We start from the raw sequence: 55,205 nt of genomic DNA, 5'->3' as shown, positions 1-55,205 counted from the left end.
AGCTCGTCTTGTCTGGCCCGCATGCTGCGTAGCGCTGGCTGGCGAGCTCGAGCTGCATGCCGGTAGTAACCGGACGGGTTCTGCCCCGTAACTGCGGACACTCTTGAAAAGAGGCACAATGTGCCAAAGGAGTGTTCATGTCCAAACGCAGAAAATACAGCCCTGAATTCAAGCGCGAAGCCATCGCGCTATCTCGCCAGCCTGGTACCAACTGTCGTCAGGTGGCCTTAGAGATTGGCATTAACCCCAATCTATTGTCGCGGTGGGTCCGTGAAGCGGATGATACGCCAAGCAAGGCTTTCAAAGGTTCAGGGACGCCCCGTGACGAGGAGCTCGCCAATCTAAAGCGCGAACTTGCACGGGTAAAAAAGGAGCGCGATTTTTTGCGCGAAGCGGCAGTGTTCTTTGCAAAGGAGTCGTCCTGAGGTATCAGGCGATTCAACGCTGTCGCAGTCTTTTCCCGATACGCCTTATGTGTCGATGCCTGAAGGTCTCGGCCAGCGGTTATTACGCCTGGGCATCTCGACCTCTGTCCAGCAGGGCTATGGCTAATCAGCATCTGTTGTCGCGAATCGGAGAGATTCATGATGATAGTGGTGGCATGATTGGTTCGCCCCGGATGCATGAAGACCTGGCTGCCGAAGGCACTTCTACGAGCCTGAATCGGGTTGCAAGGCTAATGGCTAAGCACGGTATCCAGGGGTGGCCCCGCAAAAAGCGGGGACGCATGGGACGAGCATCGAGTCGGCCACAGGGTATTCAAAACCATCTACAGCGGAACTTCTCAGCGCTTGAGCCTGATACCAAGTGGGTCACGGATATTACGGAGATCTCCACTCAGGAAGGAAAACTGTATCTATGCGTGGTCCTGGATCTGTTCAGCAAGCTGATTGTGGGCTGGTCCATGCATCACAGACAGGATCGGCAGATGGTAATCAGAGCTGTTCAAATGCCTGTGTGGCAACGCCAGGGAGAAACCCCGGTGATACTGCACTCAGACAGGGGTACGCAGTTCACCAGCGGCGATTACCAGCGTTATCTGGGCAGCAATCGGTTAGTCAGCAGCATGAGTGCCGTTGGCCACTGTGGCGATAATGCCGCCTGTGAGGGCTTCTTTGGGATGCTGAAGCGAGAGCGAGTACATCACCGACGTTACCGTACTCAAGACGAGGCAAGAGCAGACCTATTTGAATACATCGAGCGGTTCCATAATCCTAGGATGCGACGTAGAGTTGCTGCGCAGGATCAAAAGCTCTTAGCTGTTTTATAACCGTCCGTGGAAACGGGGTAGAACCCAAACAATATAGCGCCATCAGCGAAGCTTTATTAAAGATTGGCCCATTATCGATAAGCTTGTTCCTGTCAGCTGCCGTAGGTCGGCAGTCTCATATGCCGGTTCGCATCGGACAGAAGACGCGCAGCCACATATAGTCGCCGGCCTCCAGCTCGACCCAATACTTGTTCAGCGGGTACACCGCCTTGCCTTCCAACTCGTACAGGCCGTGCTCCATTCCATGGATTTCGGCAAAGGGGAGCATGCATGTAAACATCGTCAACTTCCTGCCCGGTGGGGTGGGATGCCTTTGAATGCCCTAAGAAAGGAGAATCGGCGACGGCGCTGCCGTTAGCCCAGCTCCTCGCGCAAGATGCGGTAGAGGTCGTACGCCGTGCATCTTTCGAACGCAACGTTGCCCATCAATGTGCCACTGCGGTGCGTCGCTTGACCTAAATCGGCGCGGCCACCGAGGAAGGCGCAATCGAAACAGCCTATCGTTTCCTCTACTTTCAGGCGTAAAGGCCCCGAAATCCAAGGATGTTTAATTCGCTTACCAGGGTGGCACGCCCGTTGCTTGTGTTCAGGAACGCGCAGCTATCGTTTTGATTCTTTTGATATATCGGTTGGCGAGATATTCAGTGATCGTCCCGGAAATCAATTATCCCTTATGAAGCGGTAGCGGTTGTGTTCTGGTTTTGTAGTGCGCTATTTCGGCGCGCGACCGGTCGGAGGAGCTGATCTGATGCTTAGTCCCCTTGGTCACTCTGGCTCAGACCAGAGCCCGCAAAAGCTGAAAATTGCCTGCATACAGTTTGAACCAAAGTTTGGCGAGGTCGAGCACAACGTCATACGCAGCATCGACCTGATTGAACAGGCTGCCGGCTACGGCGCTCGCTTGATAGTTTTGCCAGAGCTATGCAACACCGGCTATATATTTCAGTCGCGGAAGGAAACTCTTACGTTATCCGAGCGTGTGCCTGAAGGGCCTTCTACTAATGCCTGGGTCGAAGCTGCTCGCCGGCTAGAAGTGACAATCGTCGCCGGGCTAGTAGAACGCGACGGAAATTGTCTCTATAACAGCGCAGTTATCATCGACCCTTCAGGAGTGCTAGGGGTTTACCGCAAGCTACACCTATGGGCAGATGAGAAGCTCTATTTCGAGCCGGGCGATCGTGGTCTACCCGTGTTCGATACTCTAGTCGGCCGGATCAGTGTCGTTATTTGCTACGACGGTTGGTTCCCTGAGATGTTTCGTCTGTCGGCCTGCCAAGGTGCAGAGATAGTATGTGTGCCAACCAACTGGGTGCCCATGCCAGAGCAACCGGCAGGCCACCCAATAATGGCAAACATTCTTCATATGGCCGCGGCTCACAGTAATTCGATAGTCATTGCATGCGCTGACAGGGTGGGCATCGAGCGTGGGCAACGATTCTTAGGGAATAGCGTAATCATCAATCGTTCAGGCTGGCCTGTAGCCGGGCCGTGCTCTGAAAGTGAAGAAAAGATCCTCATTGGGGAAGTGGATATGGACCCAAGGTGCGAACCCAGCTGGAACAGTGTCAATCACCCACTAACAGATAGACGAACAGATGTATACGGCGAGAATTTAGGCGCAGATATCCAGATTAACCTGGCAAAGTTAGAGGCAGAGCAATGAAAATACGTACACTTTTACTTGGTATTGGTCTCTCGGTGGGAGCTTCAGCATATGCAGCCGAACCTATAAAAATAGGTATACCAGTAGGTCTAAGCGGCGCAAACAGTGTCGTTGCACCTTCGGTCGTCCAAGCCTCGGAGTTAGCTGTCGAGGAGATTAATTCGCAAGGGGGAGTCTTGGGGCGTCAGCTGCGGCTTGAAATTGCTGATGACGGATCAGGAGCCCAAGGCGCTCAGCGCGCCTATGACAGTCTCGTTTTTCAACGGAAAGTTGACGGCATTGTAGCAATGGAAACTACGGCTGCCAGAAATGCCGGCTTACCAATCGTCAATCGCGGCAGGGTCCCCCTCATCTACACATCATTTTACGAAGGGCGCTCATGCTCTCCTTGGATGTACATCAATGCCTGGGTGCCAGAGCAGCAGGTCGCCCCGGTTGTCGACCATTTTATGACCGAGAACGAGGCCAAGAAGTTTTTCCTGATTGGCAGCGATTATGCCTTTGGTCGCGGCATGCTGCAGTACACTCGAGAGTACGTCGAGAGTAAGGGAGGCAGTGTGGTGGGCGAGGCGTACTTGCCCATGGATGGATCAGATTGGACCGCAATCATTTCTCAACTACGTTCGGCCAATCCGGACGCCTTGATTACGTCCACGGCCGGCGGCGCGCCAAACGTGACGCTCACCAGGCAGCTGCGCGCTGCAGGTATCTCGATCCCCTATGGTAACTACGCCCTTGATGAAGGCACAGCCAAAAGCATGGGGGATAACGCCGAGGGGATATACATCGTCGCATCTTACCTCTCAAGCCTAGAGACTGATGCGAATAAAGCCTTTCTCGAGGCGATCGAGAAGAAGTTCGGAAGCAGCGCCGAGACGCCGAACGAGTTGTCGGTGCCGCAGTACGAAGCCATATATGCGTACGCGGCGGCTGTCGAAAAGGCCGGCTCGACTGATTCTGCTGCTGTTATACAAGCGCTAGGGGAAGTGACAGTGGAAGGGCCCCGCGGCTCCGTCATCATGAATAAGCAACGTCATGCGTCACTCAATATGTATTTGGGCCGCGTCGCTGCTGATGGTTCAGTTCAACTCGTCGAATCGTTCCCAAAAGTTGACCCGGGCGAACAGTGTCCGCAATTCGCTAACAAGTAACGGGAGACACAACGTGGAGGCTTTAGCGCTTGACATTTTGACGACCGCCGCAATTTTGTTCGTGGTTTCGACGGGCCTCATGATCATCCTCGGTGTAATGAAGCTCATCAATTTTGCTCATGGAGCATTTTTGACCGCTGGCGGATACATAGCTTATCTTGTCGGCGCTGCTGGCCTCAACCCATGGCTCGCTGTCCCGGCGGCGGCCATCTTAGGGCTCTTGGCGGGGCTGGTGATTGAACGAACCATTATCAGGCCGCTTTATCATCGGCCGTTGGACGCGATATTGGCCACATGGGGGCTAGGCATTGTCATCGGGCAAGTATTTGCATTGACTTTCGGGCGGGGCGTGCAATTCGCGCCCTCGCCGATTCTAGGTACGATAGATGTTTTTGGAAGTGAATACTCTGGATATCGGCTGGCCATGCTAGCTATTGCCATAGTGTTGGCAGTTGCGCTTAGTGCTTTGTTGAGCTTCACCCGCTTCGGATTGAATGCACGTGCAGTCATTGCCAATGAACCGCTGGCTAGGGGCTTAGGTATAGATAGCGCGAATGTTCGATCCATAACTTTCGGCTTGGGTGCAGGACTAGCGTGCGCAGCCGGAGCGTTGATCACCCCATTGCTCTCGGTCGATCCAAACATGGGACTGCCTTGGTTGGTGAATAGCTTTATGCTAGTGATGATTTCGGGTGTTTCGTTTCCGAGCTTGTTGGTCGCTTCGCTGCTACTTGGTGGGTCGCAGGTCCTTGTCAGCACTTACATCAGTCCCATTCTCGGCGGCATGACTATCGTTGTTCTTGCTGCACTGATTCTGCGTTTAAAGCCGAAGGGGTTTAGCCGTGCCTGATAATCGCCTTTCTATATCTTACACACATCGTGCTGCATTGATTGGGTGCCTTTCAGGCTTGGCCATTATCGCTGTAGCGCCGCTCTTCCTCGATGTTTATCTAACAAATATTTTGATCCGTACATTGTTTGTTGCGGCAGTGGTGATGACTGTCGACATACTTTGGGGTTATACGGGTGTTCTAACATTCGGTCAGTCGGCCTTTTTTGGCATCGGAGCTTATGCCTGCGGGCTGGTCTTTACCCATTACGGATTCGGCCCTGGATGGGCACTTGCCGCGCTAGCTGTTGCGCTTGGCACGGCTGCAATCGTTGCTGCTGCTGTTGGATGGCTGGCTTTCTTTCATGGTTCATCCCCTCTGTATTCTTCCATAATAACGCTAGCATTGCCCATTGTGCTGACCCAGATAATATATTCAGGAGGCAGCTTTACGGGATCATCGAGCGGGCTTTCAGGATTCCCTACATATTACTGGGACTTGAAAGTTTGGTTCTGGATTGCAGGGGGCTTTTTGGTGCTCACGACTACGGCCGGCTGGCTTTTGGTGCGTAGCGATTTTGGCAGGGTCCTCATAGCTATACGTGAGAACGAAGAGCGTAGCGCCTATCTGGGTATCCCCGTCTCTCGCATCAAGACTATGTTGATGGTATTCGCCGGCATGGTGGCGTCTGTAGCGGGCTTCGGCTATGCGGCTTTCTCCAATGTTGTTGCTCCCGAAATGGCAGGATTTCAGCTGGGCACGGAGCTGCTTATCTGGACCGCACTTGGCGGGAGGGCCACGTTACTGGGGCCGGTCTTCGCGGCGATCGGGATCGATACAATCTCCTCATGGCTATCCGGCGCTATGCCTTTTGTCTGGAAGCTTTTGACAGGCGTCGCTTTTGTTTTGGTCATCGTGCTCCTGCCCCGAGGGCTGGCGCCGTTGATAGGCGCATTATGGCGTAAGCTGAGGCCCAAGCATGTCCCGAAGGTTCACGCGATCAGGCTTAACCCGGCGCCCGCGGGCCGGATGCTGCAAGCATCTTTCGGAGATGCGCCGCCCCTATGCCTGAGCCAAGTATCTCGTCGTTATGGGAGCTTACAGGTCCTGCGTGATGTGAACTTGGATGCGCACGGCACTGAGCTGCTAGGAATTATTGGACCCAACGGGGCTGGTAAGACGACACTGATGCGTTGCATTAGTGATGGCAACGAGCGCACCGGCGGTGCTGTTCGAGTCAACAACGCCGAAATAGCGCGGGGATCGCCCCAAGATATCGTTGGACTTGGGGTGGGACGCAGTTTCCAGAATACAAATCTATTCGACACTCTAACCGTCGGTGAATGCCTCCAGTTGGCTCGTTATCGAATCGATGGTGCAAAGTTGTTCGACAGGCGCGAAACCGTTTCGCTTCCCCAGCCAGCGCTAGACATTCTGAAGACCACGGGCCTCGATAAGATGCTAGCGGAGGAGACGCGCAACTTATCGCACGGAATGAAGCGGGGACTGGAATTGGCGATGGTGCTGGCAACTGAGCCTTCAGTACTCCTACTTGACGAGCCGACTGCAGGCTTGACCCGGCCTGAACGCATGGCCATCGGCGCGGTGCTCACGCGCCTGACGCAGGAATTCGGCTTGTGCATTATGCTTATAGAGCATGATCTCGACTTCGTGCGGGCTATCTGCAATCGAGTGGTCGTTTTGCATCAAGGTGCGATCTTGATGGAAGGGACTGTTGAAGAGGTAGTGGCGTCGGACTTGGTTAAAGCTGCCTATACAGGCCTACAAAAGGAGGCGGTAGCATGAACCAAGAGCTTCTGAGCGTCGAGGGGCTCACCAGTGGTTACGGCACAGCTGCTGTACTGCGAAACATTTCACTCAGCGTTTCCAAGGGCGAGATAGTCGTTGTGCTAGGAAAGAACGGTATGGGTAAGTCCACCTTGCTGAAAACAATCATGGGCTTCGTAAGTCCGTTCAGCGGTACGGTCTCGCTGGACGGGGATGATGTTACGAACATCCGACCGCACATGATGGCACGCTCCGGTGTTGCTCATACCCCCCAAGAGCATACGCTTTTTCCCGATCTGACGGTCGAAGAGAATCTCCGGCTGGGCGTAGCTTCGAACCGGCTTTTCCACGAGCGCCTGCCTTCTCTCGAAACCCTTTTCCCCCGAATGCTCGAGCGCCTAAAACAGCGGGCCGGAACGTTGTCTGGAGGCGAGCAAAAGATGCTGTTGATGTCGCGTGGCCTAATCGCCCAGCCAAAGTTGATGCTTATTGACGAAGTCAGTGAAGGGTTGCAGCCTGCGATGGTCGACCGCATGGGCGAGGTCCTTATCCGAGCACGGGATGAGCTGGGCATTGCGGTCTTGCTTGTGGAGCAGAACCTCGACTTTGCGCTGTCGGTCGCTAATCGCTTTATGGTGCTCAAGCTCGGCGAGATTGTAGAACAAGGGGACGTTGATGATGTTGTCTCGACCCAAACTCTCTCGGATCACCTGGCCGTTTGACCGGCATTCGCGACGGACCATGTGGTTATGGTTCCAAAACGGCCACTACGGTGTTAAAGGCGCAAGCAGGCCGACCAAGACAGGAAGAGAATGATGCGTTTACTGCCCCGTGAGGTGGATCGACTTCTTTTGCGCCAGGCTGCTGAACTGGCGCGATCGCGCCAGGCGCGCGGCCTTTTACTCAGCGAGCCCGAGGCACGCGCGATTATTGCGGATACCGTCTGCGAAGGTGCGCGCGGAGGAGGTACTGTTACCGAGATGGTTTCGATCGCGTCCGGGCTGTTGACTGAAGACGACGTGATGGAAGGGGTATCAGAGCGCCTCGATGCTGTCATGGTCGAGGGTTTCTTCCCGGACGGTCAAAAGCTGGTTTGCATACACGACCCCATCGGCCCAGGCAAATCCACTGTCCCTGGCGCGCCTCACAGGCCCCGCTGGCGCCTGGGTGAGCAGCCGGTGATAATCAATACGGATCGGCCAACGGTGACCTTGCGTGTCCAAAGCACCGCGGACCGGCCCATTCAGCTTGGATCGCACTATCACTTCTTCGAGGTCAATCCAGCCCTGCGCTTCGATCGTGCCGCCGCCTACGGGTTCCGGCTCGACGTCCCAGCTGCAACCACGGTGCGCTTCGAGCCGGGAGACACCCGCCTGGTTGACTTGGTGGCTATTGGGGGAGCCCGAGTTGTATATGGTCTGGCAGGCCTGGTGAACGGGGCCTTGGATGACCCAACCGTGCGCTCTGCCGCGATGATCCGTTTGGAAAGTTTTTTACAGGAGTAGGGTATGGCTCAGTCTATTGAGCGCTCTAGATATGTATCACTGTACGGTCCTACGGAAGGAGACTGCGTACGGCTAGGCGACACTGGCCTCTGGGCGAAGGTGGAGCGCGATTTCTGTGTAGGGGGCGATGAGTTAGTCTTTGGCGCGGGCAAGACGGTACGAGGGGGCACCGGTTGTGACGGTGTGCTGACCGCTGCCGACGGTATTTTGGACCTGATCATAACCAACGCTCTGATCATTGACGCCGTTGCGGGCATTATCAAGGCCGACATCGGCATTAAGGGCGGCCGGATCGTAGGAATCGGCAAGGCTGGCGACCCCAATCTTATGGATGGCGTAACGCCAGGGCTCACGGTGGGCGTGAACACGGATATCCGGGCCGCGGAAGGACATATCGTTACGGCGGGCGGAATCGACTGCCACGTGCATTTTATTGATCCGGGGCAGGTGGATGAAGCTCTTTCGGCGGGGTTCACCACGCTGATGGGAGGAGGGCTCGGACCCACTACGGTTCCTATTGCGTCGACAGGCACAACTAACCTGGGGCTAATGCTCCAAGCAGCTGAGGCCTTTCCGATAAACTTCGGTTTCATTGCAAAGGCGGCCTCGCATGCCGTCGAGCCTCTGCTCGAACAGCTTGCTGCAGGCGCAGCGGGTTTGAAAATCCATGAGGACTGGGGGGCGACTCCGGCCATCATCGATGCCGCCTTGAAGGCCGCGGAGATCGGCGGTGGGCAAATCCACTTGCACGCAGACACTCTGAATGAGTCAGGATTTGTAGAGCACACTCTGCGCGCCATGGCCGGACGGTGCATTCACGCCTATCACGTCGAGGGCGCCGGGGGTGGGCACGCGCCAGACATCATCCGCATGTGCGGCATATCGAATGTACTGCCCTCATCTACGAACCCTACGAATCCATTCACCATCAACACCTTCGATGAACATTTCGACATGGCGATGACGAGCCATCATCTCAATCCACGTTTGCCTGAGGACGTGGCGTTTGCGGAAAGTCGGATTCGAAAAGAAACCATTGGCGCCGAAGACGTTCTGCACGACATGGGAGCGATTAGCGCGATCGGTTCCGACAGCCAGGGGATGGGGCGAATCGGTGAAACCATCGCTCGCTGTTGGCAGCTTGCTGACACCATGCGTGAATTACGGGGCGCTTTGCCCGAGGATAGCGGCAGCGGTGCGGACAATTTCCGAATTCGTCGCTATATCGCCAAATATACTATCAATCCTGCTCTTATGTTCGGCATCGCAGATGAAGTGGGCTCGATTGAGCCTGGAAAGCTCGCAGATCTTATTTTTTGGAAGCCGGACAGCTTTGGCATCAAACCGGAACTAGTATTGAAATCTGGCTTCCCTGTCTGGGCTCCCTTGGGCGAGGCTAACGCTTCTCTTATGACCTGCGAACCTGTGCGTTATCGCCCGATGTGGGGGTACTTTGGTCGCGCTCCGCAGTCACTCGGCGTGCGTTTTGTCTCTCCATCTGCCATCGCCGCCGGGGTGGCCCAGCGACTCGATTTGAAAGCTACCTTGCGTCCAGTGGCCGACACGCGCCGTCTCACTAAACGCGATATGGTGCTGAATGATGTGTTACCTAAAATCGACGTCGACCCTGAGAACTTTCGGGTTTACATCGATGGACAGGCCATCGACAGCCCTCCCACATCGCAGGTCTCTCTCGGCCAATCATATATGTTGAAATAAGGAGTGCAAACCTTTGACTGCAGTGCGTTTAGGTTTCGGAGGGCCGGTAGGCAGTGGCAAGACGCGCCTGGTCGAGCGATTGCTCCCCTTGTTCGCCGCGCGAGGTATCTCTGTCGCCGTGATCACTAATGATCTGGTTACTCACGAGGACGCAGCACGTGTTCAGCGCTCCGGCCTCATCGATCCTGAGCGGGTTCTTGGGGTTGAAAGCGGGGCCTGCCCGCATACTGCTATCCGCGAGGACCCTTCGGTAAATCTTGAGGCAGCAGCTTGGCTGGAGCAGCGCTTTCAGCCTGACGTGATTCTCATCGAAAGCGGGGGAGATAATCTAGCCGCTACATTTTCTAGCGAGCTCGTGGACTGGTGGGCTTTCGTCATTGATGTTGCCGGCGGAGACGACATTCCTCGGAAGAATGGGTTAGGCCTGTTAAGGGCAGACCTGCTAGTCGTCAATAAGATTGATTTGGCACCTCATGTCGATGTCGATATGACGCGCTTCAGAGCGGACGTAGCCGCAGCACGTCCCGATCGCGCTTCAGTATTTACCGATCTGCGAAAAGGCGAGGGTGTGCAGCTCGTTTTTGAACAAATTGTCCATAGCGCGCTGTTTGGGCGGAAACCCTGATGGGCGACGGAGTGCTGTCGTTGCGCTTTGCTCGTGATCGACATGGTCGAACGCGACTTGCTGCACGACAACAGCGCTACCCGTTGACGACTACCGCCGTTTTGCCCATGGAGTCAGAATCTGGTGCGCTAATATACGTGCAAAACGCGGCAGGATCAGTTTTTGGCGGTGATCGCCTGCATGTTGCCGTACACCTTGAGGCTAGCGCTGAACTTTGTCTCTCAACACCGTCCGCAACACGCCTGCAAGGTGAAGCGCTATCGATACAGACGACCATGATCGAGCTGAGCGAAGGAGCCTTCTTCGAGTACATCCCGGATATGATAATCCCGCATGCGCAAGCGGAACACAGGCAGCACACATGTATTGCACTGGCAAACGGAGCCGAGGCCATTTTCATGGAGAGTTTCGCGGCTGGCCGGGTGGCGAGAGGCGAGGAGCACCTTTATCGAAGCTTCTCGACGCGCCTTCAAGTCAGTTTTAGCGCACGCCCTGTGCTTGTTGACGCTTCGAGTTTCCGTCCTGGGGAGGCGAGTCCGGCCTTAGAGGGGGCGTTAGCGTCGAGTGGTTTTGTTGGGACCATATTCGCGTTGTCCCAACAGGGCGACCATGAGGAATTGGCGACTCTTATCAGTCGACGGTTGGCGTCCTTACCGGGTGTGTATGGTGGTGCAGCTGCGTTAGCCTCAGGCTATGGTGCGGTGGGACGTTTTCTAGCTGACGATGCGCCAAATCTTCGGATGGCGACGCAGGTGGCTTGGGATGTCGCCCGTCGCCACATGCGCGGCCGTCCCGCTCCACTACTAAGAAAATGAAGAGGGATAATGCTTTTAGTGAATAATATTCTGGGCCACGTCAACGACCAGGATTTTTCCGGTCGTCAGACGGACCGTGTATGGATTGCGTCGGCCGACGCGGGTCGCCGCCGGTTACGCACTTGCAGCGAGGGGGGCGTAGATCTAGGCATCGAGCTGCCCCGTGTGAGCTGGATGTTTGACGGCGCAGTTCTGCATGATGATGGGATGTGTATATTGGTCGTCTCCCGCCGCCCCGAACTGGTGATGGTAATCTCGCTCAACGAGCTGGGCCCTGAGGCGGTGTTCCGGATTGGCCACGCTCTTGGGAACCGTCACAGTCCTGCGGAGCTACACGGTAATGAGATCCTTGTACCGGTGACCGATACGCCTGATCTTGTTGCGAGATCGGTCCAGGCCCTCGGATTGCGTGAGCTAACGATACGCTTTGAAGAAAGACCTTTTGCGGCTGCAAGACCTCCAAATGGTGTGGGGGCTGCACACGAGCACCATCACCCCGTCGCTAATTCTGACGATGCTTGAAGGCAACCTAGCCGTGCGCGCTGGCCCATTGTTGTCCCTTATGCAACTTGCCGACTCCGCGCTGCCGATAGGCAGGCACGCCCATGCGTTCGGCCTTGAGCGAATGCTTCGGGATGAGCGCGTGACCACGCCAGACGCGCTCCGTGAAATGATCGTCTCGGCCTTGATTCATGGCAGCGCCCGCGCAGACGGTGCGGGGACCGCGTTGGCTCATACGGCATTTGTGGATCGGAACTTAGAGGATCTGAAAGCAGTAGATGCGCGGCTTGACCTACTGAAGTTAACGGCTCCAGCACAGGTGGCCTCACGTCGCTGTGGAAGTCGCCTAGCGGTGTTAGCACCGTCACTTCATGCAGACCCGATGTTGGCGGAATACGCTACCGCGGTGGCGGGCAAGGTTACGCCGGGTCATCTAGCGGTCATATCAGGAGCCCTGGCGGCGGCAATGGGGGTTAGCCGTGAGAATGCTGTGCTAGCTGAGCTGAGAGGTGTGGCTACGATGATTCTTTCGGCAGCCGTTCGCCTGGATGTGCTTTCGGCCACGGCGGCCCAAGGAATGATGGTAGCTCTTTCCACGCAAATTATCGCAGCGGCAGAGATCGCGCTTGTAACTCGCCCGGATGAGATGGAAGGTGGCGCCGCTGTGGGGCTAGACATAGCAGCTATGCGCCACGCTCGTGAGCACGGTCGGCTATTTGCAACTTGACAATGCTAATTAGGACGCACCCATATGAATGAAGACAAGATTTTGCGCGTTGCGCTTGACTGGGCTGTGGACGAGGTCGATCCGCCCCGATCATTCGGGGGTTGGAATACAGGCCGCGTGGTTCACCAAACACATGAAAGCCTGTTTGAAGATGACTTCGGAGAGTTACCCGCTTCGGACGGCGCGCCCACCAGCCTCGTTCCGCGACTAGCGACCCATTGCATAACGTCACCAGACGCCCGTCGTTATACTTTTCGAATCAGAGAAGGGGTTCGTTTTCATGATGGGTGTCCACTCGACGCGGAGGCTGTAGTTATCAACTACGAGAGAATGTGTTGCGCAACCTCGCCCTTTTTCTCTCCGGTTGTTGCGGACTTCAATCGCATGGGCGTTGGCCTCATTGAAAAAGTTCGCGCTTTAGACTCGATGACCGTAGAGTTCAAGTTTTCCGAGCCGTTTCCTGAATTTCTGCGTTACATGACCCAAGAAGACGCACCCGGTGCTCAGTCGCTGATTAGTCCGGCGGCCATTCGCAAACTCGGTCCTGATGGTTGTGCCGACAAAGCTCCTGGTACCGGTGCGTTCCGGTTTCATTCTCGTTTTGAGACGGATGGAGGGTCTGCGGTCGAGCTGCGGCGGAACGATGACTACTGGGCCGGCCCGCCACAGATAGAAGGGATCCGGTTCCTACCTTTTCCTGACCGCAAGGCTCGCGTCCGGGCATTGGTTGAGGGGAAGGTGGATGTCGCCTATAGCTTAGAGGGCGCTGACCTTGAGGAACTGGCGGCGCTAGGGTTCACCGTGCCCTCATTTAACCCACCATATCTCTGGTATCTGGTATTTAACTTGCGCGATCCGCTTATCGCAGATTTGCGCGTTCGGCAGGCAATTGCGTACGCTATTGATAGAGAGTCATTATGCGCTGAGTTATTTCCGGGGGCGGCTGTTCCGGCGCATAGTGCGCTATCTCCAGGCTCCCCTGCTCATGACCCGCATGCAGCAAATCGCTATGTCTACAATCCCGAGCGGGCAAGGGAGCTCTTGGCCGAGGCAGGGGCAAACGATGGCTTGGTTTTGGATGTCATTGCGGCGCAAGCGGGGTCTGCGCAGCTCGATCCAGGGGCCATTTATCAGCGGCTCGCGCTCGATCTAGCCAAGGTTGGTATTCGCTTAAATGTAACGCTGCATCCGGATTGGGTAGCTTACTGCAACCAGTGGCGTGAGGGGGCGCCGTCTGGCATTGCATTCAGTGAAATGAGCTGGGGGATGTCGTGCGATCTATGGCTATCACAGATCCTACATGGGGCAAATCAGTCTCCCCGAGGTTTCAACGCTGGGTATAACAATGACCCTCATCTCGACGGATTCTTAGATCTCGCTCGTGCTACGATTGACTCGTCGGAAAGAGCCGCGCTATACAGGGCAGCTGATGCAAGGGTCATGGAATCACTCCCGATTCTTCCCCTGTTCACGTCCCGTCGAGGTATGATCGCGTTTTCGCCCAGGGTGAAGGGGCTCACCGTCGTAAACCAGTGTTGGCAAGACTTCCGAAAAGTTAGGCTCGAATGACCGAATCGTTCCTGGTCAAACATGAGTCGGCAAGCGAGCTGCTGGAACATGGCGCGCGAAGAGGGCTTTAAGCAGTTTGCAGGCAAGCGGATCAAGCTGCACCTTGCATATGCATAGAGGTGCAGCGGCACCATAGCTCTTAAATAAGCCCAGGCTTTTTGATGCAGCACCTAATCGGCTCGGGGTGAACGGCTGCCCGTTTCATTGCGCTTCGGTTATCTAGCCTTTCTCGATATCAAGCTCGTGCGTTGGAGAATCCATGGACAACGAAGGAGATGCGCTGCGGACTTCCATGGTTTATGCAATTAGCCTGGATCCTGAGTTAACACCGCTTCGGCGTGGCATGTGTCTGAAAAGTACCTCTAAAAAACAGCACTCAAAGGGCGATTTCTATGCATTGGTTGGAAATCCTAGCCATCTGTTTTTTGACACTTCAGGTTTGAGGGTGCTGCGCAATAAGTGGTCATTTTTGTGCGCCAAGCGGAGAGGGGGATGATGGTAAGTCGCAACCTGTTGGATTGGCCAGGAATGCCACATTGGGATTCTCAGACAATATTAGAGGGCTGTCTTGCTGAAATAGCCCGCCCGGATGCCCAAGGAGACCTTGTATTTAGGAAGGTGCATGCTGCAGCAGCAAGATCGGAGGCCATGTGCGCGGGCAGTGTGAGCCGTAGTCGCCCGCTCGCGGGGCTCCCTGTGTCTGTCAAAGATCTATTTGACGTGACCGGAGATGTTACATGCGCCGGATCGCGTGTTCTGACCGACGCCAAGCCTGCGAATCAAGATGCGGTCGCCGTCGCGCGGCTGCGCCGGGCAGGTGCGATTATTGTCGGTAGGACAGCGATGACAGAGTTTGCGTATTCTGGGCTTGGACTGAATCCTCATTACGGCACACCGGGCAACTTCTACGACAGGTCTCGTATACCTGGCGGGTCATCCGCTGGCGCCGGTATCGCCGTGCGTGCGGGAATGTGTCTGGCTTCATTGGCTACAGACACGAACGGTTCCATCCGTATCCCTGCTGCTTTTTCCGGTACGGTTGGATTTCGGCCAACTGGGTATCGCATACCTCGACAAGGCCTTGTTCCCCTTTCTCCCACCCAGGATAGCGTCGGCCCCATCGCTAGAACAGTCGCGCAATGCGCCGCAATTGATTCAGTCCTTTCAGGTCAGATGGATGATTATCCCCAACATCGCGCACCCGAAGGGCTTGTGCTTGGCGTACCCAGCGGTTTTCTTCAGGACGACCTTGATTCATCTGTCTCGGAGGCGTTCGCTAGTTGTTTATCTAAGCTTTCGATCGCTGGGGCCTCCATTCGAACAACAGAAATTCACAGTTTGGAATTAGCGAAACAGATCGGGCCTGGAGGCATAACCGGGCCTGAAGCGTTGAGATGGCATAGGGCGATACTTAGCGATCGCGGCCATATGTATGATCCCAGAGTGTTGGCACGGTTGAACGGTGCGCACATGGTAGATGACGTAACTCTCAATTCTAGGCTTGAGGCCAGATTGGCAGCTATCCGGCAGTTTTCAGCTGAAGCGAGTCGATTTGACGCCATCCTTTGCCCGACCGTAGCCATCATCCCCCCCTACTTTAGAGAAGTCCAAGATGATGACAGCTTTTTTAGGCTCAATGCCCTAGTTCTTCGCAATACAAGCGCCTTCAGTGTGGTAGATGCACCTTCCATCACCCTGCCAATGCAGCTGGTCGATGCTTTACCAGTCGGAATTATGGTCAGTTCAGTTGTTGGACGTGATAGACGCTTATTAAGCGTTGCAGCTACGATAGAACGCATCATTGCAAGTAACGAATAGGCGAGAGATGGTCTCCTGATCTGAGTGGTGCAGCGTCTATTCGGTTGTCGACGATGGTTACGCAAAGAAGTGAAGAAGCATCGTTGCCGATCAACATGAAAACGGACTCCTCGGTGCTCTCGGCTCTGCTTGTGCCGTGGACGAGGCCAATGGTTGTGCAAACGCCGCCAATCCTTCGAACTCATCCATAGAAGCACGCATCAGCGCGTACTACCGTTGGCTACGGCTCGTCGTGGCGTTAAAAAAAAAAGAAAGGCGAGCGAGGCGAAACCGCCTGCCGGTAATCCCCCCATTTTTAGTACTCGCCAGAAGTAGAGGTCAGGCCGCAAGGGCCAACTTCTGTTTGGGGGTGATGCCACCCAGGGCCATGTTTGGCCGTTCGTGATTGTATATCCATACCCAGCGCGTTGCATGCTCCTGCACCTCGGCAATGGACTCGAACAAGTAATGCCCCAGCCAGTCGTAACGCACCGTGCGGTTGTAGCGCTCGACGTAGGCATTCTGCTGTGGATTACCGGGCTGGATATGCTCCAGTCGAATGCCGTGCTTTTCCGCCCATAGCACAAGCTTGCTGCTGATGTATTCCGGGCCATTGTCGCTGCGGATAACTTGGGGCTTGCCACGCCACTCGATGACTTGATCCAGTGCGCGCACCACCCGCTCTGCCGGCAATGACAGATCGATATCCATGGTCAAGGCCTCGCGGTTGAAGTCGTCGATCAGGTTGAACAGGCGGAAGCTGCGACCGTCGGCCAACTGATCGTGCATGAAGTCCATCGACCAGCAGTGGTTGATTGCCTCCGGCACGGCCAATGGCTCGGGCTTCTCTCGCACGATGCGCTTGCGCGGCTTGATCCGCAGGTTCAACTCCAGCTCCCGATAGATCCGGTACACCCGTTTGTGATTCCAGCGATAACCTTTCACGTTGCGCAGATACAGGAAGCACAGGCCGAAACCCCAGTTGCGTTGGTTATGTGTGAGTCGGATCAGGTGATCGGCGATCTCGGCATTTTCTGCCGACAACCGTGGCTGGTAGCGATAGCAGGTCGTGCTGATGCCAAACGACACACACGCCAGTTTGATGCTGACCTTGCCTGAGGCAACCGCGTGTTGCGCCATCTCTCGTCGCCGAGATGGCTTCACCACTTTTTTGCCATCGCCTCCTGGATGATCTCGGCCTTCAGGCGCTCCTCGGCATACATCTTCTTCAGACGACGATTCTCCTCCTCCAGCTCGCGCAGTCGAGCCATTAACGAGGCGTCCATGCCACCGAACTTGGCGCGCCATTTGTAGAAGGTCGCCTGTTATTGGCCAATTAATCTGACCCACCTCTGGCCAACAATTTTGACCCACCCATGGTGGCATTGGCACCGATCCATGTAGCGTCCCCCGCCTTATGCACAGGCCGGGGACAGATCATTGAAGGAGTGGGTTGTGATTCACAAGATCAAGGGGTTGTACGACCAGGGCCGGGGCATGTCCGTCCGGGCCATCAGCCGTGAACTGAGCATCTCTCGGAACACCGTGCGCAAGTATCTACAGCTGGATGAGACGCAGATCAGTGAAGCTATTGCTGATCCCTCGCGCACCAAGCGATTGGACGAGTATCGGGACTACCTGATCAACCAGCTCAAGGTGTTCCCGGCCCTCAGCGCGGTCAAGTTGGCTCGTCGTTTACGCAAGCGTGCCGGGGAGCTGGCTGTATCTGATCGGAGCATTCGCCGCTACGTTCAAGGCCTGAAGGAGCAGGTTGCCAGCGGCCAGTTCCGCTATTACGAGCCCGTTACCGAGTCGGTACCCGGCGTGCAGTGCCAGGTCGATCCTGGTGAGCTGCGTGGTGTCATGATAGGCGGACCGGAGCGCACCGTGCATTTTGTGGTGTTCGTGCTGTCCTGCTCTCGACTGATGTATGTCGGCCTCGACTTCAGGCCATTGGATACCGAGCGCTTCATCCAGATGCATGACGAGGCTTTCCGCTACTTCGGAGGTGTCACCGAGGAGTGCATCTACGATCAGACCAAGATGGTGGTGATCAACGAGCAGTACCGCGAGCTGACGCTGAACCAGCGCTTCCACCAGTATGCGACGACCGTCGGGTACCGCATCCACGCGTGCGAGGGTTATGACCCGGAGAGCAAGGGCAAGGTGGAGTCCGGGGTCAAGTACGTCAAGCGCGACTGTTTCTACGGCGAGCACTTCCAGGATGAGGACGCCGTTCGCCAGCACCTGCATGACTGGCTTGAGACCGTCGCTAACGCGCGTTTGCATGGCACCACAGGCCAGCATCCACGGGCGCATTTCGAGGCGCTGGAGCGTAGCCAGCTCAAGCCCTATCTCGTCCCGCAGAGCCTGCTGCACTGGGCGCCGACAAGGGAGACACGCAAGGTCGACAAGACCGGCCTGATCTCATGGCAGGCCAACAAGTACTCGGTGCCCATGGCCTGGCAGCAAGCCCGTGTGGGTGTCAGCGCCCAGGACGACCAGTTACTGATCCATGACCTGGAGAGCGGTGAGCTCATCGCCACCCATGACCTGTGCAAGGCCAAGGGCCGGATGATCAAGAACAACAACCACTACCGCGACCATGCTCAGCGCATTACCGACCTGGAACGCGGCATCGATGCGATCCTGCCCGATGACTTGGGGGCAGTTCTGTGCCAACTGCTCAAGAGTACTTCGCCGCGTATCTGCAAGGACCAGCTGGTCGCTACACGCGACCTGCTCATAGCCCATGCGCCGGTTGATGCCACGCTGTTTGGGGAATTGTGCGAGCGCAGTGAACTGACCGCCACCAGGCTCAAGCGTTACCTCGAAGCATGGCAGCAAGCCAAGGCGCGGGGTCGGGTCATCAGCGATCAGGACTATGCTCCCGTAGCTGGCAGCCAGGTCAGTCACGCCGACCTGAACGCTTACGCCCGGGTTGGCCAGTCGACTGGCCACGGGGTGACCCCATGAGCCTGCTCGATAGCACCATAGCGCAGTACCGCAGCCTTCGCCTCAGCGCAACCGCTGGTGAACTGGCCACTCTGCTGGCCAGGGCAGAAGCCAATGAGCTGTCCTACCTGAACTTCGCCCAGTCCCTGGTCGAGCATGAGCTTAACGCCCGCTCAAGTAGCCGCGTGAGCCGCAACCTCAAGCAGGCGCAGTTCCCCTCGGAGAAACATCTGGAGGCCTTCGATTACCGGCACCAGACCACCATCACCAAGCGGCAGGTCAGTGCCTTGCTGGACTTCAGTTTTATCGACAACCGGGACAACCTGGTGTTCATCGGACCACCGGGCGTGGGCAAGACCCACCTGGCCATTGGGATTGGCCACAAGGCTGTCCAGGCTGGCTACAAGGTGCTGTTCCGCAGTGCTCTGGCACTGGTAGAGGATCTGGAGCTGGCGGAGATGAAGGGCGAGCTGAAGAAGCGTTTGAATCAGTTGAGCAAATACGACGTGCTGATCATCGACGAGCTGGGCTACCTGCCAATGACACGGCAGGCCCGGTACAACCTGTTCCAGTTGATCAACAACCTCTACGAGTACCGCTCGGTGATCCTGACTACCAACAAGGACTTCACCAGCTGGGGCGAGTTCTTCCATGACGATAACGTGGCCGTGCCCATCATCGACCGCGTGATCCACCATTCACACATCTTCATGCTGGGAGGTGAGAGCTATCGACTGAAGCAGAAAACTGGCGGTTAGCGGTACGCAAGTGGGTCAATTTTATTGGCCAAAAGTGGGTCAAAATTAATGGCCATTGACATCGCCGAACTGATGCCATGCTCGCGGCACAGTTCAGGCACGGGGCTGCCGGCTTCAGCCTGCTTGAGGATGGCGATGATTTGACTGTCCGAAAAATGCGATGTCTTCACGCAAAATTTCCTTGATCCGATTAGGAGAAAATTCTACTTCTGACGAGGGCTGATTTCAGGGGGGATTACCCTTCCTGACCCGGAAGCTCAACGGCGTGAATGCCGAGATGAGCTTGAATGTGCTCGCCTACAACTTGAAACGGGTAATGAAAGTAATGGGCACCGTCAGCTTGCTAGAAGCCCTGACAGCGTAAAAGCCCTGGTTCTACTCGCTACGCTGCCTCTGAGAGGGCTCCAGGGCGTTGCTGGACTGTCTCATGAGCCATTCGCAGCGGTCATAAGCTTGATCAGGTTCTCAGCTCGAGAACGGCTCGCTATAGACCGTGACGGAAATCCGTTCTGGCGTTTTTACACGCTCTGGGCCGAAAACAGACAGTTAACTTCTAATGGGCACAACCTTGCGGGAAGTGTCTGCCGCCACAGATAGGCTCCCGGTGGCGGCGTTCTGGATATGCTCACTCCACCAGGCCATCATCGGTCTCCTGCGCTCTACGTAGTCCGCACGGTTATAGGCGCTCCTCACTTCATTCTTGTCCACATGAGCCAGAGCTACCTCGATTAACTCAGGATCAAACCCGTGTTCGTTCAGGGTCGTGCTGGCTATCGAGCGCATGCCATGGCTAACGAGCCGCCCCTCGAATCCCATGCGCTTCAATGCCATGTTAGCGGTCTGGCTGTTGCAATGGGTGCGTGGGTTGCGGTCGGCAGGGAACACAAACTCTCGGTGACCGCTATAGGGTCGCACAGCCTCTAAAACGGCTAATGCTTGTTCCGTAAGAGGCACAATATGTGCGCGGCGCTTTTTCATGCGTTCGGCTGGAATCGTCCAGGTTTTACGCTCAAAGTCGATGTCAGCCCAGCATGTTGTAGCAGCTTCCGCTGGGCGGGTCATGGTGTGCAACTGCCATTCAATGAGCGCCCTTGTGGTGCGCTTTATACTGGCATTGGCGATAGCAACCATGAGCTCAGGCAGTTCATCCGGATTCAGAGCTGCCATATTCTTCTTTTTGGGCTTCTTGAATACTGCCCTGATCCCGCTGAGAGGATTGGCTTGTACGAGGCCTGAATTGACCGCATAGGTCAGGATCTCATTGAGGCGCTGTGACAAGCGCTTAACGGTTTCAAGGCTACCTTTGGCCTCCAAGGGGCGGAGCAGCTCGATCACTTTAGGTGCTGTGATGCTTGAAATTTGCAGATGACCGAGGTCTGGAAAGACGTGCAACGTCAACGAGCGCCAAATGTCCTCAGCGTATGCCTGGGTGACGCTTTCCTTTTTTAGATCGAACCAGGCTTCAGCTACCTTTCTCAGGGTGTGCTCGCTGGCGGCACGCAGTTGCTGTCTGGCGTTGTCGCGCTGTTCTTTGGGGTCGAGACTCTGGGCAATTAGCTGCCTTGCATCAACAGTCAGTTTTCGAGCTTGAGCAAGGCTCGTCTCTGGGTAGGCTCCCAATCCCATGTTGATGCGTTTTTTGGTTACTGGATGGTAATAGTTGAAATTCCACAGCTTGGAGCCATTGCTTCTCACTCGCATCTGAAGGCCATCGCCATCACCTAGCACGTAGTCGGATGCTTTGGGCGCGGCGTTTTTAATCTTGGCTTCGGTGAGGCGTATAGCTTTGGCGCCCATTCTTGGTATTCCATCAGTGGCTTGGTATTCCAAAAAATACCAGATGAGGCTATGGAATACCATGTGGAATGCCAGAGTGCGTGGCTTCCCATGGACGTCAATGGACGCCTATGTATCGTAAGTTGTTGATTTATGGTTGCTTAAGACACAAAAAAGGACGTCCGTGGACGCCCTTAGATGTATATTTGGTGGAGCCGGGGGGATTTGAACCCCCGTCCGCCAGTCCGCCGCTATTGGGTCTACATGCTTAGCCAGCTCTACTGAGTTAACTCCTCACCGCCCGAGTGGCAGGGTGCTTGGAGCGAGTTGTGTAATGTTTAGCTGCATCGTCCACAACGTACTAAGCAGCGATCCTGTTCTATCTGACGATCACTTCGGGTTTACAGGCATCCCCTGATGATCGCTGGAGCCGAAGCTACCAGAAGTGCTTTCTAGGCTGCTTACGCAGCTAGTTGAGCACCATAATTGTCGTCATTGGCAATTATATAGGTTTGCAACAGTGGATTTACGAGTTCTGTTACCAACTCGGCATGCCCCTCCAGTTTTGTAACCGTCGTCGAATCCAAATCGGCCCCAAATCTTTCAGGTGTGTTACTGAGACGCGATTGTACGCGAAAGGTTCCGCCTGACAAGGGCGGTGCGATACGCGCACAAAAAAATACCCTGACGGGCAGGGTATAGGGTCTTGCTTGCTTTAAACCATAAACCGGACTGGTGGAGCGGACCAGCCCTGTTACTTACTCTGACGCAGCCGGTTTCAGATAGTTCAAAAATAATTCGAATTTTTTTCAGCGCTGGTTATCGCGCACCACGCGCTGCTTCTCACGGTCCCAGTCACGCTCTTTGAGAGTCTGGCGTTTGTCGAAATCCTTCTTGCCGCGCACCAGCGCGATTTCGCATTTCACCAGGTGCCCCTTCCAATAGAGAGCCAGCGGCACGCAGGCGAAACCCTTCTGCTGCACGCCGATGATCAGTTTGTCGATCTCGCGTGCATGCAGCAGCAATTTGCGGGTACGGGTGGGGTCGGCTACCACGTGGGTGCTGGCGGTCATCAGCGGGGAGACATGCGCGCCGAGCAGGAAGGCTTCATCATTCTTCAATAGCACGTAGCTGTCGACCAACTGCACTTTACCTTCGCGCAGGCTTTTGACTTCCCACCCGGTCAGGGCCAGGCCTGCCTCAAAGCGGTCTTCGATAAAGTAGTCGTGTTTGGCCTTCTTGTTCAGCGCTATGGTGCCGCTGTTGGCCTTGGCGTTTTTTTGCTTGCTCATAGGCGGCGCATTATACCTATATTTATGGGTAAAACAGGTCTGGTTTGCAGTTTCACTGACCTGTTGAATGGCACAAAGTGCCGCAATCCCGGCGTGGGCAGGTGCCGGTCTGTCACTCTGGCTTGTGGCGACTGATCAAAATCTGGACAATGCCGTTCTTTTTTCAGGGCTGACCGGGAACGGATATGACCAACGAGAAGGTATCGATTCACGGGATATGGGCTAGCCGCTGGGTGTTTATTCTGGCTGCGACGGGCTCGGCTGTGGGGCTGGGTAATATCTGGAAGTTTCCCTATATGGCCGGCGCCTATGGCGGCGGAGCCTTCGTATTGGTGTATCTGTGCTGCATTGCGCTGATCGGCTTGCCAGTGATGTTGGCGGAGACGCTGTTGGGGCGCCGCGGCCGGCAGAGCCCGGTAAATACCCTGCGCAGCCTGGCTCGGCAGTCTGGCGCGTCCGAGCGCTGGTCGTGGGCGGCGATGATGGGCATGCTTGCGGCGTTGTTGATCCTGTCCTTTTATAGTGTTGTCGCTGGCTGGGCGCTGGATTACATCCTGGCGATGGGGCGGGGCGATTTCAACGGGATCGATGGCGCCGGGGCGGGCGCGCGTTTTGATGCGCTGACGGGCGATCCGGTCCGTCTTACGCTCTGGCATACGCTGTTCATGCTATTGACGGCCTACATTATCGCGCGTGGCGTGGTAGCCGGGCTGGAGCGCAGCTTACGCATCCTGATGCCCTTGCTCTTTGTGCTGTTGGTGGTGCTGCTGGGCTACAGCATGACCACGGGCCACTTCATGGAAGGGGTGCGCTTTCTGTTCCATTTCGATCTTGCCAAGGTGCCTGAGGGCATTCTCGCTGCAATGGGGCACGCGTTCTTTACCCTCAGTGTCGGCGTAGGCTCTATCATGGTGTTTGGCGCCTATATGCCACGCAAGGCATCTCTCGGCTCGACCATCATCACTGTGGGCTTGCTCGACACTCTGGTGGCGCTTACCGCCGGCATGGCGCTGTTTCCGGTGGTCTTCGCGGCGGGGCTCGAGCCCAGTGCCGGGCCGGGCTTGATGTTTGTCACCCTGCCTATCGCCTTCGGCAACATCAGCATGGGCGCGGTATTTGGGGTGGTGTTTTTTGTGCTGGTGGCAATTGCCGCCTGGAGCTCGGCCATTTCCATGCTTGAGCCTGCCGTCGCTTACTGGGTAGAGCGCAGCGGCAAGAGCCGGCCCTTTATTACCGCCCTTATGGCGCTGTTCTGCTGGGTGGTAGGCCTGGGTACTGTGTTCTCGTTCAATCTGCTGGCAGAGGCGCGGTTCTTTGTGACCAATGCCGAAGGCTGGCACTTTTTCCTCTGGACTTCCGAGGGCGGCAAGACCTTCTTCGAAAGTATCGATTACCTGACCAGTCGAATATTTCTGCCGCTGGGCGGTCTGTTGTTTGTGCTCTTTGCCGGCTGGGTGCTGGACCGGGAAGTTTTCCGCGGGGAACTGGCGCTGAAGCATCCGCGCCTGTTCCCGTTGGTGTATTGGCTGTTACGCTATCTTGCCCCTGCAGGTATTCTGATCATATTCATTACGGAACTGACCAAGTGATAACCGCATGACGCATATTCAACGTTCGGCCCTGCTGCCCTATCCTGCGAGCCATCTGTATGAGCTGGTAAACCGGGTGGAGCGTTACCCTGAATTCTTGCCGTGGTGTTCCAAGGCCGAGGTGATTAGCGAGAGCGATATAGAAATGTGCGCCGAGCTGACCGTATCCAAGGCGGGGTTTTCCCAATCGTTCACCACGCGCAATACCCTGATTCCCGATGAGCGCATCAGCTTGCACCTGGTGGATGGCCCTTTCAGTGATCTGCAAGGTGTCTGGGAGTTCAAAGCGCTGGGCGATGCGGCCTGCAAGATCACCCTGGATCTGCAGTTCGATTACTCCGGGCCGCTGGTCAAGGCGACCCTGGGCCCGCTGTTCAATCAGGCAGCCAATACCCTGGTTGATGCTTTCTGCCAGCGTGCCAAGGAGATATACGGTGGCTGAAAAGAGCATGGTGGTGGAGGTGGCGTACGCGCTACCACACAAGCAGAAGATCATCAGTTTGAGCGTGCCTGAAGGCACCAACATGAGAGAAGCTGTGGCGCTATCGCGGATGGCGGATCATTTTCCGGAGCTGAACGTGACCAGTTGCCCGGTCGGTATTTTTGGCAAAGCGGTACCCAAGCCGGAGGAGCGCATACTCCAGCCGGGGGAGCGGGTGGAGATGTACCGTCCCCTGATTGCCGACCCGAAAGAGGTGCGCAAGCAGCGGGCTGCCAAGGCCAAGGCAGCGAAGGAAGAAGAGAGTTGACGGGTAAGCTGAAACGAAAAAGGGCGCCCAAGGCGCCCTTTTCAGTTCAAGCACGGAAAGCGGTTTACTCGCCGGTGCCCAGCGGGGCGCCCAAGTCAACCGGATAGCTCTCGGTAGTGCCGGCATCCTCACCGTCCTGCTGGCCACCCATGATTTCATCATCGGTGCTGGTACCCGGCATGAAGTCGCCAGACAGCCCAACCAGGCGATTGTCTTCAAAATTCAGGCTGATACGTTTCTGCACTCGGTCGCTGCGGCCCGACTTCATGCTGTACAGATAGTCCCAGCGGTCAGGGTGAAAGGTGTCCTGCAACAGTGGCGTGCCCATGATGAAACGCACCTGACGTTGAGTCATGCCCGGACGAAGCTGGTCGACCATGTCCTGTGTTACGACGTTGCCCTGTTGCACGTCGATTTTGTAGACCCCGGGAATGAAACCACATCCGCTGAGAGTAATAGAGGCAGTGCATAGCAACAGGAGAAGTATTTGATTAATGCTTTTTGGCGTCACGTGGTAACATCCACTATCTTGAAATGGCTGAATGGCCTTGAATCATACCCGACTGATACCGCTCTGCGAAGCGCTGAACGAGAAAGTAAACCATGGTAGAAAATCAAGAACTCCGCAAAGCCGGCCTGAAGGTAACCTTGCCTCGGGTTAAGATTCTGCAAATGCTCGATGGTTCACAAGAGCGTCACATGAGTGCTGAAGACGTATACAAGGCGCTGATGGAGGCTGGTGAAGACGTCGGTCTGGCGACCGTTTATCGTGTTTTGACTCAGTTTGAATCGGCTGGTCTGGTAGTGCGCCACAACTTTGATGGTGGCCACGCCGTGTTTGAATTGGCTGATGGCGAGCATCACGATCACATGGTGTGTGTCGACACCGGTGAGGTGATCGAGTTTTTCGATCCCGAGATTGAACGCCGTCAGCGCGAAATCGTCGAGAAGCACGGCTTCGAGATGGTAGATCACAATCTGGTGCTGTACGTGAAAAAAGCCGGCAGCAAGTAACTCGTCCTTCGATTACGCGCTCGGTTGACAGCCAAAGCCAGGCCTCTGCGGTCTGGCTTTGTGGTTTCTGGCAGGCCTCAGCTCACCGCAGACAACAGCTTGCGAGCATGGGCTAGGGACTCGTCGGTAAGATCGATGCCGCCGAGCATCCGCGCCACCTCCTGCACTCTGGCTTGCTCATCGAGTTGATCAATACAGGTGCGGGTTTCGTTCTTGCTCTGCTGTTTGCGCACGAACAGGTGCTGATGACCCTGCGCTGCCACCTGGGGCAGGTGCGTGACCGTCAATACCTGGCCGCGCGCGCCAAGCTGGCGTAGTAACTGGCCGACAATTTCTGCGGTGGGGCCGCCAATTCCAACGTCTACTTCATCGAACACCAGGGTGGGTACGCGAGATGTTTGCGCGGTAATTACCTGGATGCCCAGACTGATGCGCGACAGCTCGCCGCCGGATGCGACCTTGGCCAGAGGCTTGGCCGGTTGCCCCGGGTTGGCGCTGACCAGAAACTCCACGCTTTCCAATCCGGTTACCGGGTAATCTCCGGCGTTCAGCGCCGTCAGTTGCAGCTCGACGCGCCCACCGGGCATGCCCAGCTGTTGTATTTCCTTGCTGACCGCCTTGCTCAGGCGTACGGCGTCCTTTTGTCGGGTGGCTGACAACTTGGCGGCCAGCTTGCGGTAATGCTCCTGGTAGGCGATCAATTCTTCCTGTAGTTGCTCGGCATCCGCGCCCCGTTGTTGTTGGGCCTCCAGTTCATCGATCAGCTGTTGCTGTAGAGCCGGCAGTTCCTGCGGCGTAATGCGGTGCTTGCGGGCCAGCTCGAAGATGGCGCTCAGGCGCTCCTCGACATACTGTTGGCGTTCCGGGTCGGCCTCGAAATGATCGAGGTAGCGGGTGAGCTCGCCTACCGCTTCTTCTATCTGTATCTGCGCGCTGGCGAGCAGGTCGTTGGCTTCGCGCAGTTGCGGGTGATGGGCCTTGAAGCTTTCCAGGCGGTGCAGACTGGCAGTCAAGGCTTCCAGTACGCTGCCGGCATCATTCTCGCTGCAGACGTTGATCACCTGCTGACACGAGTGCAGGATCTGATCGGCGCTGGCCAGCTGGCGTTGCTCGTTTTCCAGCGCCTGCAGCTCATCTTCCTGCAGGCTGAGGTTTTCCAGCTCTTCGAGTTGATAGGCCAGCAGTTGTTGACGGGCAAGCTGCTCAGCGCCTTGCTGGCTGACCTGCCTGAGGGTTTTCTCGGTCTGCTTGCAGCGCTGCGCAGCGAGATGCACCTGGCGCGCGAGATCGCCCGCGCCGGCAAACTCGTCGAGCAGGCGGCGGTGAGTATCGGTCTTGAGCAGTGATTGGTGTTCGTGCTGGCTATGAATATCGATCAGCATCTCGCCCAGAGCGCGCAGATCCTGCTGCGGACAGGGGGCGCCGTTGATGTAGCCGCGCGAGCGGCCTTCGCTGGTAATCACGCGGCGCAGAATGACCTGATTGTCTTCCTGCTGCAGGTCGCGGTTGCTCAACCACTCGCGGGCCTCGGCAATATCGCTGACATCAAAGGTGGCAAGAATATCGGCCTTGTCGGTACCGGGGCGTACGGCGCCGCTATCGGCACGGTCGCCCAGAGTGAGCGCCAGGGCGTCAAGCATGATGGATTTGCCCGCCCCGGTTTCGCCGGAGATCACGCTCATGCCACCACGCAGCTCCAGCTCCAGATGATCGACGATGGCGTAATTGTTGACCGCAAGATGTACCAGCATGGCTCGCGCTCCCTGAGTGAGTGTTCTGGTTGTTTATACAGTAGTTTGCCTAATGCAGACAAGAGTCTGCGCAAATTGCGCCTGACTTGCCCAATCCCCCTTGAAGCCGTGAATTGCGACCCCATATAGGTTGCCAGCACGTTTTATATAGGTCCGGGTTGGGCGGCGCATGGGCGCCTGAGCTTTCGCCGTACGCCCCATTTTTTGCATGACAGGAGAAACAGATGGCTGATGAACAGAGACCCGATCTGCAGGATCAGGATGGCCTGGTAGACGAGACCCTGGATACGCCTGAAGGTGATCTCGCGGCTCGCGTGGCCAGTCTTGAAGAGCAGCTGGCAACCGCCCAGGATCAGGCCCTGCGGGCAGTGGCAGACGTGCAGAATGCGCGTCGCCGGGCGGAGCAGGAGGTAGAGAAGGCGCACAAGTTCGCGCTGGAGCGCTTCGCCAACGACCTGCTGCCCATCCTCGATAGCCTCGAGCGCGGCATGGAATTGTCCAATCCGGACGATCCGGCAATCAAGCCGATGCGCGAAGGCATTGAGCTGACCCTGAAGATGTTCGCCGACACCCTGGGCCGCTTTCAGATCGTTCCTGTGGTGCCTGAGGGCGAGCCCTTCAACCCCGAATTTCATCAGGCAATGGCGATGGAAGAGCGCGACAGTCTTGAGCCCAACACCGTGATCAAGGTGTTCCAGAAGGGCTATACGCTGAGCGGCCGCCTGCTGCGTCCGGCGATGGTGGTAGTGAGCAAGGCGCCTTCACAGCCAACGCCATCGATTGATGAGCAGGCTTGAAATTGATTTCGATGACCCCATCTAGGGTTCATACACAGACTAAACCTCGCCGCTGGTTATCCGCGGCAGCAAGACTCGGAGAATAGATATGGGCAAGATTATCGGTATCGACCTGGGGACCACCAACTCCTGTGTCTCCATCATGGAAAACGGCACCGCCAAGGTGATCGAGAACGCCGAAGGCGCGCGTACCACGCCTTCCATTGTGGCCTACACCAATGACGGCGAGACCCTGGTGGGTCAGTCTGCCAAGCGTCAGGCGGTGACCAATCCGCACAACACGCTGTATGCGGTAAAGCGTTTGATTGGCCGTCGCTTCGATGAAGAAGTGGTTCAGAAAGACATCAAGCTGGTGCCTTACAAGATCGTCAAGGCCGACAACGGCGATGCCTGGGTTCAGGTCAACGACGAGAAGATGGCGCCCCCGCAGGTATCTGCTGAAGTGCTGAAGAAAATGAAGAAGACCGCCGAAGATTACCTCGGCGAGCCGGTTACCGAAGCAGTAATCACGGTGCCTGCCTACTTCAACGACAGCCAGCGTCAGGCAACCAAGGACGCCGGTCGTATTGCCGGTCTGGAAGTCAAGCGCATCATCAACGAGCCGACTGCAGCCGCGCTGGCTTACGGTATGGACAAGGCGCGTGGCGACTCCACCATTGTGGTTTATGACCTGGGTGGCGGTACGTTCGACGTTTCGGTTATCGAAATTGCCGAAGTGGATGGCGAGCACCAGTTTGAAGTGCTGGCCACCAACGGCGACACCTTCCTGGGTGGTGAAGATTTCGACATGCGCCTGATCGATTATCTGGCCGATGAGTTCAAGAAAGAAAACAGTGTTGATCTGCACAACGATCCGCTGGCGCTGCAGCGTCTGAAGGAAGCTGCCGAGAAGGCCAAGATTGAGCTGTCTTCCAGCCAGCAGACCGACGTCAATCTGCCCTACATCACTGCAGATGCAACTGGTCCCAAGCACTTGAACGTCAAGGTCACTCGCGCCAAGCTGGAGTCGCTGGTAGAAGATCTGATCAAGCGCAGCATCGAGCCTTGCCGCGTAGCAATGCAGGACGCCGGCCTGGACATCTCCGAGATCAACGACGTGATCCTGGTGGGTGGTCAGACACGCATGCCGCTGGTGCAGAAGACCGTCTCCGAGTTCTTCAACAAGGAGCCGCGCAAGGACGTTAACCCGGATGAAGCCGTCGCCATCGGTGCGTCTATTCAGGGTGCGGTACTGGCCGGTGACGTGAAGGATGTGCTGCTGCTGGACGTGACTCCGCTGTCGCTGGGCATCGAAACCATGGGCGGCGTGATGACGGCGCTGATCGAGAAGAACACCACCATCCCGACCAAGAAGTCGCAGGTGTTCTCTACTGCTGACGACAACCAGACCGCCGTGACCATTCACGTGCTGCAGGGTGAGCGCAAGCAGGCTGGTCAGAACAAGTCACTGGGTCGCTTCGATCTGGCCGACATTCCGCCAGCGCAGCGCGGCGTACCGCAGATCGAGGTTGCTTTCGATATCGACGCCAACGGTATCCTTAATGTGTCGGCCAAAGACAAGGCGACCGGCAAGGAACAGTCCATCGTGATCAAGGCCTCTTCCGGTCTGTCCGATGAAGAGATCGATCAGATGGTGCGCGACGCCGAGGCTAACGCCGAGGAAGATCGCAAGTTCGAAGAGCTGGTCACCACCCGTAACCAGGCCGATCAACTGGTGCACGCGACGCGCAAGACGCTGACCGAGGCGGGCGACAAGGCAACTGCTGAAGAGAAGGCGGCGATCGAAACCGCGCTGGGTGATCTGGAAGCGGCAATCAAGAGCGACGACAAGGAGGCCATAGAGGCCAAGATCAATGCTCTTTCCGAGGCGTCCGGTCCGCTGGTGCAGAAGATGTACGCCGAGCAGGCCCAGGCCGGTCAGCCGGGTGCGCAAGGTGCCGATGCCGACGCTGGCAGCAATGATGCTGACGACGTTGTCGATGCCGAGTTCGAAGAGGTCAAGGACAACAAGTAAGTCCTTGATGAACCACGGTTTTGCGCTGCCAATGCAATGATGCCACGGTGGCGCAAACCGACTCTGCCAGACAACGCGGGAGCTTCTCCCGCGTTGCCGTTTGTGCTGAGCGAATGTGAAGGAAGCCGAATAAATGTCCAAGCGTGATTATTATGAAGTGCTGGGTGTCGAGAAGGGCGCCAGCGAAGCCGAGCTGAAAAAGGCTTATCGCCGCTTGGCGATGAAGTTCCATCCGGACCGTAATCCGGATGATGAAAAGGCGGATGAAAAGTTCAGGGAAGCCACTGAGGCCTATGAGATTCTGACCGACGCCAACAAGCGCGCAGCCTATGATCAATACGGCCATGCCGGCGTCGACCCGAACATGGGCGCTGGTGGTGCGGGCGGTTTTGGCGGTGCCAACTTCTCCGATATCTTCGGCGACGTGTTTGGCGACATCTTTGGTGGCGGCGGTGGTGGTCGTGGCCGCTCCAGCGTGCAGCGCGGCAGCGACCTGCGCTATACCCTGGAGCTGGATCTGGAAGAGGCCGTTCGCGGTACCTCGGTGACCATCCGTGTGCCCACCCTGGTTGGCTGTGAAACCTGTGATGGCACCGGCGCCAAGAAAGGCACCACGCCTACGACCTGTTCTACCTGTGGTGGTCACGGTCAGGTGCGTATGCAGCAGGGCTTCTTCTCGGTACAGCAGACCTGCCCGCGTTGCCACGGCACCGGCAAGATGATTACCGATCCCTGTAACGACTGTCACGGCGAAGGCCGGGTCGAGAAGCAGAAGAACTTGTCGGTCAAGGTGCCGGCGGGTGTCGATACCGGTGATCGCATTCGCCTTGCCGGTGAGGGTGAGGCCGGAGCCAATGGCGGCCCGGCGGGCGACCTCTATGTGGTGGTCTCGGTGCGTGAGCACAAGATCTTCCAGCGTGACGGCAAGAATCTCTACTGTGAGGTGCCAATCAGCTTCGTGGATGCCGCCCTGGGCGGTGAGCTCGAAGTGCCCACGCTCGATGGGCGGGTCAAGCTGAAGATTCCGGAAGGTGCGCAAACCGGCAAGCTGTTCCGCTTGCGCGGCAAGGGTGTGACGCCGGTGCGTGGCGGCGGTGCAGGTGATCTGCTATGTCGCATTGCCGTGGAGACCCCGGTGAACCTGACCAAGCGACAGCGCGAGCTGCTGCAAGAGTTGCGTGAAACCCTGGAAGAAGAAGGTTCCAGCCAGTCGCCCCGGGCCAAAAGCTGGTTCGATGGCGTGAAGAACTTCTTTGAAGACATGAAATTCTGAGGCGGGAGCGCAACATGAGTCGGATAGCGGTAATTGGCGCGGCCGGGCGCATGGGCAAAACCCTGATCGAGGCTATAGGTCAGGCCGAGGGTGCTGAGCTGACGGCGGCAATCGAACGCCCTGACAGCTCTCTGGTAGGTGCGGACGCCGGCGAGTTGGCCGGCGTGGGACGTCTGGGCGTTGCCATCAGTGGCAGTCTGGAGGCAGTGCTGGATGATTTTGATGTGCTGATCGACTTCACTCATCCGACGACCACGCTGCTCAATCTGGAGGCCTGTCTGGCGGCAGGCAAGGCCATGGTCATTGGCACCACCGGCTTCAGTGACGCCGAAAAGGCCCGGCTCGCCGAAGCAGGCAAGCGTATTCCCATCGTCTTTGCGCCCAACTTCAGTGTGGGTGTGAATCTCTGTCTCAAGCTGCTGGATATGGCTGCGCGGGTGATGGGCGATGAGGCTGATATCGAGATCATCGAGGCGCACCACAGACACAAGGTGGATGCACCGTCAGGAACCGCGTTGCGCATGGGCGAAGTGGTTGCCAAGGCGCTGGATCGAGACCTGGCAGAGGTTGCAGTGTACGGCCGCGAAGGGCAGACCGGTGCGCGGGATCGCAACACTATCGGTTTTGCTACCGTGCGTGCTGGCGATGTGGTGGGCGATCACACTGTGCTGTTTGCCACCGAAGGCGAGCGGGTAGAAATCACCCACAAGGCATCCAGTCGGATGACCTTTGCCAAAGGGGCGGTGCGTTCAGCCTTGTGGTTGGCAGGCCGTGACTCGGGCCTGTTCGACATGCAGGATGTGCTCGATCTCAAGGGCTGAAGTGCTGCAGTAATAAAAAAGCGCGTGGCACCCAGGTGCACGCGCTTTTTTTTTGCGGTGGCGTTTAGCCCGCGTTGAGTGCCAGGTTTGCCTGCTCGCTGGACAGGCTGTCCAGGGTTTCGATGTTCTTGCGCAGGTAGAAGGCGGCGATGGTGGGAACCCAGTCCGTGTGGTGGTTGATCAGACGCGGCTCAATGAAGCTGTACTGCTGGTCCAGCTGATTGAAGGTGTCCTGGTGCTCCGGGAGCAGTGTCTTGAGTTCGGCCGAGCCCTGTTTGATCTGGGCATCCAGGGTGCCGAAAATGCCTTCCTGAGTTTGAATGAAGTAGACGCCAACCGAGCTGAACATGTTGTTTTCATAGAGCAGCAGTATGCGACTGGTTCCCACGCTCTGGTTGTGCAGTGCCAGCAGGGGTGCCGGGGCGTCGGTCGTTTCTGCGTTATAGAGCTCTGCCGCGGCGTTTTCCAGCTTGCCGTGGGCCATCATGATGCGGTTGACGGTAGCCAGCCCGTAGTAGGCTTGCTCGCCTTCGGGCAACTGCTCCAGTTCGCGAATCAGGCTGACAAAATCATCGTACAGGGGACGTAGCTGGCTACTGTCGCCCATCTGTCGTAGCAGGCTGTCCATGTTGCCCAGGGCTTCGCGGTAGATTTCGCGGTTACCAGGTTCGCGGACGCGTTCAAACAGGTTGTTGTCGATCAGCAGGTAGGTGCCTGCGAGGAATCCCTGACTGCGAAATTCATGCAGCTGTTGCAGTCGTTGGATGTCGGCATGGGCGAGCGGTGCCACAAGCAGCAAAACCAGCACAAGGATGCGTTTCAAGTGCGATACCATGTTGGAAGATCCCCGAGTCCATTTTTGTTTTTGTTGTGTAGCCCAGGTTCTGCTGCGGTTACCTGAAAGACGCTCTGCGGCGTCTATGTCGGGCAATGGCCCGGCTACGAATGTCCCAAAGCGTGTTTTAACACAGAAGCAGATGAGAATGAAGTCACGTTCTGAGACATCGCGTTGCAGCGCTCCCGCCTACTCGGCCGCTCTGCGGTCTGGATATTTTGGGGTCAAGTCGTTAAACTAATGCGCTAATCTGTCTATTCAGCGCGTATCTGACAAAGCCTTTGTGAGCGGGATGTTGTGTTCCACACTACATTCCCGCTTTTGTGCAGCCCGCGTTTGGTGAAACGTGTCAGTCCTTTCGGAGGTTTTCTTGTCCAAGCCAGCCATTCTCGCACTCGCCGACGGTAGCATTTTTCGCGGCGAGTCCATCGGCGCCGACGGTTCCAGTGTCGGCGAGGTCGTGTTCAACACGGCCATGACCGGTTACCAGGAGATCCTTACTGATCCCTCCTATGCACGTCAAATCGTGACCCTTACCTATCCCCATATCGGCAACACTGGCGTCACGCCGGAAGATGTCGAGTCCGACAAGGTGCAGGCCGCCGGTCTGGTCATTCGCGACCTGCCCCTGCTGGCCAGCAACTGGCGCAGCAAACAGTCGCTGGATGAATACCTCAAGGACAACGGTATTGTCGCCATTGCCGGCATCGACACGCGTCGTCTGACCCGCATTCTGCGTGAAAAGGGCTCGCAGAACGGTTGTCTGCTGGCGGGCGATGATATTTCCGAAGAGCAGGCGCTGGAGCTGGCGCGCGACTTCCCTGGTCTGAAGGGGATGGATCTGGCCAAGGTGGTTTCGGTCAAACAGGCATACCAGTGGCGCTCCAGCGTATGGGAGCTGGCGACCGATAGCCACCCTGAGCGCGCTGACGCCGATCTGCCTTATCACGTGGTGGCTTACGACTACGGGGTCAAGTTCAATATCCTGCGTATGTTGGTAGCACGTGGTTGCCGCCTGACGGTAGTGCCGGCACAGACGCCGGCGGCTGACGTTCTGGCGATGAATCCCGACGGCGTTTTTCTGGCCAACGGCCCGGGCGATCCGGAGCCCTGCGACTATGCCATCAAGGCGATTCAGGAGGTGCTGGAAACCGAGATTCCGGTGTTTGGTATCTGCCTGGGCCACCAATTGCTGGCGCTGGCCTCCGGCGCCAAGACGGTGAAGATGGGACATGGTCACCACGGTGCCAACCATCCAGTGCAGGACCTGGATACCGGTGTGGTGATGATCACCAGCCAGAACCACGGCTTCGCGGTTGACGAGGCGACGCTGCCGGCCAATCTGCGCCCGACCCACAAATCATTGTTCGACGGTAGCCTGCAAGGTATCGAGCGGACCGACAAGGCCGCCTTCAGCTTCCAGGGCCACCCAGAAGCCAGCCCCGGACCCAATGACGTGGCCCCGCTGTTCGACCGTTTTATCGATGCCATGAGCAAGCGCGCCTGAGCCCCGGAACATCCAAGGATTTGTTGAAAAGACTATGCCAAAACGTACTGATATCAAAAGCATCCTGATCCTCGGCGCTGGCCCCATCGTGATTGGTCAGGCCTGCGAGTTCGACTACTCGGGCGCCCAGGCCTGCAAGGCGCTGCAGGAAGAGGGATTCCGGGTCATTCTGGTGAACTCCAACCCGGCCACCATCATGACCGACCCGGCAATGGCCGATGCTACCTACATTGAGCCGATCAAGTGGCAGACAGTCGCCAAGATCATCGAGAAGGAGCGTCCTGACGCACTGCTGCCCACCATGGGTGGCCAGACCGCGCTGAACTGCGCGCTGGATCTGGAAAAGCACGGCGTGCTGGAGAAATACAACGTCGAGATGATCGGCGCCAATGCCGATACCATCGACAAGGCCGAAGACCGCTCGCGCTTCGACAAGGCCATGAAGTCCATCGGTCTGGAGTGCCCGCGTTCGGGTATCGCCCACAACATGGCTGAAGCCTACGGCGTGCTCGATCAGGTCGGCTTCCCCTGCATTATCCGTCCATCGTTCACCATGGGCGGCACGGGTGGCGGCATCGCTTACAACCGTGAAGAGTTTGAAGAGATCTGCAACCGCGGGCTGGATCTGTCGCCGACCAAGGAACTGCTGATCGACGAGTCGCTGATCGGCTGGAAAGAGTACGAGATGGAAGTGGTCCGCGATAAAAAGGACAACTGCATCATCGTCTGCTCAATCGAGAATTTCGATCCCATGGGTGTGCACACCGGCGATTCCATCACGGTTGCGCCGGCGCAGACGCTGACCGACAAGGAATACCAGATCATGCGTAACGCCTCGCTGGCGGTGCTGCGTGAAATTGGTGTGGAAACCGGCGGCTCCAACGTGCAGTTCGGTATCTGCCCCGACACCGGCCGCATGGTGGTGATCGAGATGAACCCGCGGGTGTCGCGCTCTTCTGCGCTGGCGTCCAAGGCCACGGGTTTCCCGATTGCCAAGATCGCAGCCAAGCTGGCGGTGGGCTACACCCTGGATGAGTTGCACAACGACATCACTGGCGGTCGCACGCCGGCCTCCTTCGAGCCATCGATCGATTACGTCGTCACCAAGATTCCGCGCTTTGCCTTCGAGAAATTCCCCAATGCCGACGCGCGTCTGACCACGCAGATGAAGTCGGTAGGTGAAGTCATGGCCATAGGTCGTACGTTCCAGGAGTCGGTGCAGAAAGCGCTGCGCGGCCTGGAAGTGGGCGCCTGTGGTTTCGATCCCAAGGTGGATCTGGCTGCCGCTGACGCGCAGACCGAGCTGACCCGTGAACTGACGGTACCGGGTGCCGACCGCATCTGGTATGTGGCTGATGCCTTCCGCTCCGGCATGAGCATGCAGCAGATTTTCGACCTGACCAAGATCGATCCCTGGTTCCTGGTACAGATCGAGGATCTGATCAAGGAAGAGGAAAAGATCAAGACCCTGGGCCTGGCCGACGTCGATTACAACCTGATGTTCCGCCTCAAGCGCAAGGGCTTCTCTGATACCCGTCTCGCCCAGTTACTGGCCGTGAGCGAGAAGAGCCTGCGTCGCCATCGCCACAAACTGAACATCTTCCCGGTGTATAAGCGGGTGGATACCTGCGCTGCCGAGTTCGCCACCGATACCGCTTATATGTACTCGACCTACGAGGAAGAGTGCGAGGCCAATCCGTCCGGGCGCGACAAGATCATGATTCTGGGTGGCGGCCCCAACCGCATTGGCCAGGGTATCGAGTTCGACTACTGCTGCGTACATGCCGCGCTCGCCATGCGTGAAGACGGCTACGAGACCATCATGGTCAACTGCAACCCGGAAACCGTTTCGACCGACTACGACACCTCGGATCGCCTGTATTTCGAGCCGGTTACTCTGGAAGACGTGCTTGAGATCGTTCGTGTCGAGCAGCCCAAGGGCGTGATCGTGCAGTACGGTGGCCAGACTCCTTTGAAACTGGCGCGTGCGCTGGAAGAGGCGGGTGTACCTATCATCGGGACCAGTCCCGAGGCGATTGACCGCGCCGAAGACCGCGAGCGTTTCCAGCAGATGGTCGAGCGCCTGAACTTGCTGCAGCCGCCAAATGCGACTGTGCGCAGCGAAGATGAAGCGATTCGCGCGGCCAACAAGATCGGCTACCCGCTGGTGGTTCGTCCCTCTTACGTATTGGGCGGCCGCGCCATGGAGATCGTCTATCAGGAAGACGAGCTCAAGCGTTACCTGCGCGATGCGGTGAAGGTATCCAACGACAGCCCGGTGCTGCTGGATCACTTCCTCAATTGCGCTATCGAAGTCGACATCGACGCGGTATCCGACGGCAAGCAGGTGGTGATTGGCGCCATCATGCAGCACATCGAGCAGGCGGGCGTGCACTCCGGTGACTCGGCCTGTTCGCTGCCGCCGTATTCGCTGCCGGCCCACGTACAGGATGAAATGCGTGAGCAGGTCAAGCGCATGGCGCTGGAGCTGGGCGTAGTCGGTCTGATGAACGTGCAGCTTGCACTGCAGGGCGACCGTATCTACGTGATCGAGGTGAATCCGCGCGCTTCGCGTACTGTGCCCTTCGTGTCCAAGTGCATTGGTCAGTCGCTGGCGAAGATTGCCGCCCGCGTGATGGCCGGCAAGACGCTGGAAGAGATTGGCTTCACCGAAGAGGTGGTGCCAAGCTACTACAGCGTCAAGGAAGCGGTATTCCCGTTTGCCAAGTTCCCGGGCGTTGACCCCATACTCGGGCCGGAAATGAAGTCGACCGGCGAAGTCATGGGCGTGGGTGACAGCTTCGGTGAGGCCTTCGCTAAGGCGCAGCTGGGTTCGGGTGAAATATTACCCACCAGCGGTAATGTCTTCATCAGTGTGCGTGAAGACGACAAGCCATTCGTCGTCGACGTGGCGCGCGACCTTATCGAGCTGGGCTTCAATATTGTCGCCACCAGCGGCACGGCCAAGGTGGTCGAAGCCGCAGGTCTGGCAGTGCGCCGCGTGAACAAGGTAACTGAAGGCCGTCCGCACATCGTCGATATGATCAAGAACGACGAGATCGCGCTGGTAATCAATACCACCGAAGGTCGCCAGTCGATTGCCGACTCCTACTCCATTCGCCGTAACGCGCTGCAGCACAAGGTGTATTCCACCACCACGCTGGCGGGTGGCGCTGCGGTCTGTACAGCACTGCAATTTGGTCCGGAGCGCGCTGTGCGCCGTCTCCAGGATTTGCATAAAGGAATCTGAACGATGAAATACCCGATGACCAAGCAGGGCGCTGAAGCCCTCGAAGTCGAACTCAAGCACCTCAAGACCGAGATGCGTCCTCAGATTACCCAGGCTATCGCCGAAGCGCGCGAACTGGGTGATCTGAAGGAAAATGCCGAATACCATGCAGCGCGTGAACAGCAAGGCATGGTCGAAGCGCGTATTCGTGATATCGAGGGCCGCTTGTCCAATGCCCAGGTGATTGATGTCACGGCGATCGCGCCGACGGGCAAGGTGATTTTCGGTACCACAGTCACCATCGCCAACGTTGATACCAATGAAGAAGTGGTTTATCAGATCGTGGGTGACGACGAGGCCGACATCAAGCAGCGCAAGATATCGGTGAGTTCACCCATTGCCCGTGGTCTGATCGGCAAGGAAGAGGGTGAGGTGGTAGCCGTGAAAACACCTGGCGGCGTCGTGGAATACGAGATCGTCGAGATCAGCCACAAGTGACAGCGGCGTCTGCCGGCCGTCGCGGTCGGGTGGTCTGGCAGTTGGCGCTTATGCTCTGGGTGGGCGGTGTCTGGTCCGCCCATTTCGTGCTGCTTCCGGCCCTCACGCATATTGGCCTGGCGCCCTTGCTGGTAGACGACGTAAGCGGCGTGCTGCGCCCGATCATGCTGGGTTTTGCTGCCGTCTGTGCATGTCTGCAGTTGCTGGTATTGCTGGGCTACGAGGGGCGCCGGTTCTGGCGTGACTTGCGCGGACAATTGCTGCTGGTGGTGTTGGTGGCAGTAGCCTGCTACAGCCTGGTTGCGAGTTTACCGCAGGGGTTGTTTCTGTCGCTGTTTTGTTACCTGGTAGTGGCCTTTGCAGGGCTGGTGTTGATATTCCAGCCCCGGCCGGACGAAGGGCGTTAACCCTCGGTTAGCGCCCTTGCGCGGTAAAAGCGCTCAGAAATCCTTGTAGCGCTTGAGGTTGGACAGGTTGTCGTTGGGCTTCTTGGCACGGCGCAGCAGTATCGCCATCTTGCCGATTACCTGTACCAGCTCGGCACCGGTCTGCTTGCAGGCGTCACCGATCAGCGCCTGTTTGGCATCGCGGTCACTGACGGTCACGCGGATCTTGATCAGCTCGTGATCGTTCAGCGCCCGATCCAGTTCGGCCAGTACGCCTTCGCTGACCCCCTGTTCACTGATGATGACGATCGGCTTGAGATGGTGGCCGATGCGTTTAAGATCTTTTTTCTGTGCGGAACTGAGCGCCATAATGGTCCGTATGATGATTTAATGAGTGTGAAGACACTAGTTTAACCGGCGGCGCGTCCCGCTGCACGAGGTATTCCGTGGCACAATCAAAGACCAGCAAGCGCTGGCTGAAAGAACATTTTGATGACCCCTTCGTCAAGCAGGCCCAGAAGGATGGTTATCGCTCGCGCGCCAGTTACAAGCTGTTGGCCATTCAAGAGCGCGATCGTATTCTCAAACCCGGCATAACGGTCCTGGATCTCGGCTCCGCGCCCGGTGGTTGGTCGCAGGTAGCTGGGCGGCTGATCGGTGAGAAGGGGCGCATCATCGCTTCCGACATCCTGCCGATGGACAGCATCCCTGATGTGACCTTCATCCAGGGCGATTTCACCGAAGACAGCGTATTCGAGGAAATTCTCGCTGCCATTGGTGATACCCAGGTCGACCTTGTTATTTCCGATATGGCCCCCAATATGAGTGGTACACCCGAAGTGGATCAGCCGCGCGCGATGTATTTGTGTGAGCTCGCGCTGGACATGGCGGGACGCGTGCTGCGTCCGGGTGGAGATTTTCTGATCAAGGTGTTTCATGGTGAAGGTTTTGATGAGTACTTCCGTTTGATGCGTGACCAGTTCGACAAGCTGGTCACGCGCAAACCGGATGCTTCTCGCGGGCGCTCACGTGAAACCTATCTGCTGGCGCGGGGTTTCAAGGGGCAGCCTTAAGGCCGGCTCCGTTCGCGCCCGTGGGAACTGCCTCTAACCCGCGTGGGTCTCTACAGGGCCAGGCGACACAGGGCGTTACACAGCGCTGACTGCCGGCACCAGCCAAACTGGTGTAAGGTAGTCAACTGGAACAAGACTCAGCGAGGCTCCCGCTATAGCGGCGATGGGGCAAGAGGGTAATGATTTGAACGATATGGCGAAGAACCTCATCCTGTGGTTGATCATCGCGGCAGTGCTGGTCACGGTGATGAACAACTTCAGCAAAACCAGCGAGCCGGATGCGCTGAACTACACCCAGTTCCTGGAGCTGGTGAAGGATCGCCAGGTCGAGCGGGTCACTGTGGACGGCTATATCATCACCGGTAAAGAGCGCGGTGGTGAAACCTTCAAGACGGTGCGTCCGGCTATCCAGGACAACGGTCTGATTGGTGATCTGCTGGATAATGATGTGATCATCGAAGGCAAGCAGCCCGAGCAGCAGAGCATCTGGACCCAGTTGCTGATCGCCAGCTTCCCGATTCTGATCATCATTGCCATCTTCATGTTTTTCATGCGCCAGATGCAGGGCGGTGGCGGCGGTCGCGGCGGCCCCATGAGCTTTGGCAAGAGCAAAGCGCGCATGTTGTCCGAAGATCAGGTGAAAACCACCTTCGCCGACGTTGCCGGTTGCGACGAGGCCAAGGAGGATGTCAGCGAGCTGGTCGAGTTTCTGCGCGACCCCGGCAAGTTCCAGCGCCTGGGTGGGCACATCCCGCGTGGCGTGCTGATGGTCGGTCAGCCCGGTACTGGTAAAACCCTGTTGGCTAAAGCGGTTGCCGGCGAAGCCAAGGTGCCCTTCTTTACCATCTCGGGTTCCGACTTCGTGGAAATGTTCGTGGGTGTGGGCGCATCACGGGTGCGCGACATGTTCGAGCAGGCCAAGAAGCACGCCCCCTGCATCATCTTTATCGATGAAATCGACGCCGTCGGCCGTCACCGTGGCTCTGGAATGGGCGGTGGCCATGATGAGCGTGAGCAGACGCTGAACCAGCTGCTGGTCGAGATGGACGGCTTTGAGCCGAACGACGGCATCATCGTGGTGGCTGCAACGAACCGTCCTGATGTTCTGGACCCGGCCTTGCTGCGCCCGGGCCGCTTTGACCGCCAGGTAGTAGTGGGACTGCCGGACATTCGCGGCCGTGAACAGATCCTCAAGGTGCACATGCGCAAGGTGCCCATGGGTGATGATGTAGTGCCTGCGCTGATTGCTCGCGGCACCCCCGGTTTCTCCGGTGCCGACCTGGCCAACCTGGTTAACGAGGCATCGCTGTTCGCCGCGCGCAACAACAAGCGCCTGGTCGAGATGCACGAGTTCGAGATGGCCAAGGACAAGATCATGATGGGCGCCGAGCGCAAGTCCATGGTCATGTCGGACAAGGAAAAGCTGAACACCGCGTACCACGAGTCGGGCCACGCCATTGTCGGCCGTCTGGTGCCCGAGCACGATCCGGTTTACAAGGTGACTATCATTCCACGTGGTCGCGCGCTGGGTGTGACCATGTTCCTGCCCGAAGAAGACCGTTACAGCTTGTCCAAGCGAGCGCTGATCAGCCAGATCTGCTCGCTGTTCGGTGGCCGTATCGCCGAGGAAATGACGCTGGGTTTTGATGGAGTGACTACCGGTGCCTCCAACGACATCATGCGTGCCACCCAGTTGGCCAAGAATATGGTGACCAAGTGGGGCTTGTCCGAGAAGCTCGGTCCGCTGCTGTACGGCGAGGATGAAGATCAGGGTTATCTGGGTCGTGCCGGTGGTAGCGGTGCCTCCGGTGTCTCGGGTGAAACCGCCAAGATGATCGACGAGGAAGTGCGCAGCATCATCGACAGCTGCTATGCCACCGCGCGCCGGCTGCTGGAGGAGAATCGCGACAAGCTGGATCTGATGGCCGAAGCCTTGATGAAGTACGAAACCATCGATGTTCAGCAGATCGACGACATCATGTCCGGTCGTCCGCCGCGTGAGCCGAAGAACTGGCAGGGCGACGACAAGTCGGGCCCTGGCGCCGTAATCACCCCGGATGACATCATCGACAGCAAACCCGATCAGCCCTCGAAAGACAGTGGCACGATTGGTGGGCCCGCCGGGGAGCATTGATTCACCCATGAGCGCCCCTGCTGTAAGCTCCCGATTGCCGTGCGGCAGTCGGGAGCTTGACCTTTCTAATGCCCATATCATGGGCATTCTCAATGTTACCCCTGACTCCTTTTCCGATGGTGGTTGCTTCAGCCGCCTGGACGCAGCATTGGCGCATGTTGAGGGCATGGTAGCAGCCGGCGCCACGCTGATAGATGTTGGTGGCGAGTCTACCCGGCCTGGCGCCGCGCCGGTTTCTGCCGAGGAGGAGCTGAGCCGCGTGGTGCCGGTTGTCGAAGCCATAACCGCGCGCTTTGATGTGGTGGTCTCCGTCGACACCAGTACGCCCGAGGTAATGACGGCGAGCGCGGGTGCTGGCGCCGGGATGATAAATGATGTACGTGCCCTGGAGCGACCAGGCGCCTTGCAGGCGGCAGCAGCGACCGGCTTGCCGGTGTGCCTGATGCATCGCCAGGGCGAGCCGGGCAGTATGCAGAACGCACCGACCTATACCGACGTGGTAGCCGAGGTGAATGCCTATCTGGCTGCGCGTGTGCAAGCCTGTGAGATCGTAGGCATCGACCGTGCGCGCTTATTGCTGGATCCAGGGTTCGGGTTTGGCAAGTCACTTGCGCACAATCTGCAACTTTTTGCTCAATTGGAGGCCATACAGCCGAGCGGGTTGCCGTTGCTTGTGGGGGTCTCGCGCAAGAGCATGATAGGTGAGGTGTTGGGGCGGCCTGTAGATCAGCGTCTTTATGGCAGCCTGGCGTTGGCCGCACTCGCCGTCAAAAGTGGTGCAAGGATTATTCGCGTGCACGACGTGGCGCAAACGCTGGACGTTGTGCGTATGGTGGAGGCCGTTATCCAGACGGCTTCTCATGCAACAAATCATTAGCAGGATAAGACAGAGAATGGAAAAGCGTTATTTCGGCACCGATGGTATCCGCGGGCGGGTTGGGGCTTCACCCATTACGCCAGAGTTCATGTTGAAGCTGGGTTGGGCGGTGGGTACCGCGTTCAAGCGACAGGGAACCTGTCGTGTGCTGATCGGCAAGGACACGCGCATTTCCGGTTACATGTTCGAGTCAGCGCTGGAGGCGGGGCTGTCCGCAGCGGGTGCTCAGGTGCAGCTGCTTGGCCCCATGCCGACGCCGGCCATTGCTTATCTGACGCGTACCTTCATGGCGGACGCCGGGATTGTAATCAGCGCTTCGCACAATCCCTATTACGACAACGGCATTAAGTTCTTCTCCGGCGAAGGCAGCAAACTGCCCGATAGTCTTGAATTGGAAATAGAGGCGCTGGTTGATGCGCCCATGGATGTGGTGGAATCGGCTGAACTGGGCAAGGTTGCGCGGGTAGAAGATGCCTCCGGCCGCTATATCGAGTTCTGCAAGAGTAGCGTACCCACCAGTACCAGTTTCAAAGGTCTGAAGCTGGTACTCGATTGTGCCAACGGCGCGACCTACAAAGTGGCGCCCAATGTGTTTCGTGAGCTGGGTGCCGACGTGCATGTCATTGGTGCCGCGCCGGATGGTCTGAATATCAATGCTGGCTTCGGGTCCACTGACCTTGGCGCGCTGCGTGAAGAGGTCTTGCGCCGCGGTGCTCATCTGGGTATCGCCTTTGATGGTGACGGCGACCGGGTAATGATGGTCGATGACCAGGGCGAAGAAGTCGATGGCGACGAACTGCTGTTTATCATTGCCGTGGAATTGCAGCAGCGTGGCCTGCTCAACGGTGGTGTGGTCGGCACGCTGATGAGCAATCTCGGGCTTGAGCTGGCGCTCAAGGAGCTGGGTGTTCCTTTTGTACGTGCCAAGGTCGGCGACCGCTACGTGATGGCCGAATTGCGCGAGCGCGGCTGGATTGTCGGTGGCGAAGCCTCCGGACACCTGGTCTGCCTGCATCATACCTCTACCGGTGATGGCATTATTGCCGCGCTGCAAGTGCTCAAGGCGCTGCAGCGTTCCGGTCAGAGTCTGGCAGAGGCGCGGCAGGGCATGCAGAAGTGTCCGCAGAAGCTGATTAATGTACGTTATACCCCCGGCGCTGTTTCACCGGTGGACGATGCCGGTGTGCAAGCGGCGGTGGCAGAGACCGAGGCCCGCATGGGTGAGGCCGGCCGCGTGCTGCTGCGTCTGTCCGGCACTGAGCCGTTGGTGCGCGTGATGGTGGAGGGGCAGGATGCGGCGTTGGTTGAGCAGGAAGCCACGCGTCTTGCGGAAGTGGTTGCTCAGGTATTCGCCGAGTAAAAAGGCGGTTGTGTCCCTGTTGCAACTTGGTTAAGATTGGCGCCCGCTTGGGTAGAGAGGTTTGGCATGCGTCGTCCGCTAGTTGCCGGAAACTGGAAAATGCACGGTTCACGGCAGTCGGTTGAAGCACTGTTGCAACAGCTTGCCGCTCAAGATTGGCCCGAGCAGGTTGAGCTGATGATCGCGCCCCCTGCTCTGTATATCGATCGCTGCTGCGAACGTTTGCAGGCCACGCCAATTCGCGTAGCCGGTCAGACTTGTGCCACTCAGGCCGAAGCAGGCGCCTTGACCGGTGAAATATCGCCGGCGCAGTTGCGTGATGCGGGATGTGAATTTGTACTTGTTGGTCACTCTGAACGGCGAGCGTTGTTTGGCGAGACCGATGAGGTGGTTTGCCGAAAGTTTGCTGCGGCTCTGGCCTGCGGTTTGCGCCCGGTGCTTTGTGTGGGTGAGACTCAGGCTGAGCGTGACGCTGGCGAGACGACTTCTGTAGTGGGTCGCCAGCTGCAAGCGGTTCTCGACACTTTTGGTGTCGGCGGCCTGGCAGAGGGCGTGGTGGCTTATGAGCCGGTCTGGGCTATAGGTACCGGCCTGACAGCGACGCCTGAGCAGGCGCAGGAAGTACATGCGATGATTCGTGCCCGTCTGGCCATGCTGGATGATGAGCAGGCGCGCAACGTACAGATTGTTTATGGCGGTAGTGTGAAGGCCGATAATGCCGAGGCGTTGTTTGCCATGCCGGATATCGATGGGGGGCTGGTAGGTGGTGCCTCCCTCAATGCAGACGAATTTGGTGCGATAGCACGTGCCGCGGGACGAGTGTAATGATTGAGACCGTAATTATAGTACTGCACCTGCTGGTAGCAATCGGCTTGGTCGGGCTGGTTCTGATGCAGCAGGGTAAGGGTGCTGAGACTGGCGCTTCCTTCGGGTCGGGCGCTTCCGGTACCGTTTTCGGCAGTCAGGGTTCCGGTACTTTCCTGAGTCGCCTGACTGCGATTCTGGCAACAATTTTCTTTCTGACGTCGCTCGGTTTGGCTTATTATGCCAGCCACAAGGCGTCCGCCGTGCAGGAAGCAGGCTTGCCTGATCCAGTGCTGATTGAACAGACTGCTCCTCAGCCCGCCATCAGCGAAGATGTGCCGGTGATTGAAGAGCAAGCAGTGCCTGCGCCAGCTGACGATGTACCGCCGCCGGCGGAGTGAAGCAAGCGTAGTCCCTCGGTAAACAGTTTTGCGGAAGTGGTGGAATTGGTAGACACGCTATCTTGAGGGGGTAGTGCCTTAGGGTGTATGGGTTCGAGTCCCATCTTCCGCACCATCTACAGGGGTCTGATACATCAGGCCCCTGTTTCTTTTTCAGGGGTGAACAGGTGTGCCGGTTGTCATGTTGCGCCGGTAGACGTATAATTCACGCCCTAGATTCGACGCGGGGTGGAGCAGTCTGGTAGCTCGTCGGGCTCATAACCCGAAGGTCGTAGGTTCAAATCCTGCCCCCGCAACCAGTATCAAAGGGCCCCTTTTAAGGGGCTTTTTGTTAGGTTTTTGCCGCGGTTCATTTCCTTTTGGCTGCGGAGCTAACGGTCTCTGGGCTTCGTCTGTGCGAAGCGGCCAGACTCACGATGGGCTTAAGGCCCATTTTTTATTCATGCGACAAATATAGGCGGTGAGCGTGTCCGGCAAAGTGACTGAGTTGGAGACCCTGCTGGTCCCGGTCGTCGAGGCATTGGGATACACCTGCTGGGGTATCGAGTACCTGTCCCAGGGGAAACACACCCTGCTGCGCGTATATATTGATCATCCGGATGGCGTCAGTGTCGAAGCCTGTGCCGCCGTCAGTCGTCAGGCCAGCGCTGTGCTGGATGTCGAGGATCCGATTTCCGGCGACTATACCCTGGAGGTTTCCTCTCCGGGCATGGACCGTCCCCTGTTCACGCTGCAGCAGTATCTGGACTGCACTGGCGAGCAGGCAAAGATCAGGCTGCGTACCCCTTATGAGGGGCGCCGTAATTTTCAGGGTGTGATTCGCGGAGTGGAGGGTGACGAGGTCATTCTGCAGGTAGGCGAGCACGAGTACCTGCTGCCCATCGATTCGATCGATAAGGGCAATATCATTCCGCGTTTTTGAACAAATTTCGGGCTGAACGAGCCCAATGGACGGCGTTAGGCGAGGCATACGATGAGCAAAGAAGTGTTGCTGGTTGTGGAATCCGTTTCCAACGAGAAGGGCGTTCCGCCCGATGTGATCTTTGAAGCGCTTGAGCTGGCGTTGGCGACAGCGACCAAGAAGCGTTACGAAGATGAAGTGGATGTCCGCGTGGCAATCAACCGTCAGACCGGCGACTACGAAAGCTTCCGTCGCTGGACTGTTGTGGTTGACGAGAACTTCGAAGAGCCCGATATGCAGCTGACGCTGGACCAGGCTCAGGAGCGTGATCCTGCTCTTGCCATCGGCGACATGATCGAAGAAAAGATCGAATCAGTCGAGTTTGGCCGTATCGCCGCGCAGATTGCCAAGCAGGTTATCGTGCAGAAGGTTCGCGAAGCGGAGCGTGCACAGGTCGTTGATGCCTACCGCGACCGTCTGGGTGACATCATCAGCGGCACGGTCAAGAAAGTGACCCGCGACAGCGTTATTGTCGACCTGGGTAACAATGCCGAAGCGGTATTGCCACGTGAAGAGATGATTCCGCGTGAGACCTTCCGCACCGGCACCCGTATTCGCGCGCTGCTGAAGGACATTCGCACCGAGAACCGCGGCCCACAACTGGTACTGTCGCGCAGCTGCCCGGAGATGATCATCGAGCTGTTCCGCATTGAAGTGCCGGAAATCTCCGAAGAATTGATCGAAGTCATGGGCGCTGCCCGCGACCCGGGCTCACGCGCCAAGATCGCTGTGCGCTCGAAGGATAAGCGCATCGACCCGCAAGGCGCCTGTATCGGCATGCGTGGTTCACGCGTGCAGGCCGTCTCGGGTGAACTGTGTGGCGAGCGTGTCGACATCGTGCTGTGGGACGACAACCTGGCGCAGTTCGTTATCAACGCCATGGCGCCTGCGGAAGTGGCCTCCATCATTCTTGATGAAGACACCCATGCGATCGATCTGGCGGTAGCGGAAGACAATCTGGCGCAGGCGATTGGCCGCAACGGTCAGAACGTGCGTCTGGCCAGTCAGTTGACCGGTTGGACGCTCAACGTGATGACCGAAGACGACATTCGCGCCAAGCAGGAAGCCGAGACCGGCGACATTCTGCGCAACTTTGTCGACGAGCTGGATGTCGAGGAAGAAGTGGCACAGATGCTGGTAGAAGAAGGCTTCACCACGCTGGAAGAAATTGCCTACGTGCCGATGGAAGAAATGCTCGATATCGACGGCTTTGACGAGGATATCGTCACCGAGCTGCGTGCCCGGGCCAAGGATCGCCTGCTCACCAAGGCGATTGCCAACGAAGAGAAACTGGAACAAGCACAGCCTGCTGACGACCTGTTGAATATGGAAGGAATGGACCGCGCACTGGCTTTCCAGCTGGCGAGCAAAGGCATCCTGACAATGGAAGACCTGGCTGAACAATCCGTCGACGACCTGCTCGATATCGAAGGCATCGACGAAGCCCGCGCTGGCACCCTGATTATGGCTGCCCGCGCCCCCTGGTTTGAATAACCGGTCGGATAGGCGACATCACCCTGCGCAAGCGCATGGACCCGACTGAGGAGAGAAGTGAATGGCGGAAGTGACGGTCAAAGAATTGGCTCAGGTAGTAGGTACACCGGTGGAACGTCTGTTGCAACAGATGCGCGAAGCCGGCTTGCCCCAGACTACCCCGGAGCAGGCGGTGAGTGACGATGAGAAGCAGGCCCTGTTGACGTTCCTCAAGAGCGCGCACGGTGACTCCGGCTCCGAGCCACGCAAGATCACACTCAAGCGCAAGACAGTCAGCACCCTGAAGGTCGCGGGTAGCAAGACAGTCAATGTTGAAGTGCGCAAGAAGCGTACTTACGTCAAGCGCGAGCCGGCAGACCTTGAGGCCGAGCGTCAGCGCGAGCTGGAAGAGCTGCGCGCGGCTGAAGAAGCTCGACTGAAAGCGGCCGAGGCTGAAGCGCAGCGTCAGGCGGAAGAGGCGGCCAAGAAGGCTGCCGAGCAAAGCGCCAAACCCGCTGAAACGGTAGCAACCGAAGAAGTGGCTCCGGCAGCGGCAGCTGAACCGGCCGCGCCCGTTGCTCCGACTGTGCCCGTGGTTGAGCCCGCTCCGGCGCCGGCCGACCTGCACAAGAAGAAGGAAGAAGGCCGTCGCAAGGCCCGTGAAGACGAAGAAGAGCGCGGCCGCAAGCGCGCGGGTGGGCACGGCAAGGATAAGGGGCGTCATGCGCCGCGTATCAACGACGAAGACGATGCCTCGCGTCGCCGCGGTGGCGGTGGCAAGCTCAAGGCAAACAAGAAACGTAACCAGCACGGCTTCGAGAAGCCGACAGGACCGCTTGTGCGAGAAGTTGTAATTGGCGAGACCATCACCGTGGCCGAACTGGCCCAGAAGATGTCGGTGAAGGCCGCCGAGGTCATCAAGTACATGTTCAAGAACGGCAACATGGTGACCATCAATCAGGTGCTTGACCAGGACACGGCAACCATCGTCGCAGAAGACATGGGCCACAAGGTCAAGCAGATGAAGGAAAGCGCGCTGGAAGACAGCCTGGTCGAATCCATGGTGCACGAAGGCGAAGAGATGAGCCGGGCGCCTGTAGTGACCGTCATGGGTCACGTTGACCACGGCAAGACCTCGCTGCTGGACTACATTCGCCGCGCGAAGGTGGCATCCGGTGAAGCGGGTGGTATCACCCAGCACATCGGCGCCTACCACGTGGAAACCGATCGCGGCATGGTGACCTTCCTGGACACCCCCGGTCACGCGGCCTTTACCGCCATGCGTGCCCGTGGTGCCAAGGCTACCGATATCGTGATTCTGGTAGTGGCAGCCGATGACGGCGTGATGCCGCAGACCGAAGAGGCCGTGGCGCATGCCAAGGCTGCCGGTGTGCCGCTGGTCGTTGCAGTAAACAAGATCGACAAGGAAGACGCCGACCCGGATCGCATCAAGAACGCCCTGGCGGCGCTGGACGTGATTCCCGAAGAATGGGGCGGCGACACCATGTTCATGCACGTATCGGCCAAGGTCGGTACCGGCATCGAAGAACTGCTGGAAGCTGTCCTGCTGCAGGCTGAAGTACTGGAGCTCAAGGCTCAGCCTTCTGCACCTGGTCGCGGTGTGGTCGTTGAATCACGCCTCGACAAGGGCCGCGGCCCGGTAGCGACCGTGCTGGTACAGAACGGTACCCTGCGTCAGGGCGATATCGTCCTCGCTGGCGTCAACTATGGCCGCGTGCGCGCCATGCTGGACGAGAACGGCAAGACCATCAAGGAAGCCGGTCCGTCAATTCCGGTCGAGATTCTGGGCCTGGACGGCACGCCGGATGCCGGCGACGAGCTGACCGTGGTAACCGATGAGAAGAAAGCGCGTGAAATCGCCTTGTTCCGTCAGGGCAAGTTCCGCGAGATCAAGCTGGCGCGTCAGCAATCGGCCAAGCTGGAAAACATGTTCGAGAACATGGGCCAGGACGAGAAGAAGACGCTCAACGTGGTGCTCAAGGCCGACGTACGTGGCTCGCTGGAAGCCCTGCAGGCGTCGCTCACCGAGTTGGGCAACGACGAAGTACAGGTCAAGATCGTTTCTGGCGGCGTGGGCGGTATCACCGAAACCGACGCCAACCTGGCGCTGGCATCCAACGCTGTGGTCTTTGGCTTCAACGTACGTGCCGATGCCGCTGCTCGCAAGATCATCGAAAGCGAAGGTCTGGATCTGCGCTACTACAGCGTGATCTACGAGATCATCGACGACGTCAAGAAAGCGTTGGGCGGTATGCTGGGCAGCGACGTTCGCGAACAGATCCTGGGTGTGGCCGAAGTGCGTGACGTGTTCCGCTCGCCCAAGTTCGGCGCCATCGCCGGCTGTATGGTCATTGAGGGCACTGTGTACCGCAACCGTCCGATTCGCGTACTGCGCGAAGACGTGGTGATCTACGAAGGCGAGCTGGAATCCCTGCGTCGCTTCAAGGATGACGTTGCCGAAGTGCGTAATGGCATGGAATGCGGTATCGGCGTGAAGAACTACAACGACGTGCGCAGCGGTGATCGCATCGAAGTGTTCGAGCGCGTACAGGTTCAGCGTAGTCTGTAACCCGTCAGCGTCGGCCGCCCGGCCGACGCCTGAAATTTGCACCAGACTCCGGCCTGTTCAGCAGTCCGGAGTTTGTTGCTTGAGGTAGGTAATATGGCAAAAGAATACAGTCGTACCCATCGGGTGGCCGATCAGATGCAGCGCGAGCTGGCCTTGCTGATTCAGCGTGAAGTGCGCGATCCGCGCCTGGGCATGGTCACGGTGACAGCGGTAGAAGTGAGTCGTGATCTGGCCCACGCCAAGGTGTTTGTCACTCTGATGAACAAGGACAGCGCTGAAGATATCGCGCTGAACCTGGACATTCTCAAGGATTCTGCAGGCTATCTGCGCATGTTGCTGGGCCGCTCCATGAAGCTGCGTAGCGTTCCCTCGCTGCATTTTCATTACGATGAAAGCGTGCGCCGGGGCGCGCACCTGTCTTCTCTGATCGAGCGGGCGGTGGCGGAAGACAGCCAGCACCCAGACGATAAAGAGGATTGACGGTGGCGGGTGCCAAGAAACAACGCCGCGCGATTGACGGCATTCTGATCTTCGACAAGCCGCTCGGCATGAGCTCCAACCAGGCCCTGCAGAAGGTCCGTTGGTTGTTCAACGCCAACAAGGGTGGCCACACCGGTAGCCTCGATCCTCTGGCCAGTGGCGTGTTGCCGCTGTGCCTGGGTGAAGCCACCAAGTTTTCGCAGTACCTGCTGGACGCCGACAAGGCTTATATCACCGAAGCGCGACTGGGCATGACCACCACCACCGGTGATGCCGAAGGTGACGTGCTGGAAATCAAACCGGTCAATGTCAGCCTGGAAGATGTTGCCGCCAGGCTGCCGCAATTCACCGGCGATATCCTGCAGGTTCCGCCCATGTACTCGGCGCTCAAGCATGAAGGTCAGCCGCTGTACAAGCTGGCCCGCGCAGGTGAGACCGTCGAGCGCAAGGCGCGCGCCGTGACTATTTCGCAGCTGAAGGTACTGGGGCTGGAAGGTGATCGCCTGCAACTGGAAGTGCATTGCAGCAAGGGCACCTATATTCGCACCCTGGTCGAGGATCTTGGCGCGGCGCTGGGTTGTGGTGGCCACGTCGCCTCCTTGCGCCGTACCATTGCCGGCCCCTTTGATCTGACCCATGCGGTTACGCTGGAACGGTTGGAGGAGCTGCACGCCGAGGGCGGCCCGGAAGCGCTGGATCATTTGCTGCTGCCAATGGATAGCGGCCTGGAAGATTGGCCCATTCTGGAGCTGACCGAGCAGACGGCCTACTACCTGAATCACGGTCAGGCGGTGCGCGTTCCCGGTAGCCCGGCCTTTGGCAAGGTGCGCCTGAAGGACGCCGAAGGGCGCTTTCTCGGTATTGGTGAAATGACCGAAGATGCCAGGGTGGCGCCGAAGCGGTTATTGCGCTTCAATGCATGATATTTTTCACCGTCCGCACTAGCGGATGCGTTGCCGAATCAAGGTTGCAGACCGCCCGCCGGGCAGGGTGCAACCCATAAGTTGACCCGATAGCGGGTCACCACGAGGGTGGCTGTCAACAGGCACGGTCATACCTCGATTTAAAACACGGGACACTGGTCCCGGCCTGTTACCTCAGAGGAAATACAAGATGTCACTGAGTGTTGAAGAAAAAGCTGCAATCGTTGGCGAGTACAAGCGTGCTGAAGGTGATACCGGTTCTCCTGAAGTCCAGGTGGCTCTGTTGACTGCAAACATCAACAAGCTGCAAGGTCACTTCAAGGACAACAAAAAGGATCACCACTCTCGCCGTGGTCTGATTCGTATGGTTAACCAGCGTCGCAAGCTGCTGGACTACCTGAAGTCGAAAGACCTGTCTCGTTACAGCGCTTTGATCAGCAGTCTGGGTCTGCGTCGCTAAGACCAGCCCCGTTTGGACATGGTCGGGTCCGAATCCCGGCCATGCCCAGAGTTTCCCCCAAAGGCAAAAAAGAGAGAGAAGACACCGTGAAACCGGTCATCAAGCAATTCAAACTAGGTAACAGCACCATCACTATGGAAACGGGCCGTATTGCCCGTCAGGCCACTGGTGCGGTTCTGGTCAGCATCGATAACGCCGTCAGCGTTCTGGTCACCGTCGTGGCCGCCAAGCAGCCCGAAGCTGGCCGTGATTTCTTCCCTCTGTCTGTGCACTACATCGAAAAGACCTACGCAGCCGGCCGTATCCCCGGTGGTTTCTTCAAGCGTGAAGGCCGTCCTTCCGAGAAAGAGACCCTGACCTCGCGCCTGATCGACCGTCCGATCCGCCCGCTGTTCGCCGATGGCTTCATGAACGAAGTCCAGGTCGTTTGTACCGTAGTGTCTACCGACAAGACCACCGATCCCGACATGGCTGCCATGCTGGGTACTTCAGCCGCTCTGGCGATCTCCGGTGCGCCCTTCAATGGCCCCATCGGCTGCGCCCGCGTCGCCTTTGACGACGAAAAAGGTTACGTGCTCAACCCCAACTACGAGCAGCTCAAAGGCTCACGTCTGGACATGGTTGTCGCCGGTACCGAAGACGCCGTGCTGATGGTTGAATCCGAAGCGCAGGAACTGACCGAAGACCAGATGCTGGGCGCCGTACTCTTTGCCCACATGGAGTTCCAGCCAGCGATCCAGGCAATCAAGGAACTGGCCGCTGAAGCTGGCAAGCCTCGTTGGGATTGGCAGCCAGAGCCGGAAAATACCGCGCTGCTGGATGCCATCAAGAGCCAATTTGGTGCCGGTATCGCCGAAGGCTACACCACCACCGACAAGCAGGCCCGTTACAACCGTCTGGGTGAGCTGCGTGATGCCGCCATTGCTGCGCTGTCGGGTGATGAAGCTGGCAAGTTCTCCGCCGCTGAGGTGAAGGACGGCTTCAAGGAAATCGAATACCGCACCGTGCGTCAGAGCATCGTTGACGGTAACCCGCGTATCGACGGTCGTGACACCAAGACCGTGCGCCCGCTGAACATCGAAGTGGGCGTGCTGGACCGTACCCATGGTTCTGCGCTGTTCACCCGTGGCGAAACTCAGGCGCTGGTCGTTACCACCCTGGGTACTGCGCGTGACTCGCAGTTGCTGGATCAGCTGGAAGGCGAGCGCAAGGAACCCTTCATGTTCCACTACAACTTCCCTCCCTATTCGGTGGGCGAGTGTGGTCGCATGGGCGGTACGGGTCGTCGTGAAATCGGTCACGGCCGTCTGGCGCGTCGCGGTATTCAGGCGGTTATGCCTGATATGGAGCAGTTCCCTTACTCCATCCGCGTGGTATCGGAAATCACCGAATCCAACGGTTCCAGCTCCATGGCGTCCGTGTGTGGTGCCTCTCTGGCGCTGATGGACGCGGGTGTGCCGATGAAGGCCCCGGTAGCCGGTATCGCCATGGGTCTGGTCAAGGAAGGCGACAAGTTCGCGGTTTTGACCGATATCCTGGGTGACGAAGATCACCTCGGCGACATGGACTTCAAGGTAGCCGGTACCGAGAAGGGTGTTACTGCGCTGCAGATGGACATCAAGATCAACGGTATCACCGAAGAGATCATGGAAATCGCGCTGCATCAGGCCCACGACGCTCGTCTGAGCATCCTCAAGCAGATGAATGAAGTGCTGCCGGCTTCGCGCAAGGAAATCTCTTCCAACGCGCCGACCATGATCAGCATGAAGATCGATTCCGACAAGATCCGCGACGTGATCGGCAAGGGTGGCGCGACCATCCGCAGCATCTGCGACGAAACCGGCGCGTCCATCGATATTACCGATGATGGCACCGTGAAGATCTTCGCTGCCAGCAAGGAAGCCGCAGACGCCGCCAAGACGCGCGTTGATGGCATCACGGCTGAAGCCGAGATCGGCAAGGTCTACACCGGTAAGGTTGAGCGTATCGTCGACTTCGGCGCATTCGTTAACATCCTGCCTGGCAAGGATGGTCTGGTGCACATTTCGCAGATCGCCAACGAGCGCATCGAGAAAGTCACCGACGTGCTGCAGGAAGGCCAGGAAGTCAAAGTCCTGGTACTGGATGTCGACAATCGCGGCCGCATCAAGCTGTCGATGAAAGACGTCGAGTCTGCCGAGGCCAGCGGCGTTTAATCGCAGCTGTTCGGTAACAACAAAAACCCGGCCTAGGCCGGGTTTTTGCTTTCTTGGCAGGTAATAGTGCTGGTGTGGCCTAACGCTTTTCACTTAAGCACAGCAATTCGACCGCCCCGGAACCAAGCCAAGCCCGGGGTTGCCTGGGACGGCCGGGTCCCATCCCGGCCTGCGGTGGTGCGGTTGAGGCTGCTGGTCGAGATGGAACTCGATGAGATGGTCTCCTCCCTCTCCCTTCTACGGCGTCGATGCGCCAGGGGATAGATGCTA

General features: G+C 57.6%; 47 protein-coding genes, 2 tRNA genes, 1 other RNA gene and 4 pseudogenes. 44 read left to right on the top strand and 10 right to left on the bottom strand.

Features of this window, described 5'->3' with window-relative positions:
* Positions 1-137: 137 nt before the first annotated feature.
* A protein-coding gene (locus V7756_RS16445; protein ID WP_335611279.1) for an IS3 family transposase occupies positions 138-1,270 on the top strand; the annotation gives its coding sequence in 2 pieces (ribosomal slippage) (positions 138-378 and positions 378-1,270; 1,134 coding nt in all).
* 133 nt (positions 1,271-1,403) lie between these two features.
* On the opposite strand, the pseudogene V7756_RS16440 reads toward V7756_RS16445, so the two are convergent.
* Positions 1,404-1,538 (bottom strand): annotated as a pseudogene (locus V7756_RS16440) ((S)-ureidoglycine aminohydrolase); the annotation flags it as partial.
* Between the two features lie 480 nt (positions 1,539-2,018).
* Between V7756_RS16440 and V7756_RS16435 the strand changes: the two are divergent.
* From V7756_RS16435 to V7756_RS16380, 14 genes are all read left to right on the top strand, one after another.
* A complete protein-coding gene (locus V7756_RS16435; protein WP_335611278.1) occupies positions 2,019-2,933 on the top strand; it encodes a nitrilase family protein in 915 nt (304 codons plus the stop codon).
* Positions 2,930-4,084 (top strand): substrate-binding protein, encoded by a 1,155-nt coding sequence (locus V7756_RS16430; RefSeq protein WP_335611277.1) that lies wholly within the window; start codon positions 2,930-2,932, stop codon positions 4,082-4,084. The genes V7756_RS16435 and V7756_RS16430 overlap by 4 nt, the downstream gene beginning before the upstream one ends.
* A 13-nt stretch (positions 4,085-4,097) precedes the next feature.
* The gene (locus V7756_RS16425; RefSeq protein ID WP_335611276.1) at positions 4,098-4,934 is read left to right on the top strand and encodes a branched-chain amino acid ABC transporter permease; all 837 of its coding nucleotides are present in this window, start codon (positions 4,098-4,100) and stop codon (positions 4,932-4,934) included.
* Positions 4,927-6,720, top strand: a complete 1,794-nt coding sequence (locus V7756_RS16420; RefSeq protein WP_335611275.1) for a branched-chain amino acid ABC transporter ATP-binding protein/permease — start codon at positions 4,927-4,929, stop codon at positions 6,718-6,720. The genes V7756_RS16425 and V7756_RS16420 overlap by 8 nt, the downstream gene beginning before the upstream one ends.
* Positions 6,717-7,424 (top strand): ABC transporter ATP-binding protein, encoded by a 708-nt coding sequence (locus V7756_RS16415; protein ID WP_335611274.1) that lies wholly within the window; start codon positions 6,717-6,719, stop codon positions 7,422-7,424. The genes V7756_RS16420 and V7756_RS16415 overlap by 4 nt, the downstream gene beginning before the upstream one ends.
* A gap of 90 nt (positions 7,425-7,514) precedes the next feature.
* Positions 7,515-8,207: an urease subunit beta gene (locus V7756_RS16410; protein ID WP_218568409.1), complete on the top strand. Its 693-nt coding sequence runs from the start codon at positions 7,515-7,517 to the stop codon at positions 8,205-8,207.
* Positions 8,208-8,210: 3 nt separating this feature from the next.
* The gene (ureC, locus tag V7756_RS16405; protein ID WP_335611273.1) at positions 8,211-9,926 is read left to right on the top strand and encodes an urease subunit alpha; all 1,716 of its coding nucleotides are present in this window, start codon (positions 8,211-8,213) and stop codon (positions 9,924-9,926) included.
* A 13-nt stretch (positions 9,927-9,939) separates the two neighbouring features.
* The gene (ureG, locus tag V7756_RS16400) at positions 9,940-10,551 is read left to right on the top strand and encodes an urease accessory protein UreG (protein ID WP_335611272.1); all 612 of its coding nucleotides are present in this window, start codon (positions 9,940-9,942) and stop codon (positions 10,549-10,551) included.
* Positions 10,551-11,366, top strand: coding sequence for an urease accessory protein UreD (locus tag V7756_RS19150; protein WP_023092982.1), 816 nt, complete (start codon positions 10,551-10,553; stop codon positions 11,364-11,366). The genes ureG and V7756_RS19150 overlap by 1 nt, the downstream gene beginning before the upstream one ends.
* Positions 11,367-11,375: 9 nt before the next feature.
* Positions 11,376-11,888 (top strand): hypothetical protein, encoded by a 513-nt coding sequence (locus V7756_RS19145; protein WP_048702522.1) that lies wholly within the window; start codon positions 11,376-11,378, stop codon positions 11,886-11,888.
* On the top strand, positions 11,794-12,594 hold the full coding sequence (locus V7756_RS16395) for an urease accessory protein UreF (protein ID WP_335611271.1): 801 nt from the start codon (positions 11,794-11,796) through the stop codon (positions 12,592-12,594). The genes V7756_RS19145 and V7756_RS16395 overlap by 95 nt, the downstream gene beginning before the upstream one ends.
* Positions 12,595-12,618: 24 nt before the next feature.
* On the top strand, positions 12,619-14,163 hold the full coding sequence (locus tag V7756_RS16390) for an ABC transporter substrate-binding protein (RefSeq protein ID WP_335611270.1): 1,545 nt from the start codon (positions 12,619-12,621) through the stop codon (positions 14,161-14,163).
* Between the two features lie 259 nt (positions 14,164-14,422).
* On the top strand, positions 14,423-14,659 hold the full coding sequence (locus tag V7756_RS16385) for a hypothetical protein (protein WP_335611269.1): 237 nt from the start codon (positions 14,423-14,425) through the stop codon (positions 14,657-14,659).
* Positions 14,656-15,981, top strand: a complete 1,326-nt coding sequence (locus tag V7756_RS16380; protein WP_335611268.1) for an amidase — start codon at positions 14,656-14,658, stop codon at positions 15,979-15,981. Before V7756_RS16385 ends, V7756_RS16380 begins: the two co-directional genes overlap by 4 nt.
* A gap of 318 nt (positions 15,982-16,299) precedes the next feature.
* Here V7756_RS16380 and V7756_RS16375 read toward each other — a convergent pair.
* Positions 16,300-17,282: pseudogene (locus V7756_RS16375) on the bottom strand (IS3 family transposase); the annotation flags it as partial.
* Positions 17,283-17,415: 133 nt separating this feature from the next.
* On the opposite strand from V7756_RS16375, the gene istA reads away from it, so the two are divergent.
* Together istA and istB are read left to right on the top strand one after the other, a co-directional pair.
* Complete coding sequence (gene istA, locus V7756_RS16370) at positions 17,416-18,936, top strand: IS21 family transposase (RefSeq protein WP_335611267.1); 1,521 nt, start codon at positions 17,416-17,418, stop codon at positions 18,934-18,936.
* Positions 18,933-19,673, top strand: coding sequence for an IS21-like element helper ATPase IstB (gene istB, locus V7756_RS16365; RefSeq protein WP_335611266.1), 741 nt, complete (start codon positions 18,933-18,935; stop codon positions 19,671-19,673). The genes istA and istB overlap by 4 nt, the downstream gene beginning before the upstream one ends.
* A 62-nt stretch (positions 19,674-19,735) precedes the next feature.
* Here istB and V7756_RS16360 read toward each other — a convergent pair.
* The 4 genes and pseudogenes from V7756_RS16360 to smpB all read right to left on the bottom strand — a co-directional run.
* Positions 19,736-19,843: pseudogene (locus V7756_RS16360) on the bottom strand (transposase); the annotation flags it as partial.
* A gap of 376 nt (positions 19,844-20,219) precedes the next feature.
* Complete coding sequence (locus V7756_RS16355; RefSeq protein ID WP_335611265.1) at positions 20,220-21,470, bottom strand: integrase domain-containing protein; 1,251 nt, start codon at positions 21,468-21,470, stop codon at positions 20,220-20,222.
* A 186-nt stretch (positions 21,471-21,656) separates the two neighbouring features.
* Positions 21,657-22,045: a transfer-messenger RNA gene (gene ssrA / locus V7756_RS16350) on the bottom strand.
* A 213-nt stretch (positions 22,046-22,258) separates the two neighbouring features.
* A complete protein-coding gene (gene smpB / locus V7756_RS16345; RefSeq protein WP_335611264.1) occupies positions 22,259-22,741 on the bottom strand; it encodes an SsrA-binding protein SmpB in 483 nt (160 codons plus the stop codon).
* Between the two features lie 185 nt (positions 22,742-22,926).
* Here smpB and V7756_RS16340 point away from each other — a divergent pair, with 185 nt between their 5' ends.
* Genes V7756_RS16340 through V7756_RS16330 form a run of 3 tightly spaced genes read left to right on the top strand, consistent with a single transcriptional unit; the run spans position 22,927 to position 25,079 of the window.
* The gene (locus V7756_RS16340; protein WP_335611263.1) at positions 22,927-24,330 is read left to right on the top strand and encodes a sodium-dependent transporter; all 1,404 of its coding nucleotides are present in this window, start codon (positions 22,927-22,929) and stop codon (positions 24,328-24,330) included.
* Between the two features lie 7 nt (positions 24,331-24,337).
* Positions 24,338-24,772: a type II toxin-antitoxin system RatA family toxin gene (locus tag V7756_RS16335; RefSeq protein ID WP_335611262.1), complete on the top strand. Its 435-nt coding sequence runs from the start codon at positions 24,338-24,340 to the stop codon at positions 24,770-24,772.
* Positions 24,765-25,079: an RnfH family protein gene (locus V7756_RS16330; RefSeq protein WP_335611261.1), complete on the top strand. Its 315-nt coding sequence runs from the start codon at positions 24,765-24,767 to the stop codon at positions 25,077-25,079. The genes V7756_RS16335 and V7756_RS16330 overlap by 8 nt, the downstream gene beginning before the upstream one ends.
* 121 nt (positions 25,080-25,200) lie before the next feature.
* Here the strand turns inward: V7756_RS16330 and V7756_RS16325 are convergent.
* Positions 25,201-25,575 (bottom strand): annotated as a pseudogene (locus V7756_RS16325) (outer membrane protein assembly factor BamE); the annotation flags it as partial.
* A 107-nt stretch (positions 25,576-25,682) separates the two neighbouring features.
* On the opposite strand from V7756_RS16325, the gene fur reads away from it, so the two are divergent.
* A complete protein-coding gene (gene fur / locus V7756_RS16320; protein WP_335611260.1) occupies positions 25,683-26,093 on the top strand; it encodes a ferric iron uptake transcriptional regulator in 411 nt (136 codons plus the stop codon).
* Positions 26,094-26,170: 77 nt separating this feature from the next.
* Here the strand turns inward: fur and recN are convergent, their stop codons facing one another.
* Positions 26,171-27,844, bottom strand: a complete 1,674-nt coding sequence (recN, locus tag V7756_RS16315; RefSeq protein WP_335611259.1) for a DNA repair protein RecN — start codon at positions 27,842-27,844, stop codon at positions 26,171-26,173.
* 224 nt (positions 27,845-28,068) lie between these two features.
* Between recN and grpE the strand changes: the two genes are divergently transcribed.
* The 4 genes from grpE to dapB all read left to right on the top strand — a co-directional run bounded on the left by grpE (position 28,069) and on the right by dapB (position 32,749).
* Complete coding sequence (gene grpE, locus V7756_RS16310) at positions 28,069-28,641, top strand: nucleotide exchange factor GrpE (protein ID WP_335611258.1); 573 nt, start codon at positions 28,069-28,071, stop codon at positions 28,639-28,641.
* An 88-nt stretch (positions 28,642-28,729) separates the two neighbouring features.
* Positions 28,730-30,655, top strand: a complete 1,926-nt coding sequence (dnaK, locus tag V7756_RS16305) for a molecular chaperone DnaK (RefSeq protein WP_335611257.1) — start codon at positions 28,730-28,732, stop codon at positions 30,653-30,655.
* Positions 30,656-30,788: 133 nt separating this feature from the next.
* Positions 30,789-31,928, top strand: coding sequence for a molecular chaperone DnaJ (gene dnaJ, locus V7756_RS16300; protein ID WP_335611256.1), 1,140 nt, complete (start codon positions 30,789-30,791; stop codon positions 31,926-31,928).
* 14 nt (positions 31,929-31,942) lie between these two features.
* Positions 31,943-32,749, top strand: coding sequence for a 4-hydroxy-tetrahydrodipicolinate reductase (gene dapB, locus V7756_RS16295; protein ID WP_335611255.1), 807 nt, complete (start codon positions 31,943-31,945; stop codon positions 32,747-32,749).
* Between the two features lie 64 nt (positions 32,750-32,813).
* On the opposite strand, the gene V7756_RS16290 is transcribed toward dapB, so the two are convergent.
* Positions 32,814-33,572, bottom strand: coding sequence for a hypothetical protein (locus V7756_RS16290; protein WP_335611254.1), 759 nt, complete (start codon positions 33,570-33,572; stop codon positions 32,814-32,816).
* A gap of 382 nt (positions 33,573-33,954) precedes the next feature.
* Here V7756_RS16290 and carA point away from each other — a divergent pair, with 382 nt between their 5' ends.
* The 4 genes from carA to V7756_RS16270 are packed head-to-tail and all read left to right on the top strand — an operon-like array spanning position 33,955 to position 39,225.
* Positions 33,955-35,091 (top strand): glutamine-hydrolyzing carbamoyl-phosphate synthase small subunit, encoded by a 1,137-nt coding sequence (gene carA, locus V7756_RS16285; RefSeq protein WP_335611253.1) that lies wholly within the window; start codon positions 33,955-33,957, stop codon positions 35,089-35,091.
* Positions 35,092-35,125: 34 nt separating this feature from the next.
* The gene (carB, locus tag V7756_RS16280; protein ID WP_335611252.1) at positions 35,126-38,341 is read left to right on the top strand and encodes a carbamoyl-phosphate synthase large subunit; all 3,216 of its coding nucleotides are present in this window, start codon (positions 35,126-35,128) and stop codon (positions 38,339-38,341) included.
* 3 nt (positions 38,342-38,344) lie between these two features.
* On the top strand, positions 38,345-38,818 hold the full coding sequence (gene greA, locus V7756_RS16275; protein ID WP_335611251.1) for a transcription elongation factor GreA: 474 nt from the start codon (positions 38,345-38,347) through the stop codon (positions 38,816-38,818).
* A 29-nt stretch (positions 38,819-38,847) separates the two neighbouring features.
* Positions 38,848-39,225: an MFS transporter gene (locus tag V7756_RS16270; protein WP_335611280.1), complete on the top strand. Its 378-nt coding sequence runs from the start codon at positions 38,848-38,850 to the stop codon at positions 39,223-39,225.
* Between the two features lie 33 nt (positions 39,226-39,258).
* Here V7756_RS16270 and yhbY read toward each other — a convergent pair whose 3' ends face one another.
* Positions 39,259-39,573: a ribosome assembly RNA-binding protein YhbY gene (yhbY, locus tag V7756_RS16265; protein WP_335611250.1), complete on the bottom strand. Its 315-nt coding sequence runs from the start codon at positions 39,571-39,573 to the stop codon at positions 39,259-39,261.
* A 77-nt stretch (positions 39,574-39,650) separates the two neighbouring features.
* On the opposite strand from yhbY, the gene rlmE reads away from it, so the two are divergent.
* The 15 genes from rlmE to pnp all read left to right on the top strand — a co-directional run bounded on the left by rlmE (position 39,651) and on the right by pnp (position 54,935).
* On the top strand, positions 39,651-40,277 hold the full coding sequence (rlmE, locus tag V7756_RS16260) for a 23S rRNA (uridine(2552)-2'-O)-methyltransferase RlmE (protein WP_335611249.1): 627 nt from the start codon (positions 39,651-39,653) through the stop codon (positions 40,275-40,277).
* Between the two features lie 193 nt (positions 40,278-40,470).
* Positions 40,471-42,411, top strand: a complete 1,941-nt coding sequence (gene ftsH, locus V7756_RS16255; RefSeq protein WP_335611248.1) for an ATP-dependent zinc metalloprotease FtsH — start codon at positions 40,471-40,473, stop codon at positions 42,409-42,411.
* Between the two features lie 7 nt (positions 42,412-42,418).
* Entirely contained in the window at positions 42,419-43,288 is an 870-nt protein-coding gene (gene folP / locus V7756_RS16250; RefSeq protein WP_335611247.1) for a dihydropteroate synthase, read from the top strand.
* A 16-nt stretch (positions 43,289-43,304) separates the two neighbouring features.
* Complete coding sequence (gene glmM / locus V7756_RS16245) at positions 43,305-44,648, top strand: phosphoglucosamine mutase (RefSeq protein WP_335611246.1); 1,344 nt, start codon at positions 43,305-43,307, stop codon at positions 44,646-44,648.
* A gap of 66 nt (positions 44,649-44,714) precedes the next feature.
* Positions 44,715-45,473: a triose-phosphate isomerase gene (gene tpiA, locus V7756_RS16240; protein ID WP_335611245.1), complete on the top strand. Its 759-nt coding sequence runs from the start codon at positions 44,715-44,717 to the stop codon at positions 45,471-45,473.
* Positions 45,473-45,853: a preprotein translocase subunit SecG gene (gene secG, locus V7756_RS16235; protein ID WP_335611244.1), complete on the top strand. Its 381-nt coding sequence runs from the start codon at positions 45,473-45,475 to the stop codon at positions 45,851-45,853. Before tpiA ends, secG begins: the two co-directional genes overlap by 1 nt.
* 30 nt (positions 45,854-45,883) lie before the next feature.
* Positions 45,884-45,968, top strand: a tRNA-Leu gene (locus tag V7756_RS16230).
* 107 nt (positions 45,969-46,075) lie between these two features.
* A tRNA-Met gene (locus V7756_RS16225) sits at positions 46,076-46,152 on the top strand.
* Positions 46,153-46,319: 167 nt separating this feature from the next.
* The gene (gene rimP, locus V7756_RS16220; protein WP_088276385.1) at positions 46,320-46,775 is read left to right on the top strand and encodes a ribosome maturation factor RimP; all 456 of its coding nucleotides are present in this window, start codon (positions 46,320-46,322) and stop codon (positions 46,773-46,775) included.
* A gap of 51 nt (positions 46,776-46,826) precedes the next feature.
* Positions 46,827-48,308, top strand: a complete 1,482-nt coding sequence (nusA, locus tag V7756_RS16215) for a transcription termination factor NusA (protein ID WP_335611243.1) — start codon at positions 46,827-46,829, stop codon at positions 48,306-48,308.
* 61 nt (positions 48,309-48,369) lie between these two features.
* On the top strand, positions 48,370-50,877 hold the full coding sequence (gene infB, locus V7756_RS16210) for a translation initiation factor IF-2 (RefSeq protein ID WP_335611242.1): 2,508 nt from the start codon (positions 48,370-48,372) through the stop codon (positions 50,875-50,877).
* Positions 50,878-50,970: 93 nt separating this feature from the next.
* A complete protein-coding gene (gene rbfA, locus V7756_RS16205) occupies positions 50,971-51,357 on the top strand; it encodes a 30S ribosome-binding factor RbfA (RefSeq protein ID WP_335611241.1) in 387 nt (128 codons plus the stop codon).
* A 2-nt stretch (positions 51,358-51,359) separates the two neighbouring features.
* On the top strand, positions 51,360-52,280 hold the full coding sequence (gene truB / locus V7756_RS16200; protein ID WP_335611240.1) for a tRNA pseudouridine(55) synthase TruB: 921 nt from the start codon (positions 51,360-51,362) through the stop codon (positions 52,278-52,280).
* Positions 52,281-52,470: 190 nt separating this feature from the next.
* Positions 52,471-52,740, top strand: coding sequence for a 30S ribosomal protein S15 (gene rpsO / locus V7756_RS16195; RefSeq protein WP_092287705.1), 270 nt, complete (start codon positions 52,471-52,473; stop codon positions 52,738-52,740).
* Positions 52,741-52,826: 86 nt separating this feature from the next.
* Positions 52,827-54,935, top strand: coding sequence for a polyribonucleotide nucleotidyltransferase (pnp, locus tag V7756_RS16190; RefSeq protein WP_335611239.1), 2,109 nt, complete (start codon positions 52,827-52,829; stop codon positions 54,933-54,935).
* Positions 54,936-55,205 lie beyond the last annotated feature (270 nt).

Origin of the sequence: Halopseudomonas sp., from assembly GCF_036961105.1 — a bacterium.
Lineage (GTDB): Bacteria > Pseudomonadota > Gammaproteobacteria > Pseudomonadales > Pseudomonadaceae > Halopseudomonas.
The sequence above is the reverse complement of the archived record's forward strand: the minus strand, read 5'-3'. Positions and strand labels throughout refer to the sequence as shown.

What these genes read in the sequence shown, in the direction of transcription:
- carB (WP_335611252.1), top strand. Translation starts at nt 35,126, where the DNA reads ATGCCAAAACGTACTGATATCAAAAGCATCCTGATCCTCGGCGCTGGC.
- greA (WP_335611251.1), top strand. Translation starts at nt 38,345, where the DNA reads ATGAAATACCCGATGACCAAGCAGGGCGCTGAAGCCCTCGAAGTCGAA.
- fur (WP_335611260.1), top strand. Translation starts at nt 25,683, where the DNA reads ATGGTAGAAAATCAAGAACTCCGCAAAGCCGGCCTGAAGGTAACCTTG.
- V7756_RS16385 (WP_335611269.1), top strand. Translation starts at nt 14,423, where the DNA reads ATGGACAACGAAGGAGATGCGCTGCGGACTTCCATGGTTTATGCAATT.
- istB (WP_335611266.1), top strand. Translation starts at nt 18,933, where the DNA reads ATGAGCCTGCTCGATAGCACCATAGCGCAGTACCGCAGCCTTCGCCTC.
- ftsH (WP_335611248.1), top strand. Translation starts at nt 40,471, where the DNA reads ATGGCGAAGAACCTCATCCTGTGGTTGATCATCGCGGCAGTGCTGGTC.
- glmM (WP_335611246.1), top strand. Translation starts at nt 43,305, where the DNA reads ATGGAAAAGCGTTATTTCGGCACCGATGGTATCCGCGGGCGGGTTGGG.
- V7756_RS16390 (WP_335611270.1), top strand. Translation starts at nt 12,619, where the DNA reads ATGAATGAAGACAAGATTTTGCGCGTTGCGCTTGACTGGGCTGTGGAC.
- V7756_RS16410 (WP_218568409.1), top strand. Translation starts at nt 7,515, where the DNA reads ATGATGCGTTTACTGCCCCGTGAGGTGGATCGACTTCTTTTGCGCCAG.
- secG (WP_335611244.1), top strand. Translation starts at nt 45,473, where the DNA reads ATGATTGAGACCGTAATTATAGTACTGCACCTGCTGGTAGCAATCGGC.
- dapB (WP_335611255.1), top strand. Translation starts at nt 31,943, where the DNA reads ATGAGTCGGATAGCGGTAATTGGCGCGGCCGGGCGCATGGGCAAAACC.
- ureC (WP_335611273.1), top strand. Translation starts at nt 8,211, where the DNA reads ATGGCTCAGTCTATTGAGCGCTCTAGATATGTATCACTGTACGGTCCT.
- dnaK (WP_335611257.1), top strand. Translation starts at nt 28,730, where the DNA reads ATGGGCAAGATTATCGGTATCGACCTGGGGACCACCAACTCCTGTGTC.
- folP (WP_335611247.1), top strand. Translation starts at nt 42,419, where the DNA reads ATGAGCGCCCCTGCTGTAAGCTCCCGATTGCCGTGCGGCAGTCGGGAG.
- rpsO (WP_092287705.1), top strand. Translation starts at nt 52,471, where the DNA reads ATGTCACTGAGTGTTGAAGAAAAAGCTGCAATCGTTGGCGAGTACAAG.
- V7756_RS16415 (WP_335611274.1), top strand. Translation starts at nt 6,717, where the DNA reads ATGAACCAAGAGCTTCTGAGCGTCGAGGGGCTCACCAGTGGTTACGGC.
- V7756_RS16355 (WP_335611265.1), bottom strand. Translation starts at nt 21,470, where the DNA reads ATGGGCGCCAAAGCTATACGCCTCACCGAAGCCAAGATTAAAAACGCC.
- recN (WP_335611259.1), bottom strand. Translation starts at nt 27,844, where the DNA reads ATGCTGGTACATCTTGCGGTCAACAATTACGCCATCGTCGATCATCTG.
- V7756_RS19150 (WP_023092982.1), top strand. Translation starts at nt 10,551, where the DNA reads ATGGGCGACGGAGTGCTGTCGTTGCGCTTTGCTCGTGATCGACATGGT.
- tpiA (WP_335611245.1), top strand. Translation starts at nt 44,715, where the DNA reads ATGCGTCGTCCGCTAGTTGCCGGAAACTGGAAAATGCACGGTTCACGG.
- rbfA (WP_335611241.1), top strand. Translation starts at nt 50,971, where the DNA reads ATGGCAAAAGAATACAGTCGTACCCATCGGGTGGCCGATCAGATGCAG.
- V7756_RS19145 (WP_048702522.1), top strand. Translation starts at nt 11,376, where the DNA reads ATGCTTTTAGTGAATAATATTCTGGGCCACGTCAACGACCAGGATTTT.
- V7756_RS16335 (WP_335611262.1), top strand. Translation starts at nt 24,338, where the DNA reads ATGACGCATATTCAACGTTCGGCCCTGCTGCCCTATCCTGCGAGCCAT.
- yhbY (WP_335611250.1), bottom strand. Translation starts at nt 39,573, where the DNA reads ATGGCGCTCAGTTCCGCACAGAAAAAAGATCTTAAACGCATCGGCCAC.
- V7756_RS16340 (WP_335611263.1), top strand. Translation starts at nt 22,927, where the DNA reads ATGACCAACGAGAAGGTATCGATTCACGGGATATGGGCTAGCCGCTGG.
- V7756_RS16430 (WP_335611277.1), top strand. Translation starts at nt 2,930, where the DNA reads ATGAAAATACGTACACTTTTACTTGGTATTGGTCTCTCGGTGGGAGCT.
- V7756_RS16380 (WP_335611268.1), top strand. Translation starts at nt 14,656, where the DNA reads ATGATGGTAAGTCGCAACCTGTTGGATTGGCCAGGAATGCCACATTGG.
- grpE (WP_335611258.1), top strand. Translation starts at nt 28,069, where the DNA reads ATGGCTGATGAACAGAGACCCGATCTGCAGGATCAGGATGGCCTGGTA.
- dnaJ (WP_335611256.1), top strand. Translation starts at nt 30,789, where the DNA reads ATGTCCAAGCGTGATTATTATGAAGTGCTGGGTGTCGAGAAGGGCGCC.
- V7756_RS16435 (WP_335611278.1), top strand. Translation starts at nt 2,019, where the DNA reads ATGCTTAGTCCCCTTGGTCACTCTGGCTCAGACCAGAGCCCGCAAAAG.
- nusA (WP_335611243.1), top strand. Translation starts at nt 46,827, where the DNA reads ATGAGCAAAGAAGTGTTGCTGGTTGTGGAATCCGTTTCCAACGAGAAG.
- smpB (WP_335611264.1), bottom strand. Translation starts at nt 22,741, where the DNA reads ATGAGCAAGCAAAAAAACGCCAAGGCCAACAGCGGCACCATAGCGCTG.
- infB (WP_335611242.1), top strand. Translation starts at nt 48,370, where the DNA reads ATGGCGGAAGTGACGGTCAAAGAATTGGCTCAGGTAGTAGGTACACCG.